Here is a 57,671-nt window from a genome sequence, read left to right as displayed (position 1 = left end):
ATAGAAGAAAAGTGTAGAGAAGGAATTGAATATCATAAAGAGTTTATAGAGGAAAATAGAGAAGATATTAAAAGTTTAGAAGAAGATACTAAAAATGGAATTCAAAGATATTCTAAAGATAATAAGAGTATTATAGAAGGGACATATCTAGCCAATTTTAGATATGAGATGGAGGATATTAGGGCAAAGTATTCTTTAGGGGAAGATGTTAGTGTAATAGAAGAAGATTTTCATAATGCAATTTATGATTTAGAGAATACAGGAAGTAGGGAAATTGGATATTTAAGTCTGATTTGGATGATTTCCTTAGGGATTTTGTTAGAAACGGATAAAAAGAATATAGAAAGATTAAAAAAGATAGTTGATAAAAAAAATGTGAATGACGCAGTAATTGATTTCCTCTTATGCGCTAGTGATATCGGATACACAAAAATGATGAATAGATATTATAAAGAAAATCCATATGCAAAAACGAGAGAAATTATAGAACTTGCACAAACAGATAAAAAAGAAGCGTCTAAAAGATTACAAACGTACATGGAGAAAGAATGGTTTAGAGGCCATTATGATTATGAATGGAAAAATGCGCATAAAGAACCTGGATATGTAGGATATTGGAGTTTTGAAACGGCAGCGCTTGCAAAAATTTTGGAACTGGATGATACAAGTTTAAAAGATAATAACCATTATCCATATGATTTGGCACATTATAAAAATGAAATGAAATTCAAGCATATAGACCTAAGTGAATATCACTATGAAGATGAGACAGAAGAAATTGAGGAAATAGTAGAAGGAATTGAACATAATCCTGCATTGGAAAATATTATTCCGCCAAAATGGCATTCATTGGTCAATGAATTAATACATGATTATAAGAATATGGATGATAGTAGTTTTTATGAAAAATACAAAAAAACGATAGGAATAGGTCAAGTGTGGTTCTTACCACAAGAGTATGAAGAAGAAAATGAGCAAAAAAATCTATTAGGAAGTTTAATTGTGTTTGCCCTGACGGTAAGAGATTATATATTACAATTGGACTATAAAGAAGATTTAGAGGACTACATCGATAATCTTAAAAATTTCTGGAATGTTTCAGAAACAAAGTTAGTTCAATTTATGTTAGAGAATGATCAAAATTATTATGCATGGGTACCAAAAGAAGTAAATATCCCAAATATGTATGAAGTGAAGATAGAGAGTGTCGATGTAGAGGAAGTTCTATAATAAGCAAATTAAAACATTGTGTATCATGAGTAACGTTGAAAAACTAATTTATACGGAATTTAATGAATTAAGAGGTTAAAAATAGTGGTAGTTTGGAGAATCCAACTGCCACTATTTTTGTGTTTACGAATGGTTCTGTAAATTAAGTAGAGTATTTCAGAGTATATATATTATGTAGGAGAAGTAAATAAGTTAAAGGCGCTAAATAAAATCGGTCATATCGCAAAGACATCAAGTGGAATAAGTACAATTGCTAATGCAGAAAAACTAGCAAAAGAATTGCAGCCTACGCTTGAAATGTTACAATCATTTAAGAAAGAGGCTTCCTATGCATTCTCTAGTGTTGGTGGAACTGTTGTAACCAAAATACCTCAAGGTGAATTAATAGAAGCTTATTATAAGTTTGCGAAATCTAAAGATGGTAGTAAGGGTAAAACTGGTGAAATAGCTAAGGAATCTAGAAAAGTAGCCCAAACATTAGAAGCAGCTAGAGCACAACAACGTACGGTAATAGAATCAGTAGAAAGTGGCGAAGTAGCTTTAAAAACAACGAAGCGTAAAGGAAATTATGGTGAAATGAAGATGGATGACTTTTTTGAAAGTCAAACATATACTAGAATTAGTGATGATCGTGTATTAACATTAGATCAAAAAATTGTTAAGGGAATAGATGGTATATATGAAAATTCATCTCCGCCGCCTAAGTATGTAATAGCGGAGGCTAAGTATAATACTGCGCAACTTTCAAATACAAAAGATGGAAAGCAAATGAGCGAAACATGGATAGATGGTTCTAGACGTTTGGAATCAACTGTTGGAGAAGAAATGGCAGATAAAATTCGAGAAGAAATGCTTTTGAATCCTGAAAATGTACAAAATATACTAATTAATGTTGATAAGGATGGTAATGTGGTTAAAAGCATTTTGGATTCTTCTGGGAAGAAAATAATTGAGTAAGGAGAATGAAATGAGAGATATTTTAAAAAATGAAGATTATTTCGAGGATTATTTAAATAGACAGAATAATAGAATAGAAAAGTATAAAGAATTAGCAATGAAAGTAAAAAATGAAAGACCAAATGATTTAGGTAGTATTAAAAGAGCTTATGGATATATTGAATCAATTTGTATTGATAAATTTAATTGTTTATATTCAATGGGAAGACCTATGGAAGTACTAAGAGATTTTTACCCCGAAATAATTGAGGCGATGAAAAAGGGGTGGAGTGGCAAATATAGATATATAGATTTATTGTGGGTTCTTTCTATTGGGATAATGCTAGATGTTTCAAAAGATTATATAATTGAATTAGAAAAGTTGGTAGAAAAAGAGAAATTGAATGATTATTTGATTGATTTTTTATTTAGTTATAAAGATGAAAATTGGGAAGGGAATACCACAGAATTTATCTTTGCAGACCCATATAAATCAATTTATCGTGTGGTCAATGCAAAGAATAAAGAAGAATCAGTAAAGGAATTGAAAGAATATTTAGAGGGAAAATGGTATAAGGGGCATAGTGATACAGGCTGGTATGATTCACATGAAAATAAAAATGATATCTACAATGGTTATTGGAGTTACGAAAGCGGAGCAATCGTAAATATTTTAAAATTAGATGATTCAAGTTTAAAAAATACTTTATACTACCCTTATGATATGGTGCATTATCAAGGAAAATAAATGTAATAATCCACAGTGTTCAACTTTTTACACTGTGGATTTTTTAGTTTGTGTTAAAGTAGCTATAAGGGTAATGTTGGTAAGGGATCTAGTGAGCTAGAAGTAAGGTTGATGCAGAACTAATTAGGAATTATCACTGTTTTTTTATCTAAATATCCATAATATCTAATTGACTGTTAGTAAATTCATCAACATATTGTTATCAGAATATATTTTTATATATATAAATTGATTTAAGAGTTTAGCTAAATCTTCAATAGGCCATATCACAAAAGGAGCAAAAGCATCAAGTGGAGTAAGTACATTTGCTAATGCAGTAACACTAGCAAAAGAATTGAAGCCTACGCTTGAAATGTTACAATCATTTAAGAGAGATGCTTCTTATGCATTCTCTAGTGTTGGTGGAACTATTGTAACCAAAATATACCTCAAGGCGAATTAATAGAAGCTTATTATAAGTTTGCGAAGTCTAAAGATGGCGGTAAGGGTAAGACTACAGAACCATACGATGTAGTACCGTATAGACCAAGCAATTCACCATTAGAAAATCATCATGGCGTTATGGATGTATGGGCTGAACATAATGTCCCTGATTATGTTAGTAGAGGGGCGAATACTCCAAATATAGCTTTAACTAAAGAGCAACACAATGATACTAAAGCTGTTTATAGACAATGGCTCTTTGATAAAACAGGGAAAAAGGTTGGAGGTAAAGTAGAGTGGAAATCTGTTTCAACAAAGGAAATACAAGAATTGACGGAAAAAATGTTTGATGCTGCGAATGTACCACGTTTAGCTAAGCAAGAGTATTATAGGGCTTTTAATCAATATAATTTTAGGGAGTAATTCAGATGGAAAATATTAATCAGTTGATTAAAAAAGTAAAATCATTACCTAATTGTCGAGTTCAGGAGCCTACAGAATTACCGTTAATTGATAAGAATAAGCATATGCTACCAGGTGATTTAAAAGAATTTTATAGTCTTTGTGGTGGTCTAACTTTATTTGAAAATGAGGAATATCCTATTCATATTGTTACCCCAAAGGGGTTTATTTTGGCTAATCCCGTAATTGTAGGAGAGTTATGTGAAGAAGATATTTCATCAACTTGGTATATTATATGCAATGATGGCAAGGATGAATATTTAACAATAGATCTTAGTGAAGAAAGACTAGGTAGATGTTATGATAGTTTCTTTGATCGGCATGGAATAGTTGGGGAGTCGCAAATTATTGCCACTTCATTCACTGACTTACTTGAAAAACTTATTAAGAATAATGGACAATATTGTTATTGGCTAAAGAGTGAATTTGAATCACTGGGTGATGCTTATGATGATCAAGAGTGAAAAGAGAATCTTTAAGTGAGATAGGAAAGTGACAGGGTGTTTGAAAATACGTATTCTATGATGGTTGAACCATTATGGAGTACTATGTGCAATTATAGAATAGAAAAAGAAGTACGAGTTTAGGTGAGATGAGACCATGAACAGAGAAGATTCTCTGAAACGATGTAACAATGGCAAAAGAGAATTTGTAGAACGAGAGATATTATTCCGTTATATGAGTCTGTTCGTTATGGTGAAAAGACGTATACGGATTTAGATGTGGAAGAAATAATGAAGTGGGTAGAGGAAGATGGGAAGGTGGATACATAAATATCCACCTTTTCTTTTTTTATACGGAAATTTGATTAACATGAATTCTTTTTTTATATGAAACCGTCTTCAAATAGGTAAACAAAATTAACTTTATTTACTTATACTTTATTACATGTTAACCTATACTTAATTTTTATAAAATATAATTAATTTTTGATTTTTTAAGGGTGTGAAAATGTAATGAAATCGGTATTAAAAAGCATACTTATTTCCTTTGTTTTTTCTGCAGTAGGTATGTGTTGGTTACTGTACGTATTATTCAAAGGGGACGGAGACTGGTTATTGTCTTGGATAGGTGTATTAATGGCATATTTATCTTTATATACTTTAATAGATTTATATTGTAAAAATACATACGATAAAAAAATAAATAAATGGCTTATAAAAACATCGGTGACTAGTTTTAGTTTTGCTGTATTAGGAATCTCATTTTGTATCATACATGAGCTATTAACACCATGGAGTCTTAGTTTAATGGTGTGGTATTGGTTGCTAATGTTAGTATTATTTTTAACGACTATAATATCATTAATCAGTTTAGTATTTGTTAATCGTAAAAATCACAATTTCACCGTTGGATATAAAATGCTCATACTTCTAAATGTATTTCTTACATTGGGACCAGTATTATGGCCGCTATTACTTTCTATTATTGGAAATGGTATGAATGCTAGTGCGGGCTGGTAAAAAGGAATTTAGATTAGTTGTGCAAAGAATAGGATGACAAGTTGATATAGAATTTTAAATGTTTATGAGAACATGTTTACATAAAAAATGAAAACATGTTCTCTTTTTATTTGCATGCATAACTCTTCCTCAGTTTACCGTATTTAAATTTAAACGTAAGTATTTCGTAAGGAATGGATAAGAAAAAAGAGAGATTTATCATATAGGATGAAAGTATAGCTTGAATCAATCCGATATTAATGGAGGAGAGAAAGCCTTATGAAAAAATGTAATTCAATTAAGTTAGCAAGTTTTGCAGTTTTATTAGCGGGTACTGCTCTATTCACACCTGGTTTTACTGTGACTGCAGAGTCAACTCAAAATATTTCTAGTTCGTCACAAGTACATGATCAAAAGAATCGTAATGGCTGGAAACAAGTAATGCAGGAAACAGTACAGCTTGGTGCTGTAGGAATATTAGCTAAGGCGTCTAATAACGGAAAAACTAGTAGTTTTACTGCTGGCTTGGCGGACTTAAGTACAAAGAAACCGGTGAATTCGGATTATCGCTTTCGGATTGGTAGTGTGACGAAGTCGTTTACTGCCACGACTATTCTTCAATTAGTAGAAGAAAAGCGCTTACAACTTGACGATCCAATTGAAAAGTGGCTACCGGGTCTCGTGCAAGGAAATGGGTATAATGGTAATCAAATTACGATACGACAACTTTTGAATCATACGAGTGGTATCGCTGAATACTTAAAGTCAAAAGACGCGGACATAATGAATTCGAAAAAAACGTATACAGCAGAAGAAATAGTGAAAATAGGCCTTTCGCTGCCTCCAGATTTCTCGCCGGGTAAAGACTGGTTGTATTCAAACACAGGATACGTAATACTAGGAATGCTTATTGAAAAAATAACTGGAAATAGTTATGCGGAAGAAATCGAAAAGCGAATTATTGAACCTTTGGACCTATCAAATACGTTTTTACCAGGAAATTCACCCGTCATCCCAGGAAAGAATCATGCTCGTGGATATGTAAAAATGGAAGGAACAGGCGAGTTGAAAGATATTACTTATTATAATCCGAGTTTAGCTAATGCAGCTGGAGATATGATTTCTAATGCGGATGATTTAAATAAGTTCTTTTCATCTTTACTCGGTGGTAAGTTACTGAAGGAACGCGAGCTAAAAGAAATGCTTACTACAGTTCCTATAGAAGGAAAAGGGGTTGGTGACGCATACGGTCTTGGAATCTATGAGACTAAACTTCCAAACGGTGTTTCAGTTTGGGGGCATGGAGGAGGAATTCCTGGATTTACAACTTTTGCTGGGGGAGTAATTGGAGGCAAACATACATTGGCTATCAGTCTCAACTCTATAGGTGGGGTCGATATTGTTCCACAGTTTAATAAAATGATGCAAATTGAATTTAATAAATAGATGAAAAGAAAGTGAATGGAATTTTTTTATAGTTATATTTAAAAGAGGTGCTTTTTTAAGTTCGCAACTATGGACAGTAGTTGCATTTATGATATGGCATCAAGTGTATTTCAAAGTGAAAATCAATCTTAATGCTTACGATAAAAATAAAAAGGATGTCAGTTGCATGGCATTCTTTTTATTTTGAAGAAAAGAAATGTGTTTATTTCTGAAAATTGTTATTTTTATAATCTTTTCATATAATGAAAGTAATAGGGGGTATAAAGGGGAGTTATGAATAGATGATACTTTAGTTTGTTAATTATTTCTAATATTAACTAATATAACAGTGGAGTTGAATACAATGGGACAAAATCATTTTAAATGGAGTAATAAGCAATTACGAGAACATGTTGAAGTACTAGACGGCACAAGAAGTCCACACATATTATTAAAGAATGTAACATATTTAAATTCCTATATACGCGAGTGGATGACAGCGCACATTTGGATATATAATGATCGAATTGTATATGTAGGGGAGCAGCTGCCAAAGCAATTAACGGAGTGTGAAGTTGTTGATTGTGAAGGAAAGTATGTCGTACCCGGTTACATAGAACCCCATGCACATCCATATCAGTTGTATAACCCAGAGACGCTAGCGAATCATGCGATGCAGTTTGGGACAACAACTTTTATTAATGATAATTTAACTTTATTTTTCACATTAAAGCGTGAAGAAGCATTTCGTTTATTAGATGAATTCAATAAGATTCCAGCAAGTATGTATTGGTGGTGCCGTTTTGATGGACAGACTGAATTACAAAACGGGGAATCTTTGTTTAATAGTGAAGAAATAGTAGAGTGGCTACAGCATGAAGCGGTGATTCAAGGCGGCGAGCTAACAGCATGGCCCAAATTATTACATGGTGATGATGAAATGTTACATTGGGTGCAGGAAACGAAACGATTACATAAAAAAGTAGAAGGACATTTTCCAGGTGCATCTGAAACGACTTTAGCGAAGTTAAAACTGTTAGGTACAGATTGTGATCATGAGGCGATGACAGGGCAGGAAGCTTTCGCTCGTCTTATGCAAGGTTACACTGTTTCCCTAAGAAATTCTTCAATCCGTCCAGATTTAGAAGTTTTACTGAAAGAATTGTTGGAACTAGGCGTAAAGCAGTTTGATAGATTTATTCTTACTACAGACGGCTCACATCCTTCGTTTTATGCAAATGGAATGACAAACGTTATGATTTCTACCGCGATAAAACAAGGAGTGCCAGTAATAGATGCATACCATATGGCAAGTTATAATATTGCTCGCTATTATAATATGGAGCATGTGCATGGTTCAATTGCGACAGGTAGAATCGCCAATGTCAATATTTTAGAAAGTAAAGAAAATCCGGTGCCAACGAGTGTAATCGCAAAAGGACAATGGGTAAAGCGTGATAGAGTAAACAAAAATGAATCGTTACTTATAGAATGGAGTAACTTCAAAGTAACTCCACTACTGTTAGACTGGACCATAGAAAAAGAGGATATGGTTTTTTCTAATAAAGCAGGTATACACTTATTGAATAACGTTATAACAAAACCATACGTTAGCGAAATCGACTTAGGCCTTAATGAACTGTCTATTGTTCATGATGAATGTTTCCTCATGATGATTGCCCGTGATGGCAGTTGGCGAGTGAATACAGTTGTGAAAGGTTTTGCGAATGAATTAGGTGGCCTTGCTAGTTCTTATTCAGGTACAGGCGATATCATTCTTATTGGAAAGAGTAAAGAAGATATGCTTACAGCTTTTCATAGAGTAAAAGAGCTTGGCGGAGGGATTGTAATTGCTGAAAAGAATGAAGTATTGCACGAAATTGCATTACCATTGCTCGGGATTATGTCGGATGTAAAGATGAGTGAATTAATACAAGAAGAGAAAAAGATGGTGAACTTACTGCAAGCGCGAGGATATGCTTATAACGATCCAGCATTTACGATTTTATTCTTTTCTGCGACGCACTTGCCTTTTATACGAGTAACACCTATAGGATTATATGATGTGAAAAGTAGTAAGGTAGTTGCCCCGCCCGTGAATTTGATAAAGCAATATTAAAAGGAAAGGTCCTATAAAAAATTTATTTTATAGGACCTTTCTCATTTCTAGCATAAGAATATTGTAAGCCTCAAATAATATAGTATCTAAATCATTTGAGGTGATATGTAATTATGAAAAAAATATTGTACATCTTAAGCATATTTATTTTGTGTGTATCGATACAACACGTTGTACATTCTCAAACAGATGCACCAAAGTTAACTTCAGATTGTCTCGAAGAAAGTAAAATTCGGGATGAAAAGTATGTGGAAAATATTATGAAGGACATTAAATCCGTATTTCATTTGGATTTTGATGAAGGTGGCTTTTGGGAAGTTAATAAAAGAGATTTAGAAGCTGCACATTTAATGTATGGTGGTCGGATTGATGATACGTATTATAATTCGTTAACTAAAGTTTTTGAAAGTGGTGGATATAGAGGAGAGCCAAGATTGTTTGTAAAGCCGCTTGAAGCATTTTTACTCTATAAAGAAATAGACGATACAAATGTGATAAAACACCTTGAACTTGAAAAAGGGGAATGGGTTGTTACTGAAACGCAAAAGAAGCAAGGGGAAATAGTGGAATACAAACCGTTGCAATGTGAAAAAGATTATTTGAAAAAGAGATATGAGTATCATAATCCCAAATGAAATAACGGAAATTTTGAAGGAGAAAAATTTCGTTAATACTTGTAAATGAGGCGGTAGAAATTCCTAGTAATTTCGCCATAAAAAAAACGTCATTTTATAGATTAAAAATGACGTTTTTTTTATTCTCAAAGCTTTTGTATTGCACTCTCAATTTTATTCACCAAATCAGCTGACACTTTATGAAAATACCCCAAAACTACCTTTCGAATATCATCGGATATAACTTTCAAATCACTAGCTAAGTTTTCAGCGAGATGTTCTTTTTCTATCGGCTGTAACTTCGTATAAAATTCACCAGCCTGCGTAAAGTCATTTTGTTTTGTTATAGAAGTTCTTTCAAGTTTACCTTCAACGTATCTTCCGTCACCGCTCGTTATTTGCTTAGTCGGTGTCCAATCTTGCTGCTGGTTAATCGTTAATTTGCGAAATTCGGGACCAATTCTTCTTCGTTGTGAATCACTGTAAATATTAGCGCGCCCTTGCAGCATTTTATCATCTGATAGTTCTGCACCATCCAGTAAATTAGAAGGGGAAAATGCGACTTTTTCTACTTGTTCCATAAAATTTTCAGGATTTTTATTTAATACCATTTTCCCGACTGGTATGAGAGGATACGTCTGTTCATCCCATACTTTTGTGTCATCTAAAGGATCATAAGATAGGTGCGCTTCATCTTTCGGATCCATGAGCTGGACGTATAAGCCATACTCCACTGGTTTACCATTTTCAATTGCATCATATAAATCTTTCCCGCTATAATCAGGATTTTCGGCAGCTAGTTTAATTGCTTCTTTACTAGTAATGTACTGTACACCTTCAAATGGGTACCAATGATACTTTACATACTTTCGATTACCTTCCGCATTTCTCCAAATGTATGTATTTACACTATGTCCTGGTATGTGGCGAAGACTTTTGACTGTACCATTATTAGAGTATAAACGGACAACAAAATGAATAGATTCAGGTGCTTTAGCGACAAAACTCCAAAATCTATTAGGGTCTATTAAGTTATTTTTAGGTGAAGGCAATAATGCTTTAATTGTTTCAGGGAAACGCATAGGATCACGAACAGAAAAAACAGGGATGTGATTGCATAAAAGGTCAAAAATGCCTTCTTTCGTATAAAATTTTGTGGAAAAACCGCGTACATTTCTAGAAGTATCCGGTGTTCCTTTCGTACTAACAGCTAACGAAAATCGCACCATAACAGGAACTTTCTCATTAGAATTTTGTAAAAAACTTAATTTAGTATGTTCAGACATCGAATATATCGTTTGAAAATAACCGAACGCACCAAATCCTTTTACATGAACAGGTCTTTCTAAAATTTTTTCATGAATAAATTCTTGTAATGACTCATGCAGTACACTATCTTGCTCTAGTACGGGTCCACGTGAACCAACTGTTTGAGAGTGAAGTTTAGCTTGTTCATTACGTTCGTCATTTTCATTAAAGTCTTTCCCTAGTATAGATTGCCCCTGTTTATCATAGTTTTCATCCATCGATATAGCCTCCAAATCTTTTTTGTCCATTGTTACTAAATATGATTTTATAGCCTTAATTATGTATGACACGCACAGTTCAAAGCAGTAACATACCGCTAGATGAAAAAAACACATATGTAGTGGACCTGTTGAAATAGAAGAAATTATGGAAAAATGAATATCGGGAAGAGAAAGCACACGTTTTACTAAAAATGTGGAAGAAAACCACTATTAAAATTTCAATCTTAAAACTTAATTTATAAACGATTATATAGAGAATGAACGTTAAAAAAGGGAAAATAACTAGGAGGAATTTAGCATGTCGGATTGGTTTCAATTAGATAAAGAATATATGATGTCTACATATTGTCGTACAGAGGTTGCAATGGAAAGGGGAGAAGGGTGTAAACTGTATGATGTAGATGGTAAAGAGTATTTAGATTTATTTTCTGGCGTAGGAGTAAATGTATTAGGATATAATCATCCTAAAATTGTACAAACGACAATGGAGCAAGTTGCGAAATCGTTGCATTTACCGTTTCATTTTTTAAACCCAGTTGCAATTGAGTATGCAAAGAAATTAGTAGGTTGTACTTTAAAAAGCGGAAAAGTCTTTTTTACAAACTCTGGTACGGAAGCGACAGAAACGACATTAAAATTAATTGATAAATATAGATCTATTGCGAATGAAGAGCGTGATGGAGTAGTTGTGTTAAAAGATAGTTTTCACGGGAGGACGTTAGGGGCACTACATTTTACGAGACAAGAAAAAGTATATCAAAATTTTCCTAAAACATCTATTCCTGTATATGAAGTAGAGCGCGAGAATATAGACCAATTAGAAGAAACCATTATTAAAGAAAATCCAATTGCGATTATGCTAGAGCCTGTTTTAGGTAGCGGGGGGATTTATCCTTTATCAAGTGAATATTTACATGGTGTTCAAAATTTATGTAAAAAATATAATGTACTTCTTGTCGTTGATGAAGTTCAAAGTGGAATGGGTCGAACGGGAAAACTATTTGCTTATCAAAATTTTAATATTACACCGGACATTATTCAAATCGGTAAAGGAGCAGGAGGCGGGATACCGCTAGGGGGAATTATTGTAGGTGAAAAGTTATGTGATGTATTTTCACCAGGAGATCACGGGACAACGTTTGCTCACTCATCAATGGGAACAGCATTAGGTTTAACTGTATTAAATACATTACTTGATGATGGGTTAATGCAAGAAGCTTATGAAACGTCACTATATTTAAATGACAAACTGCAAGACATTCAGAAAGAAAATTCTTATTATATTCAGGAAGTGCGTCATGCGGGGATGATGTTTGGGATAAGTGTGAATGACACGAATGAAAATGTGAAGAAATTACAGATTGAGTTAATGAATAAAGGGATGTTAGTCGATGTAACACAAGGGAATATTATTCGATTACTTCCGCCGTATATTATTACGAAAGAGGAAATTGACGCATTCACTTATGAATTTATTTCCTGTGTTCATAACATAGCTGCTACAGCAAGTATTTAAAAAAATATAAAAAAATATAAAAAGCTAAAGAAGCCGCTATTTTAGCGGCTTCTTTAGCTTTTTAAAATAGTAAATTACTTAACATAGAGAGCATCTCATTGGACAAATAATTAATTATGTGAAACAATAATAACAGATAAGGAGACGTTAATTTTCCTTAAGTGCTTCGAATTAATTTTATTCAATAAGAGAAGGTGTGCTTAAAGAAGTTAAATTAAATAAGGAGCTGTTTTATTATATGCAACAAAATAATGATTTAAATTTTGAACCTCAAGACGTTAATATTGTCAATCCTAAACAAGCCAGGAAAGCAGTAATTGCTACTGGTATAGGAAACGCAATGGAGTGGTTTGACTTCGGATTATACGCGTATTTAGCGGTTATTTTAAGTCAATTATTCTTCTCAGGTGTTGATAATAGTGGATTGCAGCTTGTACTTACATTCGGTACATTTGCAGCAGCCTTTCTCGTTCGACCAATCGGAGGTGTATTCTTTGGTAGAATAGGAGATAAGTACGGCCGAAAAATCGTGTTAAGTACTACTATTATTTTAATGGCACTTTCTACATTATTCATCGCATTACTACCAACCTATGAACAAATTGGTGTATGGGCACCAATACTACTTTTAGTTGCCCGAATGATTCAAGGCTTCTCTACAGGCGGCGAATATTCAGGTGCAATGGTTTATATCGCAGAATCTTCTCCAGATAAAAAGCGTGGTATACTCGGTAGTGGTCTTGAAATTGGAACACTCTCAGGTTACATTGCTGCATCGGTAATTGTTACCATTTTGACGTTATTGTTAACAGATGAGCAAATGCTCAGCTGGGGATGGCGTATTCCGTTCTTAGTAGCTGCACCAATTGGTTTGGTCGGTTTATACTTACGCCGTCATCTAGATGAATCTCCAATCTTTGAAGAGATGGAAAAAGCACAAGAGGGATCTGAAGACAATGAACAATTTTCATTTATGGATATTATTAAATATCACAAAAAAGACTTCTTATTAAGCACAGTAATTGTCGCCTTCTTTAATATTACAAATTATATGATTCTTTCGTATATTCCTTCTTATCTAACTCAAGTACTTAAAGTCGAAGAAACAACAGGCTTATTAATTATTTCTATTACGATGGCACTTATGATTCCACTAGCACTATATTTCGGTAAGTTAAGTGATAAAATTGGTAATAAACGCGTTGTGCAAATTGGTTTACTTGGTTTAACTGTATTTGCAATTCCAGCATTTTTACTAATAGGTAACGGACATATTGCAGCTATATTTGCAGGTATTTTCGTACTAGGTTTCTTCTTAAGTGTATATGAAGGAACATTACCTTCATTATTACCATCACTCTTTTTCACCGATGTACGTTATCGAGCACTTTCGATCTCATTTAATATTTCTGTATCGATATTCGGTGGAACAACACCGCTCGTATGTTCATACTTAGTTCATGCAACTGGTAACCCGCTCGCACCAGCATTTTATTTAGCAGGTGTAAGTATTATTGGATTAGTTGTATTTAGTGTACTATTTGTTACGACTTCAGGGCGTGCGCTAAAAGGTTCATATCCTACAGTAGAAACGAAAAAAGAAGCACACCTAATTGCTAAAGAAGACCCTGAAGAAACACTTTGGTGGCATGAAGAGTCATTAGAAATTGAAGCAGGGAAGAATGCTTCAATTTAAAAAGCAACGTAGAAGTATAAAAAGACTCCTATGAATAAATAACGGGTTCAGTTACGGGAGAGAAAATATAAAATAACAAACAAAAAAGGGATGTAAATCACATATGATTTAGCATCCTTTTTTATATTGTTATTAAAATGTTTAAGCACTTTTATGTACTCTTGCTATTTTATATACTAAAACCATTGCTAAATTGGTTGTCTAGAAAGACCTTTAATGATAGCTCGTGGAGATGGTAAAAGTTATATCTATTCTAATTTTAATCCAAAATACGCACAAATGGCTCTAACGATAATTCGAACCCATTATAACTTTTGTATGCCATTTACCACAAACGAAGGGAAAAAGAAAACAGTAAAAACACCAGTATAACAATTGGGTATTACTGGAAAATTGTTTGATTTAAGAGATATAATTTAATTTAGATAGTTCACTCAAATAATGGTGGACTATATTTTTTTAAAGGTAAATGGAAAATTACGTTAAAATAATTATAGAGATTGTGAAAAAATGTTCTTAAACTAACGGTCAGGTTACTTTAAGCAGGATTTTTCAAAGGAAATGGTGAATATCATATTTTGAAGGGGTGATTGCAGTGAAGTAAGTGATTTTTTTATCTTGGTTAAATACTTTGAAGAAAGGGATTTATAATTATGAACACAAAACTAATAATAGTAGAAGGTTTACCTGGATTTGGAAAATCAACCACTGCAAAGCTAATAAATGAAATTCTAAGCCAAAATAAAATTGAAGTTGAACTATTTTTAGAGGGAAATTTGAACCATCCAGCCGACTATGATGGTGTATCTTGTTTTAATAAATTTGAATTTGATAGATTATTATCTAACAGTGGAGATTTTAAAGAAGTGCTTCTTAAAAGAGTTCTAAAAAAAGGAAGCAATTATTTATTACCATACAGAAAGATAAAAAATGAGTTTGGTGATCAGTTTTCGGACGAATTATTTAACGATATTTCAAAAAACGATATATATGAATTGTCATTCGATAAAAATGTTGAATTAATTGCTGACAAATGGAATGACTTTACTGAAAGTGCTCTAGAAGACAATAAGGTTTATATCTTTGAATGTTGTTTCATACAAAACTCATTAACTATTGGGATGATTAAATATGGTGAACAAAAAGAAAAAATAATAAATTATGTAATGAAAGTTGCAAAAATTATAGAGAATTTAAATCCAATGTTATTGTATGTAGAACAAGATAATCTTGAATTTTCATTTAGGAAGGCACTAAAAGAAAGAACTCCAGAATGGTCCACAGGAATCGTCGACTATTACACTAACCAAGGCTATGGGAAAGAACATAACCATTCAGGTGTAGAAGGAGCGATAAAAGTTCTTGAAGCTAGAAGGAATTTAGAATTAGAAATATTCGATATGTTAAAAATGAAAAAAGAAAAAATCAATAATACAAAATATGAAATTGATTCATATAGCTCAATGTTAAAAGATAAGTTAACAATACAAATGGTGAAATAGCTTTTTGCACTAACTGGTACTTTAGTTGAAGAAGGAAATGAAAACGCTCAGAATATTTTCTGAGCGTTTTAGTTTGCTATTTATAATGCGAAATACATACAAATTATTGTGTTATTTCTAATGGTTATTAGCATTTTTCTCTCCCTAAACTGAGCACATGAATGAAAAAATAGGAGTCTTTTGTTGTCTTATTTCTTTCTTTTCTTCAAATGTTTTTGATATGCATAAAGCTTATGAATCTCTTCCTTAAATTCATGCAGAAGTACAATGCTTTTACCATTTGAATAACGCACCGTATTATAAGCATCTATAATAATATCACTTTGAATATTTACATCTTCTTCATCATGTATTCTTTCTAGCCAAGCCTCAACAGTTTCTCCCCGTTTTCTATTTAAAGGAGGGGTTAACTTACTCTCTAGCTTGAAAATTTCCTTCCGAATTTCGTTATGTGGCGGTTTATTTCGTTTAAAACGATTTTGGCTCATTCCTTCTTTATCAGTAATGATAGTAGATTCGAAGACGTGCATATTTGGTAAACTTAAATGTTTTCGTTTTTTTACTATTTTCCAAACGACGTAAATAGCGATAGCTGTACAGACTATTATTGTAGCGCTATTTATGAGTATTGGATCAAAATCAGGAATTTTTTTTCCGTCTTCAATTTTTGGTTTTAAGAGATGTCCTTTATTTGCCCAAACATCTTCAGTATCTTTTAATTCCGCTGCTTTAATTAATGGCATTAAAGCATAGCCGACGCCTAATGCGACTACTTCCGTTATAAAACCAAAAATAAGTCGAATGAAAGGAAATATTTGAACAATTAATATACTCATTAAGCCAATCGTAATGATAGAAGCAAAACGTAATAGTTGTTGTTTGCGATTTGCCCCGGTTAACCAAAATGTAATCATAAGATGCAAGGCTAACATTAATAGTTTCCACAACGGTGGAAAGGGTGCATAAAATATAACTGAAACGACAAACCATACAATACCACCTAAAGATTTTTGAACTGGATATCCAGGTCCGACCACATGTACGATAAAGAAAAATAGTGGTAATATGATTGTGCCAAAAAGAGAAAAAGGTAAAAATAAAGAGAAAAGAACGATTTGAAGAACTAAAAGTATTACAAATCCTGTTGTTTTTTTCTGCATAAATTTATGAATAAGAAATACTCCAATATAGCCTGTTGTTAAAAATATTGCAATACTAATTAGTTCATCTCTTTCTGTTAATAATGAAAGCAGGAGGAGCAGAATGAAATCATGAATGTGATATAGCCAAGTTTTCAACCGATTCCACCATCCCTTCACTAGTAATGAGAAACGTTGGCTGCGAGAGAAGAGGGAGTTCATTTCTTTGTAAACCAATGTATATCATTGTAGACGATCGTTCTCTCTTTCTCGTTACATAATGAAGGAATCCTTGTTTCGGAAGTAACGTACTATCATCTGAAATACGGGCTAATTCTTCTAAAGCTTTTGCATATTGCGTTTGCCCTTCATGTAACGATAAATGTAATGCACCACCTTCTGCTAATACACTAATAAATAATTCAAACGGAATGTGGTGCTTCGTTGTGTACTGGAAAATGTATGTTGCATATGAAATAAGTTCTTCTACATTATCTTTCCAACCAAATCCACGATCGGCAGCTAAAGAAAGACAAATCGTCCAACTATAATTTTTTACAGGTTCATATTGCTTCGCTTGTAATTGTTGCATTTTAGCAGATGCCTTCCAATGAATAGAGCGGAAAGACTCACGCTCATATCGCTTTACACCGATAATAGATGTTTCATCATTGTAAAAAGAAAAATTCGTTCGATAAAATCCATTCAAAAGTTGCTGAAGTTCTTGCAAACCTGCTACTTCTTTAGGAGAAGGATACACAATAATTTCAGTCCTTAATTTATCAAAAACAGGTAAATGTACAGTTAATAGATGAAATGGATCTTTTAATACACATTCAAACTGTTCAATTTGAAACACACCACGCTTCGTTGCGGTTAATGTTAAACCCCATTTTTGTGCCGAATGTGCGGGTTGTGAAAATGGGAAAGAGAATAATGTTTTTGATATTTGTTCAATGCCTTGCTCTTTATGCGGTATAAGGGACGAATTTAAATGAAAGTAACAAACACCATTAACGAGCGGTATGCTGGCTCCATTTTTTAAATGAATAAAAAACTGTCCAGATTCCTCAGGAAAAAGCCGTGTAGTTTGTTTCTCATTTATGATTTGAAACTTCTTCTCTATGAAAGCGACATATTTATAAATAAAAATCGCAAATATATAATAGAAGAAAAAGAGAAACATAAGCATTCGTTGCGGGAAAAAGAATGTGAAAAGTAACGCGATTGGAACGGTTAGTTGAATAATATGAAGTTGAAAAAATAAAGGTACAGTTACAACGCGCTGTCCATTCATGCTTGCTCAATCTCCACAGGTACGTCAACTTCTTTTAAAATACTTTTCATAATATCATTTTTTGTCGTACGTAATGCACCTTCCATTGATAAGACGATACGGTGATTCCAAACAGAAGGAACTAACAATTGTATATCTTCTGGTGTGCAATATTCTCTCCCGCGTAAAAAGGCTAAAGCTTGAACAGCACGTACTAAAGCTAATGTGGCACGTGGGCTTACACCGTTAGCGATATAATCATGATTTCTTGTAGCATGAGCAAGTTTAATAATGTAATGTTCTAAAGGTTCCGAAACAAATATTTCTTTTACTCGTTTTTGAGATTCTAAAATATCTTCTAATGAGATGACAGATGTGACACTTTCTAATGGTAAATCGTTCCGAAAACGTCGCATCATTTGTAACTCATCTTTAGGAGTTGGATAACCAATTGAAATCGTCATTAAAAAGCGATCAAGCTGTGCATCTGGAAGAGGGAAAGTCCCTTGTGATTCGATTGGGTTTTGCGTCGCAATAACAAAGAACGGTTTCGGCAGAGGCGTAGATTTTTTTTCGAGCGTCACTTGTCGTTCTTCCATCGCTTCTAACAAACTCGACTGCGTTCTCGGCATTGCACGGTTAATTTCATCTGCTAGCAAAATGTTTGTCATAACCGGTCCAATTCTTAATTCGAATTCGCTTGTTTTTGGGTTGAAGTATTCAATACCTGTTACATCACTTGGAAGTACATCAGGGGTGAATTGAACGCGAGAAAAACTACCACCAATACTTTTGGAAATGGTTTTCGCCAGTAACGTTTTCCCAGTACCAGGCACGTCTTCGAGTAGTGCATGTCCATCAGCAAGAAGTGAAACGAGCAGTAGATCAATAACATTTTCTTTCCCAACAAACACAGATCCGATGTTTTCTTTCAATTTATGTATCATATGTACCATTCCTTTCATTATAAAAGAGCTAATATTTCTATATTTTAACAAATTATTCAGAAAATTTGTATGGTTTTTTAATTCAAAGAAATGGATATTTAATTATTAAATTACTCTTGCATATTTTGGAATATGATTATACAATATCGATATATGATGTATCGCAAGTCGATATATCATAAGGCGATGCATCGGAGGTAGTTATAATGAATGCGAAGGCGCAAAAATATATTCCGTTAACTGAGGCGACATATTACATACTGTTATCACTAGTGAAACCAATGCACGGATATGGAATTATGCAAATGGTAGAAGAGATGACAAATGGGGAAGTAAAGCTTGGTCCTGGTACTTTATACGGGAATACGACGAAGTTACTAAAAGAGAAGTTAATTGTTGAAGTTGCCTCTACAGATAGAAAGAAGTGCTATGAGTTAACGCCGTTTGGGAGAGAAGTGCTGGAACTGGAGTACAACAGATTACAGCGGTCTGTAAAGAATGGAAACAGTATATTAGGGGAGTGAATGGAAGATGGAGACAAAGAAGATATTCAAACCTTTCGCAGTATGGAGCTTAGAAAAAGAAGAAGCGTATTTACGTAAAATGCATCAACAAGGCTGGGCGTTACAAAAGTATAACGTAATGTATAGGTTTAAGAAAACTGAGCCGAAAGATGTAGTATATAAAGCAGACTTTAGATTAGAGTATAAAGATTCGACAGAAAAACAAAAAGAATATATCGAAATATATGAAATGTGTGGTTGGAAACATGTAACGAGTTTTGCGAAGTGGAATTACTTTTGTAAAGAAGTAGAAGAGGAAAATGAGTTACCTGATATTTATTCAGACAAAGAAACGAAGATACAAAAACTTGTTGAATTGATACAGTTCGTTGCAATTATGTTTGTAATGTTAATTCCAGTGCTTTACTTATGTTTTCTTGGAGTATCAGAATCAGGATTATATAAAGGTATGGTAGGGTTTTTAGTTTGTATATATTTATATGCGTTTATTAATTTATTTAGGAAGATTAAAAAGTTAAAAAAGGAAATATTTTAACAAAGAGTGATATTCTTAGAGAAGATATATATTGATGGGAATCAACTTCTCTAATTTCTATATATATTTTTTTTGTTCATTCTTTTTTATATAATAAAAGACCAACTTTTTAATTCATAGAACTAACAGTTACAAAGATAATATCAGTAACAACACCTAAAAAAATCATAAATGAAGAAGAAATAATCAACAATAACGAACTAGCAATTAATATTAATTTATTAGATTTTTGATTTTAAAAATGGTAGTAAAGTAAAAGACTACAAATAGTAGAAACAATCCATATTGTTAGATCGTAAGGAGTCGTTATTTTCTCCCAATCGAAGATCCAAAAGTAAAAGATGACTATATGACAAGTTAATAGTAGAAATATTGATGGAAGCGTTATCTTTTTATTGTTTGTTTTACCTCTCTTATGTAAACATTTCTAAAAGAGTGCGAAGTTTAACATATAATAAGGAAGAAACACATTTTTAATTAAGTTATTAAACGGAAAAATCCCTTATAGAAAAATCTATTTCTATAAGGGATAATAATGTTTTTATTAGAAAGACTGATTTTGAGCAGGTTTAATAAATTGTTCTGGGTTTTCAACAAGCCCACATACAGCGCATTGGACGCGATAAGTAGGTCCTTGATAGGCCATATGAAAAGCATTCATCGTGTCATTTGTATATTCTTCTTCTACTTGACCAGTTTGTGGATTTAATTTGACTGGTTTTACTTGTTGCTCAAGAATATTAAAGCGAGTACGGTTCGTTTTACAACTTGGACATAGCATTGGTTCCATATGTATACACCTCCATTTGTATCATTTCTTAAACTCTTTAATTTTATGCAAGCAAAAAACTTTCTCAATATAAATAGGTGTTTAATGTATTTAAAATTCAGAAAAAATAAAATATAATAAAAGTACGAACTGGTTATGTCCAAACCAAATCTCCTGTTTTATGCCAATAAGCTGGGGGGCCGAGAAATCGGCCTCATTTTTTTTGCTCATTACTACAAAGAACAAGGTTTTTATGAGACTTTTGTCGAAATTTTAGGGGTAGATATAAAGGGGGATGTAAAATGGATTTGAAAATGAAGTACATCATTTTATATGTAGAAAAGTTTGAGGAATGTTTAAAATTCTATAAAGATATTTTACAGTTACCTATAAAAGCAGAGCACGGTACATATATTGAATTTAATACTGGAACTACCATTTTAGCGATGAATACGCGGCAAGATGTGAAAGAATTAACAGGACTACCGCTTACAGAAGGTGAATTACAGTCTTCTCATTTCGAATTAGGATTCGTTGTTGAGAATGTACAAGAAACGATTGAGCAATTTAGAGAACAAGGTATTAAGATTTTAGTTGAACCTATTGTAAAACCGTGGGGACAAACAATTTCTTACATTGCTGATCCAGATGGAAATTATATTGAAATTTGTAGTTCATTAGAATAGAGGGAGAAAGAGAGATGGGATTTCCGAAACTAGAAACAGAACGTTTATTCTTAAGAGAACTTACACTATTAGATGCGGAAACGATGTTCCGTTATTTTTCGAAAGAATCTGTTATACGTTATTTCGGAATGGATTCTTTCCAAAATATTGAGCAAGCGAAAACAACGATTCAAACGTTTAAAAATCGTTATGAAGAAGGAAGTGTATTTCGCTGGGGAATCGAGAAAAAAGGGACGGGCCAATTAATTGGGACGTGTGGATTTCATTTAATTAACAATCATCATAGACGAGCTGAAATTGGTTATGAATTAGATGATACATATTGGGGACAAGGGTACGCAACGGAAGCGTTACAGGCGATTTTAGCTTACGGGTTTGAAACATTGCAACTTATAAGAATTGCTGCTGTTGTATATGTAGAAAATAAAGCTTCTCAAAAATTATTAAGTAAAGCAGGGTTTCAAGAAGAAGGATTACTTCGAAAACATATGATTCAAAATGGAGTTGCTCATGATACTATTTTATATTCTTTATTAAAAGAAGAGTGGAAGAAGTAATGAGCACAAACGAACTTATAAAGATTATGAAGAAGCATAGGGAAAATAGATTCATTTTAGGTATAGATGGTTTAAGTCGATCTGGAAAAACAACATTCGTAGCAAATTTAAAAGAAAATATGAAACAAGAAGGCATTCCGTTTCATATTTTTCATATTGATGATCACATAGTGGAGCGTAATAAACGCTATCATACAGGATATGAAGAATGGTATGAGTATTATTGTTTACAGTGGGATATTCCATACTTGAGGCAGAAGTTTTTTCAGAAGTTACAACATGAGACAAAACTGACTTTGCCTTTTTATCAAGAGGAAACAGACTCATGTGAAATGAAAAAAGTACAGATTCCTATTGTAGGCGTAATTGTTATTGAAGGAGTCTTTCTACAGCGAAAAGAATGGAGAGATTTCTTTCATTATATGGTCTATTTGGACTGTCCAAGAGAGACAAGGTTTCTACGTGAGAGTGAAAAAACGCAGAAAAACCTTTCAAAGTTTGAAAATAGGTATTGGAAAGCAGAGGATTATTACTTAGAAATGGAATTGCCGAAGGATAGGGCGGATTTAGTCATTGAATGATTTGAAAATAGAAGGTGAATAGAATGAATATTTTATGGGATTTTGATGGGACGTTATTTGATACGTATCCTGCATATACAATGATGCTTTCTGAAATATTAGGTGATTCAGTAGAAAAACAAGAAATATACAAAAACTTAAAAATATCATACTCTCATGCAATTCAATATTATAATATTTCATGCGAGCAGGAAGAAAAAATTAAAGTTTTGAAGGGGAAATTTACTCCAAAAGATATGGAACCTTTTGCGGGTGTCGAAGAGGTTTTGAAATTTGCAAATAAAAATGTGATTATGACCCATAAACATAGGAAAGGGGTTATGGCCATTTTAAAATATTACGGCTGGGAAAAATACTTCGTAGATATGGTTACAATTGACGATGGCTTTCCTCGAAAGCCGAACTCTTTGGCTTATAATCATCTGCATAAAAAATACAATATTGATTTAGCTATTGGAGATAGAGAATTAGATTTATTACCTGCAAAAGAATTAGGTATTTCAACATGTATGTTTCAAGGTAATTGTGATGTAGCGAATTATTCTTTATCACATTACTCGGAGTTTTTTAAGGTAGTGATAAATAGAGAGTTTTCTTTATAAAATAAGTTAGTATTTAAGACTGTATATTTCATTTTAAAGGTACAGTCTTTATTTTTTAGAACTATTTCATTTTATTTTCTGTATATAAAAATTGCTAGGAGTTAAAGAATGTCCGTCCATCTTTATTAAAGAAGTAGCCAGGTTAATTGTTAGATAGAAATAAACTGAAGGATAAAGTGATAGCGTCCACTTTATCTTTTTTATGTTTTAACCAAATTATGGTTATTCGTGTTAATATGAACTCATAGCTATATAGAAGGGGTGGGGTTAGTATGAAAACAGAAATAGTTCCTAAAAAGAAGTACAGTATAATAAGCTATATATCTTTACTCATCGGTATTTTGTGTTTTCTATTCGTGTTTATAACGCCAACAAGGATAGCGAATGCAGGTAATATAGTTGGAGATTATATTACAATTGCCCTGACAGGTGTAGGTATCATGCTTTCAATAATCACAATGACGAAAAGAACAGAGAAGAAGGGAATTGCTATTCTTTCATTAATACTGTCCTCATCATTTTTTATATTTTGGATCATAGCAATTATCCTATTGTTTACTGGTCAAATTAGTTTTGCGCCGTAATGTGTAATAAAAAGAGTCCTTCTCGTATGAAGGACTCTTTTTATTCGGTTTCTTCAGGTTGATATTCTAAAATATCACCCGGTTGGCATTCTAATGCTTTACATATTGCTTCTAAAGTTGAAAACCGAACTGCTTTTGCTTTTCCGTTTTTCAAAATAGAAAGGTTAGCCATTGTAATTCCAACCTTCTCCGAAAGCTCTGTTACACTCATTTTTCTTTTCGCTAACATTACATCAATATTAATGATAATTGCCATATTATTCACCTCAGACCGTTAAATCATTTTCTGATTTTATATCTATAGCATCTTTTAATAGTCTTTGGAGAACGGCAGCAAAGACCGCGATTACCATTGAAGCAAAAATCATAATCATTCCGATAATAATAATGCCAGGGGCGTCATCTCTCTCTGCCACAAGATAGAAAAGTGGCATACCTAATACATATAATACACTAATTGCCAATGCGCTGTACTTAATATTTTTTAAAGCTTTAACAGATAACTCTGAAAATGCGTTGTTTTTATCAATATAGTTTAAAAGCTTAAATGTTTGGTACAGTGCGAAGTAATAAGGTAGTGCTGTTGCGTATAAGTTGATAAATACAAGATATTTAATATATGCAATATCTGGATATAATTCTGCGGCGAAATTTCCTATTTTAGGGACTAAAAAAATGCACATAGCAAGAACAGGGATTCCGATCAGAATCACAACGGTCTTTAAAAAGAGTGTGGATCCTTGTTTCATAAAAAGCACCTCATTTATTTAATATCTTATTAATTTAACATGAAATTTATTGTTTAACAATAAATTTTTATTTCTTTTAATCGAGGATTTATTGTTAAACAAGTAATTAATGAAAAGAATGCTAAATCTTTTTTATAAGATAGATGAAACATACCGATATTTAATTAAAGAAAGAGAAGGTAACTATTGTTAGCTTTATGAGAATTGGGAACTAATAAAACATATGTAGGTTTTGGAATGGAAAAGGAAATAAGGTGTATTTAAATGAATGCAAAGTTTATGGAGGAACAATCATGTTGAATTATGGTGTGAAGATAAAAAAGTTGCTATTAGTGGCAGCTATAATAGTAAGCGTATTAAGTACGGAAAGTATGATGAATTATCATGCGGCCAAAGCTAAGGTGAAAAAAGTAGAACATCAGCCTAAAAATATAATTATGATGGTTATGGACGGGACTAGTTCAACGGCGACAACATTGGCTCGCTGGTATAAAGGGGCACCGCTTACGTTAGATCAAATTGTAACAGGAGGTGTTCGTACGTTTTCGGCGGAATCAGCTATTACAGACTCAGCGCCAGCAGCAACAGCATTAGCAACTGGAAATAAATCGAATTCAGGATATGTAGGTGTACTACCTTCTATTGTAAATTCACCTAGCTTAAAGCCAATAAAAGAAGAGGACAAGTTACGGCCGGTCGCAAACGTATTAGAAGGTGCAAAACGTACTGGTCGTGCAACGGGAATTGTTGCTACATCTGAAATTCAGCATGCTACTCCGGCGGGATTCTCAGCTCACCATGTCAATCGCAAGCAATTTAACGTAATTGCGAAGCAGCAAGTATATCAAAATATAGATGTCGTATTAGGCGGGGGAAAAGCGGCGCTTCTACCTATAAAAAGTAATGGAATCCGAAAAGATGGTGAAAATTTAGTAAAGGTGATTCAAGACAAAGGATACGATTTTGTTGAAACGAAAGATGCGTTATTGAACTCCAAATCTAATAAAATTTGGGGCTCTTTCTCACATCATGCTCTTGCGTTTGATATGGATCGTATAGCAACAAATCCAGAACAACCGACACTTTCTCAAATGACAGAAAAAGCAATTCAAACATTATCAAAAGATAAAGATGGCTTTTTTTTATTCGTAGAAGGTAGTAAGCCAGATTGGGCAGCTCATGCTAATGATCCGATTGGGATTATTAGCGATGTATTGGCATTTGATGAAGCGGTAGCAAAGGCGTTACAATTTGCGAAGAAAGATGGGGATACGATGCTTATCGCTTTAACTGATCATGGTAACAGCGGCATCTCTATAGGGAATAGGAATACGACAAAAGGATACAATACTACACCGGTTTCTGCATACATTGATCCATTGAAAAAGGCGAAAATGACACTTGAAGGAACTATAAATAAACTGAAATCTGATTTATCAAATGTAGAAGATGTAGCTAAACTATACGGTTTGGATAATCTAACTCATGATGAAAAAGAAAAATTAAAAGCGGAAAAAAAGAAAATGGATGTAGGACGAATCCTTACTACATTATTGGCTAATCGTGCAAATATCGGCTTTACGACAGGAGGACATACAGGTGAGGATGTATTCTTATATTCTTATGGACCTCAAAAACCAGAAGGCTTAATCCAGAATACAGACATTGCGAAGACGATGGCCAAAGCGATGGGCTTTAACTTAGAGGAAGTAACGAATAAAATATTTTTAGAGAGTGAGCAAGCCTTTAAGAAAATCGGTGCAACTGTAACAGCCGACAAAACCGAAGGAGTAAACCCGTTACTTGTGGTAAAACATAATAAAGTAGAAGCACAACTATTTGGTAACAAAAATATAATTCGTATCAATGGTAAAGGGTATGAATTAGGAAGTATTATTGTAGAGAGTAATGGAAAGTGCTATGTACCACAAGAAGCAATTCAACTATTTGTAAAGCATTCTCGTTAAAAAATTGCCAACCAGTTAAGCTAACTGGTGGCAATTTTTTGTGTTCATTCTAAATATAAGGGCTCGGATTGTTTTGTAAAGTTTTTCAGAGGAGACTTGTATAAATGTTAAAGGGGAATTATATTCTTTTCTTACATTAAAAAATTTCGTTTTGTAGAATAGAGAATTTATACATATAGTAAAGTCTAATGTATTATCAATTAATATTTACGAAAAATATATTAATACTTTAGAATTTCTTTAATTTTCATTATTTTTTATTTAAGGTTATCCGTTATATTTATAATGTGTTTATTTCAATTTATCGTATTGTAGCGCAGTTTCATATAATTAGAAAGCAATCCTCAAAATAAAATCTCCACTAGAGTAAATTTATTATTTTTTTGCGTTTTTTATTTACAAAAATTATTATGCCGCTAAGAAAACTGTAGTTTATTGAATTAGAGATATATTAGAATTTATTTGAAGAAAGAGAGAGGGAATAAAATGAATATAGTGCACTTACGTCCTAAACAGCGTTCTAAGTATCGAATTATGCTAGGGACGTGGTATTACTCTACAAAGAGGTATATTCAGTGGTTATCAGACGGAAAAACATATGCAAAAAGGTTCCAACAAGAAAAGCTACCTTGTACAGCAATTCAGCACCGAACGATATTACTCCGTAAGCTCAAAGATGTAGATATGTGGTATCAACAGAATAAGGTTGTTAATTTGAAAATTGCTGTTAAAAAACTAAATGGTATCGTCATTAGACCAGGAGAAACATTTTCTTACTGGCGTTTAATAGGTAAGCCTACGAGGAAAAAAGGGTATGTAGAAGGTATGGTATTACATTACGGATCTTTTCAAACAGGTATTGGAGGAGGTCTTTGTCAGCTTTCGAATTTAATATATTGGATGACTTTACATACACCACTGACAGTAACAGAACGATATCGTCATAGCTTTGATGTCTTTCCTGATTCTAGGCGAACTCAACCGTTTGGGAGTGGAGCAACTTGTTCCTATAACTATTTGGATTTACAAATTAAAAATGAAACGGACCAACCGTATCAACTTCATCTTTATATGACAGATGAATATTTAGTTGGTGAATGGAGAACAGTCTATCCGCAACTTTATCAATATGAAGTGTATGAGAAAGAACATTCAATTCAACCTGCATACTGGGGCGGTTATATACGACATAATGTGATTCAACGTAAAGTATATAATCAACAGAAACAGTTAATAGAAGATCAATATGTAACAGAGAATCACGCTATAATGATGTACGAACCACTATTAGCTTGTAATAATGAGAATAGTGAGTAATATGGTAATCCATAGATTAAATAGTATAGAAAATATTTAATTCTTATTTTTATTAAAAAAGTATGAATCCCAGATTTACTGGATTTTAATTGTAACTAAGAACATATAAAAGTTCACTGTTATTTATAGGAGAGTCTGTTTGTTTTTATATCTTATGTATTTCACCCTGCATAAAAAAATATTTCTCAACATTTTATTTGTTGAAAAAGATTGAATATTCGTATTATAACGAATATTATGTTGTTATCGGCAAAAAACGATAATTTGCAGACACTGGGGAGGAAATACATTGAAAAAGAAAAAGAAATTAAAACCATTAGCGGTATTAACAACAGCAGCAGTACTAAGTAGTACGTTTGCTTTTGGAGGTCACGCAGCTTATGCTGAGACACCAACATCATCTCTACCAATAGATGAGCACTTAATACCGGAGGAGCGTTTGGCAGAAGCGCTAAAACAACGGGGGGTAATTGATCAATCTGCATCACAAGCTGAGACGTCAAAGGCTGTCGAAAAATATGTTGAGAAAAAGAAAGGGGAAAACCCTGGGAAAGAAATCTTAACAGGAGATAGTCTTACACAAGAAGCTTCTGATTTTATGAAAAAAGTAAAAGATACAAAAATGAAGGAAAATGAACAGGCACAGCAGCCTGAAGTAGGCCCAGTAGCTGGACAAGGTGCAGCATTGAATCCAGGGAAATTAAATGGAAAAGTACCTACTACATCAGCGAAGCAAGAAGAATACAATGGAGCTGTTCGAAAAGATAAAGTACTTGTTTTACTTGTAGAATTTAGCGATTTTAAGCATAACAATATTGATCAAGAGCCAGGATACATGTATTCTAAGGACTTTAATCGTGAACATTATCAAAAAATGTTATTTGGTGATGAACCATTCACTTTATTTGATGGATCGAAGATTAACACATTTAAGCAATATTATGAAGAACAATCTGGTGGTAGCTATACAGTTGATGGGACTGTAACAGAGTGGCTTACTGTTCCAGGAAAAGCATCAGATTATGGTGCTGATGCGGGTACTGGGCATGATAACAAGGGGCCTTTAGGACCAAAAGATTTTGTGAAAGAAGCATTAAAAGCAGCGGTAGCAAAAGGAATCAATTTAGCAGACTATGACCAATTTGATCAATACGATCAAGATGGTGATGGAAATAAAAATGAGCCAGATGGCATTATTGATCATTTAATGGTTGTACATGCTGGCGTTGGTCAAGAAGCTGGCGGCGGTAAATTGAAAGATGATGCGATTTGGTCACATCGTTCAAAACTAGGTTCAAAACCATATGCAATTGATGGCACGAAATCTTCTGTTTCGAACTGGGGCGGAAAGATGGCTGCATATGATTATACAATCGAGCCTGAAGACGGAGCAGTTGGTGTGTTTGCACATGAGTATGGCCATGATTTAGGCTTACCAGATGAATATGATACAAAGTACTCAGGACAAGGTGAACCTGTTGAGTCATGGTCTATTATGAGTGGTGGTAGCTGGGCTGGAAAAATTGCAGGAACAGAGCCAACGAGTTTCTCGCCACAAAATAAAGAGTTTTTCCAAAAGAATATGAAGGGGAACTGGGCGAATATTCTTGAAGTAGATTATGACAAACTTAGCAAAGGAATCGGTGTTGCAACATATGTAGATCAAAGTACTACAAAATCTAAACGACCTGGAATTGTTCGTGTTAACTTGCCGGACAAAGATATAAAAAATATCGAATCGGCGTTTGGTAAGAAGTTCTATTACAGTACAAAAGGAAATGACATTCATACAACACTTGAGACACCAGTATTTGACTTAACAAATGCAAAGGATGCTAAGTTCGATTATAAGGCATTTTACGAACTTGAAGCGAAGTATGATTTCCTTGACGTATATGCGATTGCAGAAGATGGAACGAAGACACGCATTGATAGAATGGGCGAAAAAGATGTAAAAGGCGGCGCGGATACAACTGATGGTAAATGGGTTGATAAATCATACGATTTAAGCCAATTCAAAGGGGAAAAAGTAAAACTGCAATTTGAGTACTTAACAGATATTGCAGTAGCTTATAAAGGATTTGCGTTAGATAATGCAGCCTTAACTGTAGATGGAAAAGTTGTTTTCTCTGATGATGCAGAAGGTCAGCCAGCAATGACGTTAAAAGGCTTTACTGTGTCTAACGGATTTGAACAGAAAAAACATAATTACTATGTAGAGTGGAGAAATTACGCTGGTTCTGACACTGCGTTACAACATGCACGTGGCCCAGTATTTAATACAGGAATGGTTGTATGGTATGCGGATCAAAGCTTTACAGATAACTGGGTAGGCGTTCATCCAGGTGAAGGGTTCTTAGGAGTAGTAGATTCTCATCCAGAGGCAATTGTAGGGACATTAAACGGACAACCTACTGTGAAGAGCAGTACGCGTTATCAAATTGCCGATGCGGCATTCTCATTTGATCAAACACCAACATGGAAAGTAAATTCACCAACACGCGGTATCTTTGATTATAAAGGATTACCAGGAGTGGCAAAATTTGATGATTCTAAGCAATACATCAACAGCGTTATTCCTGATGCAGGACGTAAGTTACCGAAGCTAGGACTGAAGTTTGAAGTAGTAGGCCAAGCTGAAGACAAGTCTGCAGGTGCAGTTTGGCTTCATCGATAAAATAAGGTAAAAAGAAGAGAAGCTGCGATAAGTCGGTGAAACTGACTGATTGCAGCTTTTTTCTTCTTGTGAAAAAACTCGCTGTTTTTTATGTACTTATTGGAAAAATATGAAGTTTTTTTGATACATAAAATGCTCCGTCTGTCCAATTATAGAAGCTATTTTGGACGTAAGAAATTTGTAAGTAATGAGTAAGAAAAAAGAGATTTTCATAGTATAAAATATTTATTATAGCTACTTTTAACACCTGATACTAATAGTGTGCTATAATATGAATTAGCAACAAAAAGGAAAGGAATTAGAACAATGACCTTAGAAAATACTAAAAATTTAAAAAAACAAGTTGCTCCTTTTGAAAAATCAACGATTAAAAAAAGTGTTTGGCAACTGATCAACACAATCGTGCCATTTATTATTTTATGGTACCTTGCTTATAAAAGTTTGTCAGTTTCTTATTGGTTAACATTAGTTCCAGCACTGTTAGCCGCTGGATTTATGACAAGGATTTTCATTATTTTTCATGATTGTACCCATTATTCATTCTTTAAAAGTCGACGTGCAAATAGAATAGTTGGAACGTGTATGGGTGTTTTAACATTATTCCCATTTGATCAGTGGGGGCATGAGCATTCTATTCACCACGCTACGAGTGGTAATTTGGATAAGAGGGGTACAGGGGATATTTGGACGCTTACAGTAGATGAATATGTAGCAGCACCATTTAGACTCCGTTTAGCATATCGTTTATATCGCAATCCATTCGTTATGTTTGGGTTAGGCCCAATTTATGTTTTCCTGCTTAAAAATAGATTTAACCGAAAAGGTGCTAGAAAAAAAGAACGTATGAACACTTATTTAACAAATATTTTAATCGTTGCTGTAGTAGCTATACTTTGCTGGGCGATTGGGTGGCAATCGTTTCTGTTAGTACATGGTACTATATTCTTAATAGCAGGTTCAGTAGGGATTTGGCTGTTTTACGTACAGCACACATTTGAGGATTCTTATTTTGAAGAGGATAAAGATTGGGAATATGTGAAAGCGGCAGTGGAAGGAAGTTCTTTTTATAAGCTTCCCAAAATTTTGCAATTTCTAACGGGTAATATTGGATTCCATCATGTTCACCATTTAAGCCCAAGAGTACCTAACTATAAACTAGAAGAGGCACACAATAATACGCTTCCTTTAAAAAATGTACCAACGATTACGCTTGCTACAAGCTTACAATCACTACGTTTCCGTCTTTGGGATGAGAAAAGTAACAATTTTGTTAGCTTTAAAGATGTCAAAAATATAATTAAAAATAATGTTTCTGTTCGGGTGAAATCTGAACTATAATTGCATCGCATATAAAACTCCCCTTAATCATTTTCGATTTAAGGGGAGTTTTTGTTTAAAGAGTAGATGCCAGATAAGAAGAAAAATTAAATGATTCAAATTATAATTGAAGCAGATTAGGAATTGCTCGTACGTAAGTACAAATATAAGGTGACAGTAAATACATTATGTTAATAAGTGGAGTTGTCATGAATTCTCCATTATGATAACTGTTCATAAATCCGACGAAAATTAATAGCAAAAGGGGGATAGTACAACATTATATCTAAAAATAAGAAAAGACTTGAATGGAAATTTCATTCATTTTTCTTGGTGTTCCGCATTCCATACACTTAAATAAGATGCATATTCTAATTCATCTGGATTCTCATGTAACATAGAAATGAATTCTAATTTATTTCCATCACAATCTAGAAAGTATACACTTGCAGCGGGCATCCACCTTTGGACAATTGGCTCTTGATTTCCTTTTCCTTGACTTCCTATCACTTCTATTCCACGTTCCTCTAACCAAGATTTAGAAGTCATTAAAGATTCTAAATTTACACCAAAAGCAAAATGTCTCGGCTCAAAGTCTTCGATATTATTTACTTCCCATAGTCCAAGCATTTGTTTTTTATTTTCTCCGACCCAAAAGAAAGCCACTCTTCTTTTGGAGAGTTTTCTTGCTAACGTTAATCCTAGCTTGTTTTGATAGAAATTTATCGCTTTTTCTAAATTTTTTACATGTAAATGAGTTTCGTATATGTTCTGTATTATTATGATCATTCCTTTCTTTATTGGTAACTACCAATTGAATAGTGAATGTAATTCTAAAGTTGAAATATGTATAAGCCTAGTAATGTACATCTATATCCGATATACCTACTTACTATTATATTGAAATTGAAATAAGATAAATCCAACTGAGGTAGCAAGTTTAAATGAATATTCTACTACTTTTGTAGGAGAGGGGATATATTCATTAAATTCAGATGAAATCATATTAAAATAATGAAAAACACTATTCTTTTCGTAAGAATAACATCTTTTTTAATGTTCTTAAGTTGATGGCCATAGGGCAGAATTTGAAAAATGCGAAATTACAAAGCTAAGAATTTTAACTCCACAAAAAAATCGATTTCCTGTGGAGTTAAAGGAATCGACTTTTTATTTACCTTGTTGTATTAACGCGGCTGTTAACTTAATAGTAGATAAGTATAATCACCTATTTCTCCCAAAGTTCAATCAATCGACCTTCAGGATCCTTAATCCAAATAAACTTTCCAAATTCACTCATTTCTTCTTTCTTTTCAAGAGGTACACCAATATTCTCAAGATGCTTTATAGTCTTGTTTAGATTATATACTTGGAAATTTAACATTACTTGTTGTTCTGTTGGAAAATAATTGTCATTCTCAGTAAAGAAAGAAAAGATGGTCTCATTTCCTAACTGGGGTTTAATCACAGTCCCATTCCAATCTTCTATATCAAGTTTCAACACTTCACTGTACCATTTTTTTATAACATCAAGATTCTTAGTTCTCCAAAATATTCCTCCGAAACCTTTTATCATCGTATCTAACTCCTGTCTGTCTTTAAATATATATTAAATATATCAAAACAAAACAGTAATAGTAAGCTGAATCATCAACTTATGAACAGTAAAAATCATAATTGCTAGTATTGTAGCATTTACTACATTAACACTTTCAACATCATCATTGGCAAAACTTGAAATCTGGGGGGAAGGTATTGAAATGCTCACTTTTCAACCCATAGTTCATCTGAGAAATTCAGAACTTAAAGTGTTATAAATAATCCTTTCAATAGTAGGGAGAAATGAAAGAAGGAACGATAAAAGACCATACATGAAGTGAAGCGCCACGTGTGGTCTTTTATGTATCGTCAAATATTACATAGTCTCGCTAATTTTACTTTCACTATGAGTGTTAGTAGATATTCTTTTCTTAACTTTAAAGTGATAGTAGGTATAGCAAAAGATGATAAATGGTACAGTGCAATAGATTCCAAGTCGTTGTTCTGGGATAAAAATAAGACTGATTAATATAATGCCATACAATCCAAAACCAAGAATTGGTACGAGTGGATAAAGTGGTGTTTTAAATTTTAAGTCTTCTAATTTTCCACCGTCTGCTAAATAATGTTTGCGGAAAAAGAATTGAGAAACACAAATTGACATCCAAACAATAATGGTAATGACTCCGGAAATTGAAATGAGCCATAAGTAAACCGTTTCAGCAGCTACTACGCTTGTCAAAAGAGAAAAAGCAGAAATAGCTATCGTCATGATTAAAGCGTTGAGAGGAATTCCACGTGATGATAATTTCTTTAAAAAGGTTGGAGCCATTTCGTTTTTTGATAAAGACCAAAGCATTCGAGTAGCAGCGTATAGTCCTGAGTTTGCAACAGAAAGAACAGCAGTAAGAATAACAAAGTTCATAATATCAGCTGCATATGGAATACCGATATTATCAAAAACAGCAACGAATGGGCTCTTTGTTAATCCAGCTTCTTCCCAAGGAATTAAAGCAACAAGAACAAAGATTGCTAAGACGAAGAAAAACATCGTGCGCCATATAATATTTCTAATAGAACGAGGTAAAGTTTTTGCTGGATCTTCACTTTCACCTGCTGCGATTCCAACAAGTTCTGTACCTTGGAAGGAATAGTTGACTGTAACCATTGTTAAAAGAATAGCGGCAAGTCCATTTGGGAATAAACCACCATGATTTACGAAATTTGATAATAGCGGAGCGGGTTCGTCGCCTTTTAAATCAATAAAACCGAACATAGCGGCGCCGCCAAGAATAATGAAAGCGATAATGGCAGATACTTTTATACTTGAAAACCAAAATTCTGTTTCTGCATAACTACGAGCAGATAATGCGTTAATAGTGAAGATTGTAACGCCAAATATTAAACACCAAACCCAAACAGGAATATCAGGAAACCAGCGCTGCATTGTAATGCCGGCAGTTGTAAATTCAAGACCGGTCGTATTCGCCCAGCTTAACCAATACAACCATCCGATTGTAAAGCCAGTTGCAGGATTGATGAACTTAGTGGCATATTCCTGGAAAGAACCTGAGACAGGCATGGCTACAGCGAGTTCACCAAGACATAGCATAACGAAATACATTAATAATCCACCGGCCATAAAGGCAAGTACGGATCCACCAGGTCCAGCTTGACTTATTATAAAGCCAGATCCGTTAAATAACCCCGTTCCAATCACACCACCGAGTGCAATCATGAATAAGTGTCTACTTTTCATCGTTCGTTTTAATTCATTGTTTGTATTACTTACTTGGGCCATTGTTTTCCTCACTTTCGTAGTTGATAGAATAAAGTTTGATGTTTTTCCGTATTATGGAATGTATTCCGTGATGTGAAATCTTGTTATAATTTTCAGATAATTAAAAAGAAAAGTCAATATTTTTTTGTTTGCGTTTTCAATTCTTTGTTAGTGATATGTTTTTATTGTTAGAAAATTAAATAAATAAATTGATTTCATTTCGAATGTTTGCTAAATTGATAGTTAATTAAGCATACTAACATATTACGAGTAAAGTTGAGGCGAGTTATGGTACAGTCCATTGATCGAGCGATAAGTATTATTAAATTATTGAATTCTACAAATGAAAAAGAGTATTGGGCTATTTCTGATATAGCAGATGGAACACATCTCCCAGTTAGTACAGTACATAGATTACTTAACTCTCTAATGGAGCATGGGTTAGTTACACAAATACCAGAGACAAAACAGTACAAAATTGGACCAATGTGGATGGAAATAGGGTTACGTCAATTGGAGAAGGTAGACTACAGATCAGTTGCAAGAGAAGTGATGAAGCGGTTGGCCTTTGAAGTCGAAGAAAGTGTCTATTTAAATATTCCAAACGGAACACATTCTATTATCATTGAAAGAATGGATAGTCCTTTAAAAATTCGAGTTATCGATAATCTAGGGGAACAAATTCCACTTTCAATTGGTGCCGCAAATAAAACGATGCTTGCTAATATGAAAACGAATGAAATGGAACATATTGTAGAACATTTACTTTCTTCATTACCAGAACAAAAGCAAATTCTTCTTAATCAAATAAAGCAAATAAAAAATGAAGGATATGCTGTCAGTTATGGTGAAAAAACAGAAGGGACAGCTTCAGTAGCTGCACCTATTATCGGATTTAATCATAAAGTAGTAGGAGCATTAAGTGTTGGGTTAATTAGTCATCGTATTAATGATGATCGACTATCTTTTCTTATTAGCAAGGTAAAACAAGCAGCTCATGAAATATCAATAAAAATCGGCAGTACATCAGAACTATAATTTTGATAGCTGTCGTCATTTTTTTATTCATATACTGGAATTCGTTTTCATAATGCGGAAAAATAGGGGGATTTATATGTCAAAGTGGCAATCAAAAGAACAATTGATTCAATTATTAAGCAGTCTTGTTGAAATTCCTAGTATTACCGGTTCAGAAGCTGAAGTAATATTGCCAGACTTTGTTGTGGAACAATTATCTGAATTACAGTATTTCAAAGAAAACCCGCATCATTTACAAAAAAATCCGACAGGGGACGGACGATATTTTGTTACAGCACTAGTAAAGAAAAAAGATAGTACAAAAAATACTGTAATTCTAGTAAGTCACTTTGATGTTGTAGATGTACAAGATTACGGAGTGTGGAAAGAAGATGCATTTAATCCTAAAAAGTTAACATCTATGTTTTATTCTCATAAAGATGAACTTCCAGAGCATGTGCGTGAAGATATAGAACATGGGGAATGGCTGTTTGGTAGAGGAACAATGGATATGAAATGCGGTCTAGCATTACAAATGGCAATGATTGAACAAGCATGTGAAGGAAGATTCGATGGGAATGTTCTTTTATTGGCTGTACCAGATGAAGAAGTGAATTCTGTAGGGATGAGGGCCGCTGTTCCGGGACTGTTAGATTTAGCTAGAGAGCATAACTTAGATTATAAAACGGTCTTAAACTCAGAGCCTATGTTTTCAAGACATCCTGGTGACCAAAATAAGTATATTTACACTGGCTCTATTGGTAAAGTGTTACCTGGTTTTCTTTGCTATGGAAAAGAGACACATGTAGGTGAACCTTTTGCAGGCTTAAATGGGAGTTATATGGCTTCATTAATAACAGCAGAATTAGAGTTAAACACAGACCTTTGTGATATTGTAGAAGGGGAAGCGAGTCCTCCGCCAACTAACTTACTTCAAAGGGACTTAAAGGAGGATTATTCTGTACAAATTCCGCATCGTGCAGTTACATTATTTAATTTGTTTTTATTAGAAAAATCAATGACAGATGTAGTTTCATTGTTACGTCAAAAAGTAACGAAAGTAGCAGAGAAAATAGAAGAGTCGTATGAAAAACATGCATATCGTTTTTCTAAATATAATCCATTTATACCACCTAATCTCAAAGTAAATGTATTAACGTATGAAGAGCTTATCACATATGCAATTGAGCAACATGGACAAGAAAAAATAAATCATATTCAATCTAATATTATAAAAAATAGAGAAGATAAAGATGATCGTGCGGTAACGATTGATTTAGTAGATAAATTAGCGATTTTATGTAAAGAAAAGGCACCGATGATTGTACTTTTCTTCGCTCCGCCGTACTATCCAGCTGTGAGTTCACGCAACAATCCTTTAATAAAAGAGGTGGTTGTAGAAATGGAAAAGTATGCACACTACAATCATAAGATTACATTTGAAAACCAAAATTATTTTGGGGGGATTTCAGATTTAAGCTATGTAGGCTTGCAGTATCCACTGGATTCAATGAGTTCGCTTGTAGACAATATGCCATTATGGGATAAAGGTTATTCAATTCCGCTTCAGGAATTAGAAGAGTTTGATGTTCCAGTATTAAATATGGGGCCGGTAGGAAAAGATGCACATCAATGGACAGAACGTCTAGATGTAAACTACGCATTTGAAACACTATTAGATATGTTACCGAAATGCATTGAAAAATTATTAGTTTCTAATAAAATTACACAATCATAGTAGGGAATAGGTAAGGGATAAAACAGAACCTTTAAAGAAAATTCGAATGAAATTATTTTAATATAATTAAAAACGGAACGGCCAAGCTCAATTTTATATGAGTTTGGCCGTTTATCATGTAGTGAATTTTTAATTAAAATTATGTGAATTCATAGCTAACGTAATCTCTTTTATAGTTTTATTTTTTAGTTTGACCAGATAGTTCAACAGACTTTTGCGTACAACGCTGCATAGCTGAAATAATCGCTGTTCGTAATCCTTTTTCCTCTAATGTTGCTACAGCTTCTATTGTCGTTCCACCAGGAGAACAAACCATATCTTTCAATTCACCTGGATGTATTCCTGTTTCTAGTACCATTTTTGCAGAGCCTAACACAGCTTGAGCAGCGAATTTATATGCTTGATTTCTAGGCATACCATCTAGTACAGCAGCATCTGCCATCGCTTCTATAATCATATATACATATGCTGGTGAAGAACCACTTACAGATGTTACAACATCCATTAATTTTTCACTTACGATCTCTGTTTGACCAAAACTATTGAAAATGTTTAGTACATCTTCTAAATCTTTTTCTGTCACCATTTCATTAGGGCATAATGCAGACATTCCTTCTCCAACAAGAGCAGGAGTATTAGGCATTACTCTTACAACTTTTAATTTTTTATTAAAGGCATTTTCAGTACTTTCAATACTTTTACCAGCAGCGATCGTAACGATGATAGCATCGTTTTTGATTACTTCTTTTATTTCATTAATTATTGATGCGTATAGGTCTGGTTTAATTGATAAAATTAAAATATCAGCATTTTTAGCTACTTTATTGTTGTCGGTAGTTGTAGTTAGCCCATATTTTTCACTAGCATTTTTTAAATTAGCAGTGTTTAAATCTGAACAAATAATATGATTTGAAGACACTATCTTTTTGTTTAGCATCCCGCCAATCATAGCCATTCCCATATTTCCGCAACCGATGAATCCAATTTGTTTATCCATAATAACTCAATCTTGCTCCTTTTATAATCAATTATATCGGTTTGATATTGTTATCTTAGAATAATAATAATATCCCTGTGCAATATAAAGAAACATTCTAAGAGAATATATTCCTTTTTGCAACACTAAAAGATAAAAATTAATTATATTCGACATTATGTAAATATATACACTATAATGTAAGGTTTTATGTTTATGAATATGAGTTAAACTTATATCAATTTGTATTTTCATTCAGTAGGGCAATAATTTCATACAAGTCACTTGTGGCACTATTTATTTTTAAAAATACCTCTTGACACCGAATTGAACTATATCGCATAATATAAAAAAATTAGATTGAAAATCGTTGAAGGGAATTAGTACATATGTCTTCTTGCGAAAGAGAGTGGAATTCACCGGCTGAAAGATTCCTCGTATAGAATGTATCGAACCTATCCCCGAGTCTTAAATGAAAGTTTAGGCGTTCGCCTGCGTTATAGGCACCAAGTGGATATCTATGTATATCAATTAAGGTGGTACCGCGGAACAATGACCGTTTCGTCCTTTTTATTTTATTAAGGGCGAAGCGGTCATTTTTATTTTGCTCTTAAATACTTCAATGCAGCATTGATGAGAATAGATATAGTTGCAAAGTGAATGAAGTGTAAACTATAAAAACTTTGATTTTAGACTTGGGGGATAAAAAGGTGAAAAAACAACGAATTGTTGTAAAGATTGGAAGTAGTTCCTTGGCAGATAGTCACGGAGGCATCTCTACAGAACAGCTTTCAGATCACGTTGCCGCATTGGCTCGGTTGAAAGAGGAAGGGCACGAGGTTGTGTTAATTACATCTGGAGCCGTCGCTGCAGGTTTTTCAGCGCTAGGATATCCTAGTAGACCTGTAACGATTAAAGGGAAACAGGCTGCAGCAGCTGTCGGACAAAGTTTGTTAATGCAGGCGTACACGGAGGAATTCCGTAAATATGGCATCGTTACTGCGCAACTTTTGCTGACGAGAAGTGATTTTTCTAGAAAAGAACAATATAGTAATGCTTACGCTACGTTAGGAGAATTACTAAACCGTTCCGCTCTTCCAATTATTAATGAAAATGATTCCATCTCTTTAGAGGAGCTGACGTTCGGTGATAATGATATGCTGTCAGCTTTAGTAAGCGGGCTTGTTTCGGCGGATATGCTTATGATCTTTACGGATGTGAACGGGTTATATGACAAAAATCCTCAGAAAAATGCGGATGCAAAAAAATATTATTTTCTTCCTGAAGTTACGGAAGAAATTTCTTCTCTTGCAGGAGATGCTGGCTCAAAACTTGGGACTGGTGGTATGAAATCAAAAATCGATGCTGCAAAGACAGCACTCTCTCTTGGTGTGAGTGTATTTATCGGGACAGGACGTGGACAGGAAAAGTTTGTAGATGTTTTGAAGGGTAAGGGTGATGGAACGTATGTTGGTAATGCTCCTCAAAAAGAAATGAAGATGAACAAGCAATGGATTGCCTTGCATTCGCTTGTTAGCGGACAAATTGAAGTAGATGCTGGGGCGGCTACTGCCATCATTCAGCATGGTAAGAGTTTACTTCCAGCTGGTGTTACGAATGTATCAGGATTTTTCCAAGTGGGTGAAGTTGTAGAGGTTGTAACGCAACAAGGGCGCGTAATAGGAAAAGGACAATGCACATATAGTGCAGAGGAACTAAGAGATGTAAAAGGTATGCAAAGCCAAGATATTCAAGTAAGAGGCGAGAGACATAGTTATGAAGTCATTCATAGAGATCATTGGGTTTCACTTTAAAAAGGAGGAAATGAAAATGAATGAAGTGTTGGCAAAGGGGATAAAAGTAAAAGAGGTTGCTAGAGAACTTGTGCTTAAAACTACAGATCAAAAAAATGAAGCACTTGCTGCAATTGCTAATCAGTTGATAGTAGAAACAGCTTATATTTTAGAAGAAAACAAACGGGATATTGAAGAAGGTAAGGAGAAAGGATTTTCTGATTCACTCCTTGATCGCCTTTTGCTGAATGAACAGCGAATTGTTGATATGACAGAGGGTATTAAGCAGTTAATTGAATTACGTGATCCTATTGGAGAATGTGTAAGTGCATGGGAACGACCAAATGGACTATCTATTCAGGAGATGCGCGTACCACTTGGTGTTGTCGGAATGATTTATGAGGCAAGACCGAATGTAACTGTTGATGCTGCTACAATTTGTTTAAAAACAGGAAACGCAGTAATACTACGTGGTAGTTCTTCTGCTATCCATTCTAACAAAGCCATCGTTAGCGTTATTCACCGGGCGCTTAAGCAAACTAGCTTGCCTTCAGAAAGTGTACAGCTCATAGAAGATACAACGAGAGATAGTGCAAAACAGCTGTTTACATTGAATGAGTACTTGGATGTTCTTATACCAAGAGGCGGTAAACAATTAATTGATACAGTAGTGAGAGAAGCGTCTGTTCCAGTACTTGAAACAGGTGCGGGAAATTGTCATATATTCATTGATGAAACAGCGGATAAACAAATGGCATTTAATATTATTATAAATGCAAAAACACAGCGCCCATCTGTATGTAATGCAATTGAGACGATTGTACTTCATGAGAATTGGGCAGAGCAATATGGTAGCGAGTTGTTTTCTTCTTTGAAGGAAAGAGGAGTAGAGCTACGCGGTGATAATAAAGCAGTGGCGATTGATACTTCTATCTTACTTGCGACAGAAGAAGACTGGGAAACAGAGTTTTTATCTCTCACACTAGCAGTGAAAGTGGTTGCCAATGTTGAAGAAGCGATTCATCATATAAATACGTATGGATCTATGCATTCTGAAGCGATTATTACTGAAAACGAGGAAAACGTCAGCAAGTTTTTTACTTCTGTAGATGCCGCGGCACTTTATCATAATGCATCGACTCGTTTTACAGATGGATCCGAATTTGGATTCGGAGCGGAAATTGGTATCAGTACGCAAAAATTACACGTAAGAGGACCAATGGGGCTTCCAGCATTAACTTCCACAAAATATGTAATTCGTGGAAATGGACAAATTCGGAGCTAAGAATAACAAAAGACATCCAATTTAATTGAGATGTCTTTTGTTATTATAATATCCATTTACCATACAAAAAGCCCTACAAGCATAGCGCTTAATAAAGAAACAGCCATCCCGCTAACAAGAAGCTTCCAAACATTTTTACCGATGACTGATGATTTTTCCCCGCCAAATAATGAATTGTAAGTTCCGTAAATCATACCTACTGTACTAAAGTTAGCAAAAGAAGCTAGAAATGTTGTTGCAACCGCAACCGTATGCGGTTGTAGCGACTTTAAGTTTGATTTTAAATCCATCATAGCAACAAATTCATTCGTTGTAATTTTTATTCCCATTAATTCAGCTACATACATAGCATCTTTGCCGGATAAACCGAGTAAAAATGCAAAAGGACTAAAGATAATGGAGAAGATTTTTTGAATTGTTAACCCCGTTACAAAAAAGCCTAAAATCCCATTTAAACATGCTGTTAAAGCTACATACCCAATTACCATGGCTAAAATAACGATAACCATATTCATTCCAACTAACATACTGTTTGAAATAGTAGAAAAGAAATCCTTTTTTTCATGCTTTGAAGGTGTATATACGACATCATCTTCTTTTGTAACTTCCACAGGATTTAATACATTGGCTAAAATTAATGCATTAATACAGTTTAAAGGGATTGCACTGAAAATATATGTAGCTGGTACCATTGATAAATAAGCGCCAAGAATGGATCCGCTAACGCTACTCATACTCATAATTCCAAAAGTCAACAAACGATTTTCTTTTAAAACAGATAATTGATCACGAACAACTGCAAGTGCTTCAGTGTTTCCTAAAAACATCATTTGAATGGAAAAGAAACTTTCTAACTTTGGTAAACGAGAAATCTTTGAAATAACCGCACCTACTTTATCAATAATCCAAGTTAAGATTCCGAAATACGAAAGAATATCGAAAAAAGTAATAACAAAGATGATAGGCAGTAATGCACTAAAGAAGAAATCAATGTGTGGACTGTCCATAGCGGAAGGAAATGCAAATCGAATACCTTCGTTCGCGCATGCCAGTAGCCAACTGAAAAATGACGCAATTTTATTAATGATAATACTGCCGAGCTTCGTGCCTAACATAAACCACGTAATAAAAAGCTCCAATATGATGAGAATTACAATTGGTCTCCATTTTATATGGTTTTTGTTAGGTGAACATAAGAAAACGATTAATATGACAACGAAAATCCCTAACATATTTAATATGAAATGCATGTCAACCACTCCTTGAGCTTTATTATTTGTATATAAAAAAGCTCTTATTCTTCTTAATTTAGAATGAATGTGGTTTAATTTATATTTTTATAAATTCTAAAAATATAGAAGGTGAAATTCGATAAAAATAGAATTTAATACATAGCAAACAAGGAGGGGATAAAAATGGAGGTCTATCACATAACGAGTAGAAAGAGGGAAACATACAACGTTCAGGTGAAATATTCGATACTTTTCGAATGTGCACTTGGCATTGCAGCAATTACTCATAAAAGGTTAATTAATACACTTGAAAAGACTGAAAGTGAATGGGAAGGAATTAGACAATCATTAACAAATGAGATGAGAGAACACTTACAGTTTGTAGAAGAACATAATACGTGGAAAGCATTGCTTCAGTTATTGTATGAAGAGGATTTTCAGGACTTATCGCAGTTTAATTTTAAAATTGATTCACTTTCAGAAGAGGATTTGAAATTTATATGTTTACCGTTTTTAGGAGAGAAATATGAAGAGAAAAGACGTTTAGCTGCAACGGGAGTTGTATGTGCAATACACGAACTAAAGGAACTAACAGATGATCATCCGTTTTTTTCTACTTATATTAGCTTTATATGTGATGTAGATGTACAAGTGCTGAAATCTCATTTAATCGCTGTTATGACAGGTTGGTATGAGAGTGTAATTAAGAAAGAGGAGGAAGTACTTTCTATATTAAAACGAGATTATGAAGCAAAAAATGAAATGAATAAAAAGATGAAGCCGGAAGAGTTTGTCGAGTGGGCGACTGGCGGAGTGAACTATATGCCAGAGCCAAGTATTCATCACGTACTTCTTATTCCGCAAATGACGTACAGACCGTGGAATATTGAAGCAGATATTGATGATACGAAAGTATTTCATTACCCAGTTGCGAATGAAAGCATTCATCCTGAAGATCCGTATGAACCGAATTATTTTTTAGTTCAAAAACATAAGGCTCTTGGGGATGAAGCGAGATTGCGAATTGTAAAAATGTTGTTTGAAAAAGAACGTACATTACAGGAAATAACGGAAAGATTGCAGCTTGGTAAATCGACAGTACACCATCATTTGAAATTGTTACGTGCAGCGAAGTTAGTTGATATACATGACGGAAAGTATGTATTAAGGAAGAAAGTAGTACAGTCGTTAGCAAAAGAATTAGAAGCATTTTTAAATAGATAATATGCAACGAGAATGTACATAAAGGGAGGAATATAAAAGAAAAGTTGGTGTGTGAAATTGAAAAATATATTGAAAAATCGTTCGTTCTTTTTTATGTGGATTGGGAGTGCAATCTCAGAATTAGGAGGGGCTTTCGGAACGTTATGTAATTCAATTCTAGTATATGAGTTAACAGGATCGGAAATGGCTTTAAGTAGTATGTGGCTATTATATTTCATCCCATCACTCATACTGCAATTAATAAGTGGCCCATTTATTGATAAATGGAGCCGGAAGTGGATTATGATTTTTTCACAATGGATACGAGCGTCCGTATTCTTATTACCTTTGATGATGCTAGTTTCGGGTAGTATAGAAGTTTGGCACATTTATGTTGTTCAAATTGTAGTGGGACTTATTACACCTCTTTATACACCTGCGAGTCAGGCAATTACACCGAGCATTGTAAGTCAAGAACAACTTCAAGACGCAAATGCGTACATTGATGGAATGACTCGCCTTATGATGTTTCTTGCGCCAGTATTAGGTGGAGTAGTAATTCATTACATTGGAACAGAATTTACATTATCTTTTGTATGTATTTGTCTATTTGTTAGTGGTGCTTTCTTACTTTATATAAAAGAAAAGAGAACTACAACAGATATAAGAAAAACGTGGCTAGAACAATTTCTTCAAGGTTTTACATATTTTTTTACAAAACCAATCATCGTTTGGCTCGGTATATTTCTTACTTTCGTGCAGTTTGGAGTAGGGGTAACGATGGTCACAAATCTTCCTTATATAAAAGACGAGCTGTCAGCGGGATATGCAGAGTACGGCTATTTCATGGCAGGTTTTCCACTTGGCTACGTAATTGGCTCAGTATTAGTCGGAAAAGTAACATATAAAAGCCGGCGTATACTTATGCTTGGAGGATTGTTTATAGGGGGGCTCACATACATTTCATTAGGGTTCAATCATAGTATTGTCATTGCAATAATAATTGAAGTAATAGCAGGGATTTGTATTGCATTTTTCAATGTTCATAACACGACAATATGCCAACAAACCGTCCCAAATAATATGATGGGACAAGTATTTTCAGTGCGTTTATTTTTTATACGATCCGCTATGCCATTAGGTGTGTTAGTAGGGGGAATATTGAGTGAAATGTGGGGAGTAAGAGCGCTATATGTAATCATCGGTGCAATTATATGTGTTACATCTTTAATAGGGATGTTACTTCCATATTTCAAATTTTTAGATGAGGCGATAGAAAAGAAATCAGCATAATTCAAAAAATTAAAACTTTACAATTGAAAATAATTATCATAATCAATTATAATAGAAGCATACTAGTATTCGTATTACAAAGAGGGAGTGGGATATATGTTTATCGAAACGAAAACATTTACAGTAAAAGAAGGTACATCAAATATAGTTGTAGAACGTTTCACTGGAGAAGGTATTATTGAAAAATTTGAAGGCTTTATCGATTTAAGTGTTCTCGTGAAAAAAGTAAGACGCGGCGACGAAGAAGTTGTCGTAATGATTCGCTGGGAATCTGAAGAAGCATGGAAAAACTGGGAAACAAGTGAAGAACACTTAGCTGGACATAGAGCAGGCCGTGGTAAACCAAAACCAGATCATATTATTAATGTGGATCACGCAGTTTATTATGTGAAATCATCGAAATCGGCTTATCAACAGTCTTAATATACAAGCAGAGGATACATGTTGTAGAAGCAAACATGTATCCTCTTTTTTATTACTGGGGGATGTAAATGATAGGAAATCTTTCATTCATTAAAAAAATGTTCTAGGATATAGAAAAAAATATTAGACTTATAAAGCATAGTCTTAGATGGAACGCTTGAATATCTTGCCTTACATATTTAAGGGTTATGAAAATGAGTCTATATCCCTTCTGTTTACAAGGAGATGAGTACATGAAGCTGAATCATTTAAATTTATGTGTTGATGACTTATCAGAAGCGAGACATTTCTTTGAAACATTTTTTGATTTTCAATTTTTGGAGCAAAAAGGGAAAGCGCTTGTAGTGATGAGTGATGAGAGTGGATTTATACTTGTACTAAGTGATCCAAAAGCATTTAAGGGAAATAAGGAAGTTACGTATCCGGAAGCTTTTCATATTGGTTTTTTAGTGGATACACCAAGTGAAGTGGATCAAGCATATAATCGCTTAGTAGCCGGCGGTATTGAAATAGACAAGGAACCTTATTCGATGCGAGGGAGTAGTTATGGTTTTTATTTTACAGTATTTAATGACTTATTAATTGAAGTGTCTTGTCTTGATTAGAGAGAAGGTAAGAAAGTTTCAAAGCTTAATAGTAATCATCAAGAATAATCGTTTGAAGGTGTATATATAGCCCCTTATCCAGTTTGGAAAGGGGCTTGCTTATTTTATTACCTTATTTATCTTACTATTTGTGGATTGATTAAAGTCTCACCTTATTTGTCTATCTGAATTTCAAATTCAAGCACAGCTTGATCTTTCCTAAACGGCATACTGAGTTCTTTAAATCGAAAGCTTATTCCAGACAAATTATCAGGAAGGACAGGAGATACAACGAATTGATGATTCATATGTCCATCAGTGCCGCCACCACCTTCTGACCAGCAATCGTATGTATCATCTATTGATAATTGGAAGAAACTATGAGGCTTATTTTCAATAAAAGCTTCATCCGTGGAATCCCAATCGCTATATAAATAAACTACACTAGCATTTGCATATTGCCGAATAAAAGTTACAGTATACATGACTCCATTATGTTCATAAGTTTTAAAAACAGGTACATGTTTTTTGAAGTCAGTTGGTTCAACGCGAGGTTTAAATTCTTCTTCATCCATCATGGAAGAGAATAATGAGTTTAGATAGTCTGGATAAAATTCGTATTGCTTTGCCCATTTATAAATCGCTTCATCATGTGGAAAACCTGGGTCACCACTTGAAAGTTCTTTTCGTTCTTTTAATAGGGCGCAAATTTTTTCATCAATAGAGTATAAGCGTTCATCGTAATGATCGGTAGGGCGTTCGAAAGTCATTCTTCGCATAATCATTCCTCCTTTACTTTATTTTAACAAAAAAGACAGACTAATAAATAGTCTGTCTTTTTACATTAATTCTTCACATCATCATAAAGTTCAAGCGCCTCTTTCACATTTAATCTATTCTTCACAATACCATGTATTGCTTGAATCATCGCAGCTGGGTGCTCGGATTGCCATATGTTACGTCCCATGTCTACTCCAATGGCGCCTTCTTGCAGTGCATTGTACGTAATGTTTAATGCGTCTGCAATTGAATCTAGTTTTGGGCCGCCCGCGATGACGACTGGGGCAGGGCATGTGCTCGTTATTTTTTCGAATCCTTCGCAGTAATACGTTTTAATAATATCAGCACCCATTTCAACACATACGCGGGAAGCGAGTGCTAGAAAGCGGGCTTCACGTTTTTGTAATTCCTTTGCGACTGCGGTAATTCCGAGTACTGGCAGGCCGTAATCGTGAGCTTCAGAGACTACGTTTGCGAGATTCGAAACAGTTTGTGTTTCATAGTCTGATCCGACAAAAACAGAGACGCCAACGCCAATTGCGTTTTGCTTCACTGCTTCTTTTACAGGTGTAACAATTGTTTCATTCGCTAAATCTTTACCAACGACAGTAGCTCCGCCAGATACACGCATAACCATCGGTGTACTGCAGTTTTCAGGAATACAGGAGCTAAGTACACCGCGCGTTAAAAAGAGGGAGTCTGTATAAGGAAGTAAGTTTTTTACTGTTTCAAGTGGTTGTTCTAGCCCGTGAATTGGTCCTAAGAAATAACCGTGATCTATGGCTAACATAACCGCTCTACCATCAGGTAAAATTGTATTTAATCGATTTTTAAATCCCCAAGTCATTTGAAATCACTCCTTCGTTAATGTTGGATTTTCCGTTTGTACAGTATCTTTATTTGGTAAATGTGGTGACTTTATAAAAACAGCTTTAAAAGGTTTGTCAGAATGGTTAATTAAATAGTGAGATTCATGAGGGCGAACTTGCAGGACATCACCTTGTTTAATCGGAACTCTTTCGTTATTTACATAGAAGTCTATTTCGCCTTCTAACGCATAAAAAACTTCTTCACACGTTGTATGGTAATGATTTTGAAACTCTTGCCCAGGCTGAATGACAACAAGACCTAGATCAATATTGGGGCCTTGTATTAAATATTTGGGCCCGTTATCACCGAAGCGATAGGAGAAATCATTTTCATTCGCTTTTAACATACAGTTCACTCCTTTATGTAAATGAGTTACAGTGCACCTGGCGCAATCCACATATGTGTTGTAAGTCCTTTATCAGCTAAAGTGAGCTGACTGTTATACACGGTTTTCCATGTTTCATAGAATTCCTTGTATAGCTCGTGATTTTCCGTGATTGGTTCAAATGTATTTTCCCACTGTAAAAATTGTTCGGCAGCCTCTTCCATAGATGTATATATTCCAGCGCCAACTCCAGCAGCAATCGCAGTTCCTAAAGCAGCTGCTTCTTTCACAACTGGTACTTTTACAGGAATGCCGAGTACGTCTGATAGAATTTGTGGCCATAGTTTCCCTTTAGCGGCACCGCCAGCAAAAACAACTTCAGAAGGGAATGTATCAGTAAGATTTTCAATTAGTTTTAAGTTTCCAAGTGTAACGAAGGCCGCATTTTCTTCAATAGCACGGAACAGTTCCTTTTTTCCGCATTTGTCAGCGTCTAAACTTAAATTTAAGAATGAAGGTGCGGCATGACGCCAAGAAATGTAGTTCATAACGTTTGAAAAAGTAGGGATAATACCATATGAACCGACAGGTACGTCTTTCGCTTGTTCTTCTAACAATTCATAAGCGTCTACACCGAGTTTTTCAGCGAGCTTTTTTTCTTCTTGGCAAAAAGCGTCTCGAAACCAGCGCATAACAAGACCAGGGAAAAAAGCGATTGTTTCATATTGCCATAGATTCGAAATGACATGGCAATTTACACGAATCGCAGCATATGGATCTGTAATTGGTTCTGTAATATTTACTTCTTGTTGCCAAAAGCTGCCTCCGCATATTAATGTTTGATTTGGTTTCACGACTCCAGTTCCGAGTGATGCCATTTGAGCATCTCCGCCGCCAGCGACGACAGGAATTCCTGCCAGTAATCCAGTTAATGCTGCACACTCTTTTGTAACGTTTCCGATTACTGTACCAGCCTCATTTACTTTTGGTGAAAATGGCAAAGTTATACCACACTCTTTAGCGACATCGTTATCCCAATTTCTATTTTGTAAATCAAAGATTCCAGACGTACAACCGTTGGAAGGGTCGATTTGCAGTACATCGCTTAATTTATACAAAATCCAATCGTTTAACATCGTAAAGGAGTGGATATTACAATAGATTTCTGGTTCATGTTTTTTAATCCAAAGTAGACGTGGTAAAGCACCTAATGAAAAAGTTTGCCCAGATTTTCTGTATAAATCTTCTTCAAGATGTGAGCGGATTTCTTTTAGCTCACTAACTTCAGCGGATGCACGGCCATCAACATTTGCACATGCCCATATTTCTTGCCCATTTTTATCATATAAAACAAAACCTTCTCGCATACTTGTAGCGCTAATAGCTTGAATAGAAGAAGGAAGTATATTACTTTTTTGTAGAACTTCTTTCGTACACTGTTGTACGAGTTGCCAGTTTGCTTTTACATCAAAATTCATAGAACCGGGGTAACGAGGATCAGTTTTATGAACCCATTCTTTTTGGCTTACTGCAATTTGATTGCCTTGTAAATCAAAAAGAACAGCTCGAATGCTTCCTGTACCAGCATCGAAAGCTAATAAAGTAGACATTAAGAATCACCTTCCTTTCTTAATAAGGAGAGCGCAGTTTCTTCATCAGTAATTAATGTATGAATAAATTTCCCTTTTAAAGCCCCATAAATGGCATCTATCTTTTGAGTACCTCCAGCCACACCAATGACATGCTTCATACTGCGAAGAATCGTAAGTGGTGTGCCAATTAGACGATTATGATGCGAGAGCTCTAATAAATCACCATTCGTATTATAAAACTGTCCTAAAATATCGCCCGCCCCGTTTTGACTTCGAATATATGTCATTTCACGTAGCGTTAATTTTTCTTCTTTTACAATCGTAGCGTCTTGAGATAACCCGCCAATACCGACAACTGCCGTATGTGCAAGTGAAGCGACATGAAGCATATCTTTCACGCTTGGTTCTGATAAAATACTTTGTGCCATTTCAGTAGAAGATGCTAGAAAAGGAGTAGGAATAATATGAAGATCACCTTGCATGTAGTGTAAATAGTTTTGTTTTCTTGGGAGATAGTGGTTTACTCCGCCTGTTAGCGTTACGAATGAAAGATTAATAGAACTTTCAAAATGAATGTTTTCTAGCATTTTACTTATTGTTTCACCCCAGCCGATGCCGAGTAAATCACCTTGTTGGAGATGAGTCTCTAAATATTGTGCAGCGGCTTTTCCGAGAGAAGCGTGATAATTGTCTATTGGAGTAGGGATAATGAAAGCATCTTTTAAGTGGAATTTTTTCATTAGGTCACGCTCAATACTTAAACAGTGTAAACCAGTTCCTTTTACGTGAAATGTAACGATACCTTCACTGCGTGCCTTATCTAATAACCGGACAACTTTATTTCTTGAAATGTGAAGAAGTGAAGCAATTTCCTGTTGTGTTAATTGGTCTTTATAATAGTACCAAGCTACTTTAGTTAATAAATTCTCTTCAAAGTTCAGCTGTGTCATACTCTTCATCCCTTTCAACAATTGACCACTCCTTAAACATATGTGCCACATATTTTGTTTATTCCAGTTGAAACGATTAATTGTACGTAGAAAAAAGTGTTCTAGATATAAAAAAAGGAATATACAATGCTACAAAACAAGTAGAACAAATAATCATTTTCTCAAAAAATGTTCTGGATAAAGGCAGGTGACATCATGTGGAGAACGTACCTTTATTACAAATAAAGAAAATGAGTAAGGCGTTTTTAAATCAACTTGTATTAAAAGAAGTGAACTTACAAGTAGAGCGTGGAGATATATACGCTTTAGTGGGGGGAAATGGCGCCGGGAAATCAACATTAATGAAAATATTAACGGGGTTATATTCGTATGATGATGGAGAGATGTATGTAAAAGGAATGAAGCAACAGTTTTCAAATCCGTCAGAAGCACATAGAAAAGGTATTTATTTAATACCGCAAGAACCACTCATTTTTCCGCATATGACTATTGAAGAAAATATATGTATCGGGTTAAAAGAAAAGAAAAAGAAACTAAGAGTACAGATTCAGCAATTGATTAACAGTCTAGGGTGGGATATTGACCTTTATGAGTTAGGAGCATCATTATCCATTGCGCAGCAACAGTTAGTAGAAATCATTAGAGGATTAATACGAGACGCTGAGATTCTTATTTTAGATGAGCCAACATCGACGTTAACAACTCATGAGATCAAGAGTCTTTTTGTGCTGATGAAAAGTTTGCAAGAAAAAGGAATTGGAATGATATACATTACACATCGTTTTCCGGAAATCTTTGAAATCTCCAATAAAGTAGCGATATTACGTGATGGAACAATCGCGAGTCAAGGGGATATATGTGACTATACATATGACACGCTGATGGAGGGGCTATTGCCAAAAGGATATAAACAGGAAGAAAAAAGAGAAATAGTTCAAGAGACAGAAAGAACGAAAAAAGTATTAGAAGTAGCGAATGTGACTAGTCACATATTCGAGAATATATCATTCACTGTACATGCTGGAGAGATTGTGGGGATTGCTGGCATTGTTGGATCAGGTAGAACGGAATTAGCGGAAGCAATATTTGGATTGGAAGCTATAAAATCAGGCTCTATTTTATTAGAAGGAAAACTAATTGATACATGTCCTTTGCATAAAAGATTAAGCGAAGGGCTCGTTTATGTGCCGGAAGATAGGGCGAGGAATGGAATTTTCTCCATTGTATCTGTCAAAGAAAATATTACTGCAGCATGTTTACAGCAAAATAATCGCTTTTTTATTAACCGAGAAAAAGAAAGCGCTTTAGTTAATTTTTTTATAGAACAATTCCGAATTGTTGTACAGAATATGAATGAAGAACTCGCATCTTTATCGGGAGGAAATCAGCAAAAAGTCGTGCTTGCGAAATATCTTGCATGTAATCCCAAAATCATTATTCTTGATGAACCAACTCGCGGAATTGATGCAAAAGCAAGGCTTGAAGTGTATGAAACGATAGAAAAAATGAAAAGAGAAGGACTCGCCATATTATTCATTTCTTCAGATGTTGAGGAAATCGTCCAATTAGCTAACCGTGTATACGTCATGCGAAATGGTCAATTTGTTTCTCATTTGGAGAAAGAAAAAATAAATGTAGAAGAAGTTACACGTCTTGCATACGGAGGTGTAACGGAATGAAACGCATGTATAAAATGCACGAAACGTCTATCATACTGTTACTACTAATTTATATAGCCATGGTCGGAATAATAAATCCTAGTTTTGTTCAGTTTAACTCGTTATCGTTAATGATGAAATCAAGCGTTATTTTAGTCGTTCTAGCAATTGGCCAATCGTTCGTTTTATTTACGAAAAATATAGACGTATCAGTTGGCTCAATTATGGGATTAAGCGCGGCAGTTTGCGGGATGTTATTAACGAACGGATATAGTGCAGTCTTGTCGATACTTGCTGCTATAATGCTTGGTGCTATTATCGGTTTCATAAACGGGATTGGAGTTGCAAAGTTTCGGGTACCAGCCATTATTATGACATTAGGGATGTTAGGAATTGTTAGAGGTGCAATGTTAATCTTCACAGGCGGGAAGTGGATTGAAGATACTCCAAATAATTTTAAGAAACTTTCATCTATCGTCATACTTGGTCTGCCGATAATTGTATGGGGTGTTCTTATTATTTTATTACTACTATACTTCTTTTTAAGGAAGGTACCATACGGAAGATACTTCTATGCGGTAGGTGACAATGAAGATGGTGCGAGGCTCATTGGGATACCTGTTAATAAAGTAAAGATAAATGCGTTTATTATATCGGGCATAAGTGCGGCAATCGCTGGTTGCATATTTGTTATGAATATCGGGTTCGTTCCAAATCAAACTGGTACAGGAATAGAACTACAGGTGATCGCAGCTGCTGTGCTAGGAGGAATTCATCTAAAAGGAGGAACCGGTTCTATATTTGGAGCCGCATTAGGAGCATTATTTTTAGAAGCAATAAGCAGTTCACTCGTCTTTTTAAAAATACCAGCATTTTGGAATAATGCTATTTCGGGTTTTTTACTATTACTTATTATCATACTAGATAGTGTCATGAAGAAGTGGAAAGTAGAGAGGAGGATGAATCTATGAAGTATTTTTACAGATGGGAAGGTGTTCTAATCGTATTACTTCTTATAGAATTCATTCTCTTTAGTTTTATAAATCGTGATTTTTTAAATATTAGTAATCTCCTTTTTAGTACAAATGATTTTCTGTTTATAGCAATCGCAGCGATTCCAATGACTTTCGTTATTGTAACAGGAGGAATTGACGTATCTGTAGGATCTATTATGGGGCTAACTTCGATTTTAATTGGTGTACTTTGGATGAATGGGATTCATATTTTATTAGCAGTAATAATGGCACTTATAGTCAGTTGCTTAGCAGGAGCTTTAAATGGATTCATTATAAAAATGACAGATGTAGAACCACTAGTTGTTACACTCGGAACGATGTTTTTATATGGAGGAATTGCACTCGTCATTTCAGGGGGGGCGGGTGCTTCTGGATATGAAGGGATAAGTGGTTTACCTGATGCTTATGTACAACTAGCAAATGGTAGTTTTATAGGAATACCTAACTTATTATGGCTTCTTATCGCATTAACAATTGTATGCACGATTTTGTTTCACCGAACGATATATGGACGCCACGTACAATTAACAGGAGCGAACGAAAATACAGCAAAATACACCGGGATTCAGACGAAGAAAGTAGTAATCATTGCTTACATACTTTCTGGGTTAGGAGGTGGATTAGGGGGTGCTTTCTTAACTGCATATTTCGGTTCCGCACGTGCTGATATGGGAAGTGAAACAATATTACCGATCATTACAGCAGTCGTATTAGGTGGGACACTTATTACAGGGGGAAAAGGTAGTATTTTCGGTACAGTACTGGCAAGTATTTTTATAGGCCTTATGCAATATGGCCTACAAATGACAGGTTTAACAAATGAACAATCAAATGTAGTAATAGGTATTATCCTTATTCTTTCAGTTATTATGAGACATTTCAAATTACATCAATTCTTAGCAGGGAAAAGACGGAATTTGCATAAGGGGGAAATGTCATGAAGAGAAAACTAGGGATTGTATTGATCGTATGTATTTGTTTAATTGGTTTAATCGCTTGTTCCAGTCAAACGGCAGATAAGAAAAAAGCAGATGATGTGAAATTTGCATTTATCCCGAAATTAACTGGAGTTGGCTTCTTTACATCGGGCGGTGAAGGAGCAAAGGAGATGGGAGATAAGCTAGGCGTACAAGTGAAATATGATGGGCCGTCTGAAGCGAGTGTATCAGGGCAAGTAAAGTATATAAATAATTTCATTAATCAAAACTATGATGCACTTATGGTTTCCTCTACATCAGTTGATGGTTTATCGCAATCACTGCAGCGTGCTAAGAAAAAAGGAATGACTGTCTTAACGTGGGATTCTGATGTGAATCCGAAAGACCGTTCTTTTTATATAAGTCAAGGGACACCAGACCAACTTGCTAACTTATTAATTGAAATGACTTCCAAGCAAATTGGAGATAAAGGAAAAGTAGCTTTCTTTTATTCTAGTCCAACAGTAACGGATCAAAACCAATGGGTAACGAAAGCGAAAGAAATTATTAAAAAGAAATATCCGAACTGGGAAATTGTAACGACGCAGTACGGTGAAAATAATGCGCAAAAATCGTTATCAGTAGGGGAGAACATATTAAAAACGTATCCAGATATTAATGCAGTCATTTGCCCGGATGCAACGGCACTACCAGCGATGGCACAAGCAGCTGAAAACTTGAAAATGGATAAAAAAGTTGTTGTAACTGGCTTCTCTACACCAAACGTTATGCGTGATTACGTAAAACGAGGAACAGTACAACAATTTGGATTATGGGATGTAAAACAACAAGGTGCACTCGCAACGTATGTAGCAAATGAAATAGTAGTAAAAGGGAAGAAGTTAAAAGTAGGGGATAGTTTTGAAGTAAAAGGAATCGGAAAAGTGAAAGTAGAGCCAAACTCCATCCAAGGTTATGATTATGAGGCAGAAGGAAATGGAATTATTGTATTGCCAGAGCGGGTTGTATTTACGAAAGAGAATATTGATAAATATAATTTCTAGTAACGAAAAAACGTCCGAATATATCGGACGTTTTTTTATTTCTTCATTAGTTATGAACTGTTTCTTTTTCATTTAATCCAAGCGTACGACCTGTAGAAGTGTGTAGGTCTTGGAACAACCTTGGATTTTCAGTTAGTGAAATGCCATATGAAGGAATCATTTCTTTTATTTTTTCTTCCCATTCTACCATGCGGCTTGGGAAACATTTTTCTAATACTTCAAGCATGACGTGAACAGCAGTAGAAGCACCTGGTGATGCGCCTAGTAATGCGGCGATTGAGCCGTCAGCTGCACTTACTACTTCTGTACCAAATTGAAGTGTTCCTTTACCGCCAGCATCAGTATCTTTAATTACTTGTACACGTTGTCCAGCAACTACAATATCCCAATCTTCACTTTTCGCGTTCGGAATGAATTCGCGTAATTCTTCCATGCGTTTTTCGTGCGATAACATAACTTGCTGAATTAAGTATTTTGTAAGTCCCATTTCTTTTACACCAGCAGCTAACATCGTTAAGACGTTATTCGGTTTTACAGAACCGATTAAGTCAAGATTTGAGCCAGTTTTTAAGAATTTAGGTGAGAACCCTGCGAATGGTCCGAATAATAAAGCTTTTTTATTATCTATATATCTCGTATCAAGGTGAGGTACAGACATTGGCGGAGCGCCAACTTTAGCTTTACCGTATACTTTCGCATGATGTTGCTCTACAACTTTTTGGTTTTTACATACCATAAATAGTCCACTTACTGGGAATCCACCGATATGCTTTGATTCAGGGATACCAGTCTTTTGAAGTAGAGGTAGACTACCGCCACCACCGCCAATAAAGACGAATTTAGCAGTATGATGCTCAATTTTACCACTATTCATATCGTGTACTTTCACTTCCCACAAACCATTTTTCGTGCGCTTAATATTTTCAACACTATGCTTGTAGTTTAGCTCGACATTTTTCGTTTTTAAGTAATCAAACAACATACGTGTTAATGCACCGAAGTTAACATCTGTTCCAGAGTCAATCTTCGTTGCCGCCATCGGTTCATTAGATGTACGGCCTTCCATAATGAGTGGAAGCCATTTTTTTAATGTTTCAGGAGCGTCGGAAAATTCCATTCCTTGAAACAGTGGATTTTTTGAAAGCGCTTCAAAACGGTTTTTTAGAAACTCAACATTTTTTTCCCCTTGTACTAAACTCATATGAGGTAGTGGCATAATAAAATCTTGTGGATTACGAATTAATTTGCTTTTTACAAGATATGCCCAAAATTGTCTTGAAAGCTGGAATTGCTCATTCACTTTTACAGCCTTACCAATATCTATAGATCCGTCAGATTTTTCGGAAGTATAGTTCAGTTCGCATAGCGCAGAATGCCCTGTACCTGCATTATTCCATTCGTTAGAGCTTTCTTCCCCGGCACTTGCGAGTTTTTCAAAAACTTTAATTTCCCATTCAGGTGCTAATTCTTTTAGTAATGAGCCTAACGTTGCACTCATAATTCCTGCACCAATTAAGATAACGTCTGTTTTTTGCTGCATGTTGCTCATGATAATCTCTCCATCCCCTATATTGGCAAAAAAGTGTAGGTGTTTTCTATGTCTAAGCCGTAAAAGAGAAACACCGCCTAGGCCCCACCTAGGTGTATACCTTTTTTGTCTCAATTATATAACCATCTCATACTCTATTATAATAATTAATAGACTAAAATATCTAGTGTTATCTGATAATTTTAAACTATTTAACGTTTTATTCGCTAAAAATCTTA

The 57,671-nt window shown here is 34.5% G+C and carries 52 protein-coding genes, 4 pseudogenes and 1 other annotated feature (1 of these 57 only partly in view); of the genes and pseudogenes, 37 read left to right on the top strand and 19 right to left on the bottom strand.

All coding sequences use genetic code 11. The features are described 5' to 3' along the window. From DOS87_RS16040 to DOS87_RS15995, 10 genes and pseudogenes are all read left to right on the top strand, one after another. On the top strand, positions 1-1,230 hold the 3' portion of the coding sequence (locus DOS87_RS16040) for a PoNi-like cognate immunity protein (protein ID WP_098578357.1). 18 nt of this gene lie to the left of the window's left edge; 1,230 of the gene's 1,248 nt are visible here — the last part of the coding sequence; the start codon falls outside the window, past its left edge; the stop codon is at positions 1,228-1,230. 297 nt (positions 1,231-1,527) lie between these two features. Continuing rightward, positions 1,528-2,187, top strand: coding sequence for a hypothetical protein (locus DOS87_RS16035; protein ID WP_000941894.1), 660 nt, complete (start codon positions 1,528-1,530; stop codon positions 2,185-2,187). A 10-nt stretch (positions 2,188-2,197) separates the two neighbouring features. After that, entirely contained in the window at positions 2,198-2,914 is a 717-nt protein-coding gene (locus tag DOS87_RS16030; RefSeq protein ID WP_044782834.1) for a PoNe immunity protein domain-containing protein, read from the top strand. A 256-nt stretch (positions 2,915-3,170) separates the two neighbouring features. Further along, a pseudogene (locus tag DOS87_RS30640) lies at positions 3,171-3,760 on the top strand (sugar-binding protein). A 5-nt stretch (positions 3,761-3,765) separates the two neighbouring features. Next, entirely contained in the window at positions 3,766-4,263 is a 498-nt protein-coding gene (locus DOS87_RS16020) for an SMI1/KNR4 family protein (protein ID WP_000427920.1), read from the top strand. A 135-nt stretch (positions 4,264-4,398) separates the two neighbouring features. Further along, positions 4,399-4,572, top strand: a pseudogene (locus DOS87_RS16015) (signal peptidase II); the annotation flags it as partial. A gap of 183 nt (positions 4,573-4,755) precedes the next feature. Beyond that, positions 4,756-5,262, top strand: coding sequence for a DUF3902 family protein (locus DOS87_RS16010; protein WP_000843837.1), 507 nt, complete (start codon positions 4,756-4,758; stop codon positions 5,260-5,262). A 258-nt stretch (positions 5,263-5,520) separates the two neighbouring features. Beyond that, complete coding sequence (locus DOS87_RS16005) at positions 5,521-6,687, top strand: serine hydrolase domain-containing protein (protein ID WP_098578332.1); 1,167 nt, start codon at positions 5,521-5,523, stop codon at positions 6,685-6,687. Between the two features lie 343 nt (positions 6,688-7,030). Continuing rightward, a complete protein-coding gene (locus DOS87_RS16000) occupies positions 7,031-8,785 on the top strand; it encodes an adenine deaminase C-terminal domain-containing protein (RefSeq protein ID WP_000531325.1) in 1,755 nt (584 codons plus the stop codon). A 113-nt stretch (positions 8,786-8,898) separates the two neighbouring features. Then, positions 8,899-9,420, top strand: coding sequence for a hypothetical protein (locus tag DOS87_RS15995; protein WP_000723218.1), 522 nt, complete (start codon positions 8,899-8,901; stop codon positions 9,418-9,420). 125 nt (positions 9,421-9,545) lie between these two features. On the opposite strand, the gene DOS87_RS15990 is transcribed toward DOS87_RS15995, so the two are convergent. Further along, positions 9,546-10,925 (bottom strand): catalase, encoded by a 1,380-nt coding sequence (locus DOS87_RS15990; RefSeq protein WP_000344194.1) that lies wholly within the window; start codon positions 10,923-10,925, stop codon positions 9,546-9,548. Between the two features lie 301 nt (positions 10,926-11,226). Between DOS87_RS15990 and DOS87_RS15985 the strand changes: the two genes are divergently transcribed. From DOS87_RS15985 to DOS87_RS15975, 4 genes and pseudogenes are all read left to right on the top strand, one after another. Then, positions 11,227-12,444: an aspartate aminotransferase family protein gene (locus DOS87_RS15985; protein ID WP_001286468.1), complete on the top strand. Its 1,218-nt coding sequence runs from the start codon at positions 11,227-11,229 to the stop codon at positions 12,442-12,444. Between the two features lie 238 nt (positions 12,445-12,682). After that, a complete protein-coding gene (locus DOS87_RS15980) occupies positions 12,683-14,140 on the top strand; it encodes an MFS transporter (RefSeq protein WP_098578334.1) in 1,458 nt (485 codons plus the stop codon). Between the two features lie 192 nt (positions 14,141-14,332). Beyond that, positions 14,333-14,512, top strand: a pseudogene (locus DOS87_RS30635) (hypothetical protein); the annotation flags it as partial. A gap of 281 nt (positions 14,513-14,793) precedes the next feature. Continuing rightward, positions 14,794-15,642 (top strand): P-loop NTPase family protein, encoded by an 849-nt coding sequence (locus DOS87_RS15975; RefSeq protein ID WP_001093193.1) that lies wholly within the window; start codon positions 14,794-14,796, stop codon positions 15,640-15,642. 188 nt (positions 15,643-15,830) lie between these two features. Here the strand turns inward: DOS87_RS15975 and DOS87_RS15970 are convergent, their stop codons facing one another. Genes DOS87_RS15970 through DOS87_RS15960 form a run of 3 tightly spaced genes read right to left on the bottom strand, consistent with a single transcriptional unit; the run spans position 15,831 to position 19,004 of the window. Next, a complete protein-coding gene (locus DOS87_RS15970; RefSeq protein WP_000860493.1) occupies positions 15,831-16,940 on the bottom strand; it encodes a DUF4018 domain-containing protein in 1,110 nt (369 codons plus the stop codon). Continuing rightward, positions 16,912-18,078, bottom strand: a complete 1,167-nt coding sequence (locus DOS87_RS15965; RefSeq protein WP_208730018.1) for a DUF58 domain-containing protein — start codon at positions 18,076-18,078, stop codon at positions 16,912-16,914. Before DOS87_RS15965 ends, DOS87_RS15970 begins: the two co-directional genes overlap by 29 nt. Next, positions 18,075-19,004, bottom strand: a complete 930-nt coding sequence (locus DOS87_RS15960) for an AAA family ATPase (protein ID WP_000581418.1) — start codon at positions 19,002-19,004, stop codon at positions 18,075-18,077. Before DOS87_RS15960 ends, DOS87_RS15965 begins: the two co-directional genes overlap by 4 nt. 206 nt (positions 19,005-19,210) lie before the next feature. Here DOS87_RS15960 and DOS87_RS15955 point away from each other — a divergent pair, with 206 nt between their 5' ends. Beyond that, on the top strand, positions 19,211-19,528 hold the full coding sequence (locus DOS87_RS15955; RefSeq protein WP_000991890.1) for a PadR family transcriptional regulator: 318 nt from the start codon (positions 19,211-19,213) through the stop codon (positions 19,526-19,528). Between the two features lie 7 nt (positions 19,529-19,535). Next, the gene (locus DOS87_RS15950) at positions 19,536-20,063 is read left to right on the top strand and encodes a DUF2812 domain-containing protein (protein WP_000448309.1); all 528 of its coding nucleotides are present in this window, start codon (positions 19,536-19,538) and stop codon (positions 20,061-20,063) included. 109 nt (positions 20,064-20,172) lie between these two features. Here DOS87_RS15950 and DOS87_RS30225 read toward each other — a convergent pair. Further along, a pseudogene (locus DOS87_RS30225) lies at positions 20,173-20,451 on the bottom strand (hypothetical protein). Between the two features lie 156 nt (positions 20,452-20,607). Next, a complete protein-coding gene (locus DOS87_RS15945; RefSeq protein ID WP_000433605.1) occupies positions 20,608-20,853 on the bottom strand; it encodes a hypothetical protein in 246 nt (81 codons plus the stop codon). 281 nt (positions 20,854-21,134) lie between these two features. On the opposite strand from DOS87_RS15945, the gene DOS87_RS15940 reads away from it, so the two are divergent. From DOS87_RS15940 to DOS87_RS15920, 5 genes are all read left to right on the top strand, one after another. After that, positions 21,135-21,518, top strand: a complete 384-nt coding sequence (locus DOS87_RS15940) for a VOC family protein (RefSeq protein ID WP_000364500.1) — start codon at positions 21,135-21,137, stop codon at positions 21,516-21,518. Positions 21,519-21,532: 14 nt separating this feature from the next. Further along, positions 21,533-22,075: a GNAT family N-acetyltransferase gene (locus DOS87_RS15935; protein WP_000506642.1), complete on the top strand. Its 543-nt coding sequence runs from the start codon at positions 21,533-21,535 to the stop codon at positions 22,073-22,075. After that, the gene (locus tag DOS87_RS15930; RefSeq protein ID WP_000106089.1) at positions 22,075-22,656 is read left to right on the top strand and encodes a kinase; all 582 of its coding nucleotides are present in this window, start codon (positions 22,075-22,077) and stop codon (positions 22,654-22,656) included. The genes DOS87_RS15935 and DOS87_RS15930 overlap by 1 nt, the downstream gene beginning before the upstream one ends. A gap of 23 nt (positions 22,657-22,679) precedes the next feature. Further along, positions 22,680-23,258, top strand: a complete 579-nt coding sequence (locus DOS87_RS15925; protein WP_001024239.1) for an HAD-IA family hydrolase — start codon at positions 22,680-22,682, stop codon at positions 23,256-23,258. Between the two features lie 272 nt (positions 23,259-23,530). Next, a complete protein-coding gene (locus tag DOS87_RS15920) occupies positions 23,531-23,842 on the top strand; it encodes a hypothetical protein (RefSeq protein WP_000845550.1) in 312 nt (103 codons plus the stop codon). Between the two features lie 40 nt (positions 23,843-23,882). Here DOS87_RS15920 and DOS87_RS15915 read toward each other — a convergent pair whose 3' ends face one another. Then, positions 23,883-24,098 carry a helix-turn-helix domain-containing protein gene (locus tag DOS87_RS15915; protein ID WP_000974622.1) on the bottom strand — a complete coding sequence of 72 codons (216 nt, stop codon included), beginning with the start codon at positions 24,096-24,098 and terminating at the stop codon, positions 23,883-23,885. A gap of 10 nt (positions 24,099-24,108) precedes the next feature. Beyond that, a complete protein-coding gene (locus tag DOS87_RS15910) occupies positions 24,109-24,591 on the bottom strand; it encodes a DUF2975 domain-containing protein (protein ID WP_000809121.1) in 483 nt (160 codons plus the stop codon). Between the two features lie 293 nt (positions 24,592-24,884). On the opposite strand from DOS87_RS15910, the gene DOS87_RS15905 reads away from it, so the two are divergent. From DOS87_RS15905 to DOS87_RS15890, 4 genes are all read left to right on the top strand, one after another. Continuing rightward, a complete protein-coding gene (locus tag DOS87_RS15905; protein WP_000935910.1) occupies positions 24,885-26,558 on the top strand; it encodes an alkaline phosphatase in 1,674 nt (557 codons plus the stop codon). A 486-nt stretch (positions 26,559-27,044) separates the two neighbouring features. After that, positions 27,045-27,875: a VanW family protein gene (locus DOS87_RS15900; RefSeq protein ID WP_001028246.1), complete on the top strand. Its 831-nt coding sequence runs from the start codon at positions 27,045-27,047 to the stop codon at positions 27,873-27,875. A gap of 289 nt (positions 27,876-28,164) precedes the next feature. Beyond that, complete coding sequence (locus tag DOS87_RS15895; RefSeq protein WP_000727452.1) at positions 28,165-30,552, top strand: immune inhibitor A domain-containing protein; 2,388 nt, start codon at positions 28,165-28,167, stop codon at positions 30,550-30,552. 306 nt (positions 30,553-30,858) lie between these two features. Further along, entirely contained in the window at positions 30,859-31,890 is a 1,032-nt protein-coding gene (locus DOS87_RS15890) for a Delta(5) desaturase DesA (RefSeq protein ID WP_000171500.1), read from the top strand. Positions 31,891-32,190: 300 nt separating this feature from the next. On the opposite strand, the gene DOS87_RS15885 is transcribed toward DOS87_RS15890, so the two are convergent. The 3 genes from DOS87_RS15885 to DOS87_RS15875 form a co-directional block, all read right to left on the bottom strand. Continuing rightward, complete coding sequence (locus DOS87_RS15885) at positions 32,191-32,649, bottom strand: VOC family protein (RefSeq protein WP_025989052.1); 459 nt, start codon at positions 32,647-32,649, stop codon at positions 32,191-32,193. A gap of 448 nt (positions 32,650-33,097) precedes the next feature. Further along, the gene (locus tag DOS87_RS15880; protein ID WP_000589588.1) at positions 33,098-33,445 is read right to left on the bottom strand and encodes a VOC family protein; all 348 of its coding nucleotides are present in this window, start codon (positions 33,443-33,445) and stop codon (positions 33,098-33,100) included. 339 nt (positions 33,446-33,784) lie between these two features. Further along, positions 33,785-35,209 (bottom strand): amino acid permease, encoded by a 1,425-nt coding sequence (locus tag DOS87_RS15875; RefSeq protein WP_000079997.1) that lies wholly within the window; start codon positions 35,207-35,209, stop codon positions 33,785-33,787. Positions 35,210-35,476: 267 nt separating this feature from the next. Here DOS87_RS15875 and DOS87_RS15870 point away from each other — a divergent pair, with 267 nt between their 5' ends. Beyond that, positions 35,477-36,226 (top strand): IclR family transcriptional regulator, encoded by a 750-nt coding sequence (locus DOS87_RS15870; protein WP_000250748.1) that lies wholly within the window; start codon positions 35,477-35,479, stop codon positions 36,224-36,226. Positions 36,227-36,278: 52 nt separating this feature from the next. Further along, a complete protein-coding gene (locus DOS87_RS15865; protein ID WP_003309623.1) occupies positions 36,279-37,943 on the top strand; it encodes a M20/M25/M40 family metallo-hydrolase in 1,665 nt (554 codons plus the stop codon). A gap of 178 nt (positions 37,944-38,121) precedes the next feature. Here DOS87_RS15865 and proC read toward each other — a convergent pair whose 3' ends face one another. Next, the gene (gene proC, locus DOS87_RS15860) at positions 38,122-38,940 is read right to left on the bottom strand and encodes a pyrroline-5-carboxylate reductase (RefSeq protein WP_000360732.1); all 819 of its coding nucleotides are present in this window, start codon (positions 38,938-38,940) and stop codon (positions 38,122-38,124) included. 340 nt (positions 38,941-39,280) lie between these two features. After that, positions 39,281-39,491, top strand: a binding site (T-box leader). 138 nt (positions 39,492-39,629) lie between these two features. On the opposite strand from proC, the gene proB reads away from it, so the two are divergent. Together proB and DOS87_RS15850 are read left to right on the top strand one after the other, a co-directional pair. Then, positions 39,630-40,733 (top strand): glutamate 5-kinase, encoded by a 1,104-nt coding sequence (proB, locus tag DOS87_RS15855; RefSeq protein ID WP_000744738.1) that lies wholly within the window; start codon positions 39,630-39,632, stop codon positions 40,731-40,733. Between the two features lie 16 nt (positions 40,734-40,749). After that, positions 40,750-41,997, top strand: coding sequence for a glutamate-5-semialdehyde dehydrogenase (locus tag DOS87_RS15850; RefSeq protein WP_098578365.1), 1,248 nt, complete (start codon positions 40,750-40,752; stop codon positions 41,995-41,997). A gap of 56 nt (positions 41,998-42,053) precedes the next feature. On the opposite strand, the gene DOS87_RS15845 is transcribed toward DOS87_RS15850, so the two are convergent. After that, positions 42,054-43,247, bottom strand: coding sequence for a NupC/NupG family nucleoside CNT transporter (locus DOS87_RS15845; RefSeq protein ID WP_000545489.1), 1,194 nt, complete (start codon positions 43,245-43,247; stop codon positions 42,054-42,056). 165 nt (positions 43,248-43,412) lie between these two features. Between DOS87_RS15845 and DOS87_RS15840 the strand changes: the two genes are divergently transcribed. From DOS87_RS15840 to DOS87_RS15825, 4 genes are all read left to right on the top strand, one after another. Further along, positions 43,413-44,453, top strand: coding sequence for an ArsR/SmtB family transcription factor (locus DOS87_RS15840; protein ID WP_000454581.1), 1,041 nt, complete (start codon positions 43,413-43,415; stop codon positions 44,451-44,453). A 51-nt stretch (positions 44,454-44,504) separates the two neighbouring features. Then, entirely contained in the window at positions 44,505-45,725 is a 1,221-nt protein-coding gene (locus DOS87_RS15835) for an MFS transporter (protein WP_086390614.1), read from the top strand. A 96-nt stretch (positions 45,726-45,821) separates the two neighbouring features. Beyond that, positions 45,822-46,148, top strand: a complete 327-nt coding sequence (hmoA, locus tag DOS87_RS15830; RefSeq protein ID WP_000469498.1) for a heme-degrading monooxygenase HmoA — start codon at positions 45,822-45,824, stop codon at positions 46,146-46,148. Positions 46,149-46,381: 233 nt separating this feature from the next. Then, complete coding sequence (locus DOS87_RS15825) at positions 46,382-46,753, top strand: VOC family protein (protein ID WP_098424621.1); 372 nt, start codon at positions 46,382-46,384, stop codon at positions 46,751-46,753. Positions 46,754-46,905: 152 nt separating this feature from the next. Here DOS87_RS15825 and DOS87_RS15820 read toward each other — a convergent pair whose 3' ends face one another. The 5 genes from DOS87_RS15820 to DOS87_RS15800 all read right to left on the bottom strand — a co-directional run bounded on the left by DOS87_RS15820 (position 46,906) and on the right by DOS87_RS15800 (position 51,267). After that, a complete protein-coding gene (locus DOS87_RS15820) occupies positions 46,906-47,511 on the bottom strand; it encodes a hypothetical protein (RefSeq protein ID WP_142326401.1) in 606 nt (201 codons plus the stop codon). Between the two features lie 65 nt (positions 47,512-47,576). Next, entirely contained in the window at positions 47,577-48,359 is a 783-nt protein-coding gene (gene lsrF / locus DOS87_RS15815; RefSeq protein WP_098424619.1) for a 3-hydroxy-5-phosphonooxypentane-2,4-dione thiolase, read from the bottom strand. Positions 48,360-48,365: 6 nt separating this feature from the next. Then, positions 48,366-48,728: a cupin domain-containing protein gene (locus DOS87_RS15810; RefSeq protein WP_000909986.1), complete on the bottom strand. Its 363-nt coding sequence runs from the start codon at positions 48,726-48,728 to the stop codon at positions 48,366-48,368. A gap of 26 nt (positions 48,729-48,754) precedes the next feature. Further along, entirely contained in the window at positions 48,755-50,317 is a 1,563-nt protein-coding gene (lsrK, locus tag DOS87_RS15805; protein ID WP_000105712.1) for an autoinducer-2 kinase, read from the bottom strand. After that, positions 50,317-51,267: a sugar-binding transcriptional regulator gene (locus DOS87_RS15800; protein WP_000677766.1), complete on the bottom strand. Its 951-nt coding sequence runs from the start codon at positions 51,265-51,267 to the stop codon at positions 50,317-50,319. The genes lsrK and DOS87_RS15800 overlap by 1 nt, the downstream gene beginning before the upstream one ends. Before the next feature lie 179 nt (positions 51,268-51,446). On the opposite strand from DOS87_RS15800, the gene DOS87_RS15795 reads away from it, so the two are divergent. From DOS87_RS15795 to lsrB, 4 genes are read left to right on the top strand one after another with little or no spacing between them, the layout of a single operon-like run. After that, positions 51,447-52,928: a sugar ABC transporter ATP-binding protein gene (locus DOS87_RS15795; protein WP_142330540.1), complete on the top strand. Its 1,482-nt coding sequence runs from the start codon at positions 51,447-51,449 to the stop codon at positions 52,926-52,928. Continuing rightward, a complete protein-coding gene (locus DOS87_RS15790) occupies positions 52,925-53,878 on the top strand; it encodes an ABC transporter permease subunit (RefSeq protein ID WP_000827677.1) in 954 nt (317 codons plus the stop codon). The genes DOS87_RS15795 and DOS87_RS15790 overlap by 4 nt, the downstream gene beginning before the upstream one ends. Then, positions 53,875-54,864 (top strand): ABC transporter permease, encoded by a 990-nt coding sequence (locus DOS87_RS15785; protein WP_000873534.1) that lies wholly within the window; start codon positions 53,875-53,877, stop codon positions 54,862-54,864. Before DOS87_RS15790 ends, DOS87_RS15785 begins: the two co-directional genes overlap by 4 nt. After that, positions 54,861-55,904 carry an autoinducer 2 ABC transporter substrate-binding protein LsrB gene (lsrB, locus tag DOS87_RS15780; RefSeq protein ID WP_000823653.1) on the top strand — a complete coding sequence of 348 codons (1,044 nt, stop codon included), beginning with the start codon at positions 54,861-54,863 and terminating at the stop codon, positions 55,902-55,904. Before DOS87_RS15785 ends, lsrB begins: the two co-directional genes overlap by 4 nt. Before the next feature lie 46 nt (positions 55,905-55,950). On the opposite strand, the gene DOS87_RS15775 is transcribed toward lsrB, so the two are convergent. Further along, positions 55,951-57,453 (bottom strand): malate:quinone oxidoreductase, encoded by a 1,503-nt coding sequence (locus tag DOS87_RS15775; RefSeq protein WP_000069147.1) that lies wholly within the window; start codon positions 57,451-57,453, stop codon positions 55,951-55,953. Between the last annotated feature and the right edge of the window lie 218 nt (positions 57,454-57,671).

The organism is Bacillus sp. CR71 (genome assembly GCF_003429245.1).
GTDB lineage: Bacteria > Bacillota > Bacilli > Bacillales > Bacillaceae_G > Bacillus_A > Bacillus_A thuringiensis_S.
The sequence above is the reverse complement of the archived record's forward strand: the minus strand, read 5'-3'. Positions and strand labels throughout refer to the sequence as shown.

Excerpts from the sequence above, each read along its gene's own strand:
- DOS87_RS15960 (WP_000581418.1), bottom strand. The coding sequence starts at position 19,004 with ATGATACATAAATTGAAAGAAAACATCGGATCTGTGTTTGTTGGGAAA.
- hmoA (WP_000469498.1), top strand. The coding sequence starts at position 45,822 with ATGTTTATCGAAACGAAAACATTTACAGTAAAAGAAGGTACATCAAAT.
- DOS87_RS15820 (WP_142326401.1), bottom strand. The coding sequence starts at position 47,511 with ATGCGAAGAATGACTTTCGAACGCCCTACCGATCATTACGATGAACGC.
- DOS87_RS15965 (WP_208730018.1), bottom strand. The coding sequence starts at position 18,078 with ATGAATGGACAGCGCGTTGTAACTGTACCTTTATTTTTTCAACTTCAT.
- DOS87_RS15920 (WP_000845550.1), top strand. The coding sequence starts at position 23,531 with ATGAAAACAGAAATAGTTCCTAAAAAGAAGTACAGTATAATAAGCTAT.
- lsrF (WP_098424619.1), bottom strand. The coding sequence starts at position 48,359 with ATGACTTGGGGATTTAAAAATCGATTAAATACAATTTTACCTGATGGT.
- DOS87_RS15850 (WP_098578365.1), top strand. The coding sequence starts at position 40,750 with ATGAATGAAGTGTTGGCAAAGGGGATAAAAGTAAAAGAGGTTGCTAGA.
- DOS87_RS15980 (WP_098578334.1), top strand. The coding sequence starts at position 12,683 with ATGCAACAAAATAATGATTTAAATTTTGAACCTCAAGACGTTAATATT.
- DOS87_RS15940 (WP_000364500.1), top strand. The coding sequence starts at position 21,135 with ATGGATTTGAAAATGAAGTACATCATTTTATATGTAGAAAAGTTTGAG.
- DOS87_RS16020 (WP_000427920.1), top strand. The coding sequence starts at position 3,766 with ATGGAAAATATTAATCAGTTGATTAAAAAAGTAAAATCATTACCTAAT.
- DOS87_RS16010 (WP_000843837.1), top strand. The coding sequence starts at position 4,756 with ATGAAATCGGTATTAAAAAGCATACTTATTTCCTTTGTTTTTTCTGCA.
- lsrB (WP_000823653.1), top strand. The coding sequence starts at position 54,861 with ATGAAGAGAAAACTAGGGATTGTATTGATCGTATGTATTTGTTTAATT.
- DOS87_RS15975 (WP_001093193.1), top strand. The coding sequence starts at position 14,794 with ATGAACACAAAACTAATAATAGTAGAAGGTTTACCTGGATTTGGAAAA.
- proC (WP_000360732.1), bottom strand. The coding sequence starts at position 38,940 with ATGGATAAACAAATTGGATTCATCGGTTGCGGAAATATGGGAATGGCT.
- DOS87_RS15995 (WP_000723218.1), top strand. The coding sequence starts at position 8,899 with ATGAAAAAAATATTGTACATCTTAAGCATATTTATTTTGTGTGTATCG.
- DOS87_RS15955 (WP_000991890.1), top strand. The coding sequence starts at position 19,211 with ATGAATGCGAAGGCGCAAAAATATATTCCGTTAACTGAGGCGACATAT.
- DOS87_RS15945 (WP_000433605.1), bottom strand. The coding sequence starts at position 20,853 with ATGGAACCAATGCTATGTCCAAGTTGTAAAACGAACCGTACTCGCTTT.
- DOS87_RS16005 (WP_098578332.1), top strand. The coding sequence starts at position 5,521 with ATGAAAAAATGTAATTCAATTAAGTTAGCAAGTTTTGCAGTTTTATTA.
- DOS87_RS15985 (WP_001286468.1), top strand. The coding sequence starts at position 11,227 with ATGTCGGATTGGTTTCAATTAGATAAAGAATATATGATGTCTACATAT.
- DOS87_RS16035 (WP_000941894.1), top strand. The coding sequence starts at position 1,528 with ATGTTACAATCATTTAAGAAAGAGGCTTCCTATGCATTCTCTAGTGTT.
- DOS87_RS15790 (WP_000827677.1), top strand. The coding sequence starts at position 52,925 with ATGAAACGCATGTATAAAATGCACGAAACGTCTATCATACTGTTACTA.
- DOS87_RS15930 (WP_000106089.1), top strand. The coding sequence starts at position 22,075 with ATGAGCACAAACGAACTTATAAAGATTATGAAGAAGCATAGGGAAAAT.
- DOS87_RS15840 (WP_000454581.1), top strand. The coding sequence starts at position 43,413 with ATGGAGGTCTATCACATAACGAGTAGAAAGAGGGAAACATACAACGTT.
- DOS87_RS15900 (WP_001028246.1), top strand. The coding sequence starts at position 27,045 with ATGAATATAGTGCACTTACGTCCTAAACAGCGTTCTAAGTATCGAATT.
- DOS87_RS16030 (WP_044782834.1), top strand. The coding sequence starts at position 2,198 with ATGAGAGATATTTTAAAAAATGAAGATTATTTCGAGGATTATTTAAAT.
- DOS87_RS15810 (WP_000909986.1), bottom strand. The coding sequence starts at position 48,728 with ATGTTAAAAGCGAATGAAAATGATTTCTCCTATCGCTTCGGTGATAAC.
- DOS87_RS15875 (WP_000079997.1), bottom strand. The coding sequence starts at position 35,209 with ATGGCCCAAGTAAGTAATACAAACAATGAATTAAAACGAACGATGAAA.
- DOS87_RS15950 (WP_000448309.1), top strand. The coding sequence starts at position 19,536 with ATGGAGACAAAGAAGATATTCAAACCTTTCGCAGTATGGAGCTTAGAA.
- DOS87_RS15775 (WP_000069147.1), bottom strand. The coding sequence starts at position 57,453 with ATGAGCAACATGCAGCAAAAAACAGACGTTATCTTAATTGGTGCAGGA.
- DOS87_RS15785 (WP_000873534.1), top strand. The coding sequence starts at position 53,875 with ATGAAGTATTTTTACAGATGGGAAGGTGTTCTAATCGTATTACTTCTT.
- DOS87_RS15865 (WP_003309623.1), top strand. The coding sequence starts at position 36,279 with ATGCGGAAAAATAGGGGGATTTATATGTCAAAGTGGCAATCAAAAGAA.
- DOS87_RS15935 (WP_000506642.1), top strand. The coding sequence starts at position 21,533 with ATGGGATTTCCGAAACTAGAAACAGAACGTTTATTCTTAAGAGAACTT.
- DOS87_RS16000 (WP_000531325.1), top strand. The coding sequence starts at position 7,031 with ATGGGACAAAATCATTTTAAATGGAGTAATAAGCAATTACGAGAACAT.
- DOS87_RS15925 (WP_001024239.1), top strand. The coding sequence starts at position 22,680 with ATGAATATTTTATGGGATTTTGATGGGACGTTATTTGATACGTATCCT.
- DOS87_RS15825 (WP_098424621.1), top strand. The coding sequence starts at position 46,382 with ATGAAGCTGAATCATTTAAATTTATGTGTTGATGACTTATCAGAAGCG.
- DOS87_RS15870 (WP_000250748.1), top strand. The coding sequence starts at position 35,477 with ATGGTACAGTCCATTGATCGAGCGATAAGTATTATTAAATTATTGAAT.
- DOS87_RS15915 (WP_000974622.1), bottom strand. The coding sequence starts at position 24,098 with ATGGCAATTATCATTAATATTGATGTAATGTTAGCGAAAAGAAAAATG.
- DOS87_RS15890 (WP_000171500.1), top strand. The coding sequence starts at position 30,859 with ATGACCTTAGAAAATACTAAAAATTTAAAAAAACAAGTTGCTCCTTTT.
- lsrK (WP_000105712.1), bottom strand. The coding sequence starts at position 50,317 with ATGTCTACTTTATTAGCTTTCGATGCTGGTACAGGAAGCATTCGAGCT.
- DOS87_RS15910 (WP_000809121.1), bottom strand. The coding sequence starts at position 24,591 with ATGAAACAAGGATCCACACTCTTTTTAAAGACCGTTGTGATTCTGATC.
- DOS87_RS15905 (WP_000935910.1), top strand. The coding sequence starts at position 24,885 with ATGTTGAATTATGGTGTGAAGATAAAAAAGTTGCTATTAGTGGCAGCT.
- DOS87_RS15990 (WP_000344194.1), bottom strand. The coding sequence starts at position 10,925 with ATGGATGAAAACTATGATAAACAGGGGCAATCTATACTAGGGAAAGAC.
- DOS87_RS15880 (WP_000589588.1), bottom strand. The coding sequence starts at position 33,445 with ATGATAAAAGGTTTCGGAGGAATATTTTGGAGAACTAAGAATCTTGAT.
- DOS87_RS15845 (WP_000545489.1), bottom strand. The coding sequence starts at position 43,247 with ATGCATTTCATATTAAATATGTTAGGGATTTTCGTTGTCATATTAATC.